Here is a 52,612-nt window from a genome sequence, read left to right on the forward strand (position 1 = left end):
CATCAACGTCAATGAAGCCTATGAGCTGCAGTACTGGACCAAGACCCTTGGCGTCAGTGCCGATGAACTGAAAGCGGCCGTGCAGAAGGTGGGGCCATTGGCCGTCAGCGTACGCCAGCACCTGGGCAAATAAGCGGGAAGGTCTGCCATGAGCCTGAGCGAATACCGCCGCAAGCGCAGCTTCGACAAGACCCGCGAGCCGGAGCCGGGCAAGACCCTGCCGCCGGGGCAGCGTGCGATCTTCGTGGTGCAGTTGCACCACGCCAGCCGCCGCCACTACGATTTTCGCCTGCAGGTGGGCGATGCGCTCAAGAGCTGGGCGGTGCCGAAGGGGCCAAGTTACGACCCCAAGGTCAAGCGCATGGCAGTGGAGGTGGAAGACCACCCGGTCGATTACGCCAGCTTCGAGGGCGAGATTCCCAGGGGCGAATACGGCGGCGGGCACGTGGCGCAGTTCGATCATGGCGTGTGGGCCACCGCAGGCGACCCCGAAGCGCAGTTGGCCAAGGGGCATCTGCGCTTCGAGTTGTTCGGCAACAAGCTCAAGGGCGGCTGGCATCTGGTGCGCTCGGGCAAGCCGGCGCGGCAGCCGCAGTGGCTGCTGTTCAAAGAGGACGATGCCTACGCTGGCACGCTGGAGGCCGACGACCTACTGGCCGACGTCGCTGCCGCACCTGCCGACGATGTACGCCGCGCGGGCGCCGGCAAGACCCAGCGCAAGGGGCTGACGACCGTACCGCCGCCAGCGGCGAAAAAACGTGGCACCTGGGCGAAACAGGCGCTGGCGCTGAGCGGCGCACGTCGCGCCGAGATGGAAGATGCCCCGTTTGCGCCGCAGCTGGCCAAGCTGGGGCAGTCCCCGCCCGAAGGCGCGCAGTGGCTGCATGAAATCAAATGGGACGGTTATCGCATCCTGGCCACGGTGACCAACGGCAAGGTGCGGCTGTGGTCGCGCAATGCATTGGAGTGGACCGACAAGACACCGGAAATTGCCGATGCCATCCAGTCGCTGGGCCTGCGCAATGCGCAGATCGATGGCGAATTGATCGCCGGACGCGGCACCAAGGAAGACTTCAACCTGCTGCAGGCCACCTTGTCCGGCGAACGCCAGGTGCCGCTGGCGCTGGCGGTATTCGACCTGCTGCATGTGGACGGGGTGGACATCAGTGAGGCACCGTTGCGCGAGCGCAAGCAGCTGTTACAGCAGGTGCTGCAGGCTGCACCCCACATGCATCTGGCCTATAGCTCTCACGTCGAGGGCGACGGCACCGAGGCGTTCCGGGTGGCCGGCGAACAGCACTTCGAAGGCATCATTTCCAAACGCGCAGATCGCCCGTATCGCGATGGGCGCAGCGACGATTGGCGCAAGACCAAGCAACTGGCCAGCCAGGAATATGCGGTGGTCGGCTACACCGCGCCCAAGGGCAGCCGCAGTGGTTTTGGCTCGCTGTTGCTGGCCACGCCGGACCCGGTGCACGGCTGGTTATACGTGGGCCGTGTGGGCTCAGGTTTCTCCGATGCCTTGATGCGCGAGGTCGCCCAGCAACTGGAAGGCGGTGGGCGCAAACCCACCGCGCATATTCCCACCGAAGACACCGACCTGCGCGGCGCCACCTGGTTTGCGCCGCGCTTTGTGGTGGAGGTGTTCTATCGCGGCATCGGTGGGCAACAGTTATTGCGCCAGGCATCGTTCAAGGCGCTGCGTCCGGATAAACGCATTGCCGATCTGGCCGACAGCGATGCCGGCAATGGCCGGTCTACTTCGTCGTCTACCCAGCGTTCGGCAAAAACACGTGCTGCCAAAAACGCGGCAACCCAGGTGCCGAAACGTGCAGCGACGCGGGCAACAGCGCCTGCGCGCAAATCTGCGGTTGCCACACCTTCCTCGGCTGCGCTACCGACGCTGTCCAGCCCGACCAAGCTGATCTACCCGGATATCCGCGCGACCAAGGGCGATGTCTGGGACTACTACCAGGCGGTGATGGATCACCTGTTGCCGCAGATCGTGGGACGCCCGCTATCCATCATTCGCTGCCCCAGCGGCGCCGAAAAACCGTGTTTCTTCCAGAAGCACCACACCGCCGGCTTCGAGCGTGTGAGCTCGGTCAAACTGACCGAAGAGACCGGCACCAATGCGTATTACCTGGTGGTCGAAGACGCACCCGGCCTGCTGGAGCTGGTGCAGTTCAATGCGCTGGAATTCCATCCCTGGGGCTCGCATGCCGACCGCCCGGATGTGGCCGACCGGGTGATCTTCGATCTCGACCCGGGCCCGGACGTGCCGTTCGCCGAGGTCAAACGTGCGGCCAACGATATTCGTAAGCTGCTGGCGCAATTGGAGCTGGAGTCGTTCCTGCGTGTGTCTGGCGGCAAGGGGCTGCACGTGGTGGTGCCCCTGAATCCCGGCTGCGACTGGGAGGTGACCAAGCGTTTCGCCAAGGGATTTGCCGATGCCCTGGCGCAGGCCGAGCCGCAGCGGTTCATCGCCACTGCCACCAAGCGGCTGCGCAACAAGCGCATCTTCGTCGACTACCTGCGCAACGGCCGTGGCGCCACGGCGGTTGCGTCCTATTCGTTACGCGGCCGCCCGGGGGCGCCAGTCGCGCTGCCGCTGGCGTGGTCGGACCTGTCCAAGCTGCAGCGCGCCGATGCATTCACCTTGCGCGATGTGCCGGAAAAGCTGCGCCGTCGGCGCAAGGACCCGTGGGCAGACATGGACCGCATTCGGCAGAACCTGGCGCGCTGGGCCGAGCAGGACGAGGACTGATGCGGTGCGATGGAGACAATGCCGGCATCATTGCTGCGCACGCGTGGTCGGTCGTCGGAATTCCCGCGCGAGGCAGGCGCTTCGCATTGTCCTGACCCATTGCACCACTGCCTGCGAGGCGGCATGCGCCGGTTCGGGGCCACTCGCGTGCACCTGACGAAGGGCCGCATCGCTGCGAGCGCTGGCGCCATGACCGCCGCAATCCTACGCTGCTGTGCCTTCCAGCAGCGGCATCAACTGTGCTTCCAGCAGGGCACGGCGCCATTGGCCCAGCGCCGCAGGCCAGCTGCGCTGTTCCATCAAGGTTTCCAGGTGGCGGCGCGAGGCCAGCAGGCCGTCCGGCAGGCCGAGTTCGCGGCTCCGCTGCGCCACGGTGTCCTGCAGGCGCTTGAGTACGGCCTTGTTCCCGTCGGTGGCGGCCTGCGCCAGCGGCGCGTGCTCTTCGTCCGGCAGCGGGGTGTTGAGTGCATCCCACACCGCGTTGGCGAGCTTGCGCGGCGCCTTGGGGAATTTGTCGAACTGGCGCAGCAACGCCTCCAGGTCGGCGGGCGGGAACCGCGCCAGCTGGCTGGCCAGTTCGTTTTCCAGGATCCAGCTGCGCGGGCGATCGCTCTGCCGCGCCTGCAGGTCGCGCCAACGCAGCAAGCGCAGCAGCCGTCGTTGCGCGGCCGGTTCCAGGAACTGTGCGGCGCGCAGGCTCACATGCGGCCAGCGCTCGCCATCGTCGTGCTCCACCGTGGCGAGCAGGCGGTCGGCATCTTCGGCCAGCCACTCCAGACGGCCTTGCTCGGCGAGGCGGCGCGTGAGCTCGTCGTGGATCGCAAACAGATAGCGCACGTCATCGGCGGCATATTCCAGCTGCGCAGGCGACAGCGGGCGACGCATCCAGTCCGAGCGTGTTTCGCCCTTGGTCAGCAAGGTGCCGGTGACTTCCTGCACCAGTTTCTGGTATCCCATGCCGCCGCCGACACCGGCCAGCGCCGCGGCGATCTGGGTGTCGAACAACGGCCGCGGCAATGCGCCGCACGCGCATTTGAACGTGACCAGGTCTTCGCTGGCGCTATGCATCACCTTGACGATGTCGGTGGCGATCAACCACTCCTTGAGCGCCGCGTTCATGCCGGGGATCAGCGGGTCGATCAGCAGGATCTCCTCGCCGATGGCCATCTGCACCAGGGCCAGTTGCGGCCAGTAGGTGCGTTCGCGAATGAATTCGGTATCCAGGCCGATGCGCGATGGTCGCGCTGCCTGCAGGCGGTCAGTCAGCTCGGAGGGGTGGGTGATCCAAAGGGGCACGTGATTTCCGTCGGCGGCAAGGGTTTGCGCAGAGCGCGCAGAATAGCCTAACGTCGCGATCGCCTGTCGTGCGGCAGAGCACTGGAAGGAGCAGGTGGTGGGTGAGTGCGGTGACCGGATGGCAACGTGGGCAATGGTTGCGCTGAGGGCGACTGGCAAAACGCCTGCGCAGCCAGCAGGCGGGCGCGGGCGGGGTGCGGACTCGGCATGTGACACGCATACATTCCGGTTCCCGCGCGCCGGCCACACCCGCCCGAGGGCCGCTCGTTACGTTTTGTTGGCCGTCCTTAGTGTGTGCGCCTGTTCGCGCACACCGACGCCCGCGCCTGCGGTCGCCCCGCAACCGGCGCCTGCCGCCGTGCCGAGCAAGCCGAACGTTTCCATTGGCGGCGAAGAATCCGCCGAAACCGTGGCGCAATGGCAACCGCCGGCGGTGGAGTTGGGCGACGAGCCCCTGGCACAGGTGCGCAAGCGCGCGGACCAGGCATTGCGGGAAGACCGCCTGTATCGCGATGCCGGCGATGCGATCCCCTTGTATCTGGCGATCCAGCAGCGCGCCGGTGGCAAGGATGCAGCCAGCCGTCGCGGCCTGGAGCAAGCGCGTGGCCGGTTGCTTGAACGCGGCGCGGCGCTGATCGAACAAACCGAGCGCCAGGACGACGCGTTGGAGCAGGCGCGTGAAGTGGCCTTCGTGGCGCTCGCCCTTGCCCCACAGGACCCGAAGGTGCGCGCACTGCAGCGCGAGGTGGAAACCGCGCAGCGCGTGCTTGCGTTCAACCGCGCCGGCGAGGAAGACCTTCGCGGCGGGCGGCTGGGCGAGGACGGCAATGGCGCGCTGGTGAATTTTCGCGATGCCGCGCAACTGGATCCCGACAACCCGCGCACCCGGCAGGGCCTGGCCGCCGTGGAAAGCGGCCTGTTGGAGCGCGCCGAACAGGCGGCACAGGCAAGCGACTTCATCGGTGCCCGTTATTGGCTGCAGATGGCCGGGCAGGTACGCGACCGTGCGCCCACCATCGCCGATGCGCGCGCGCGGGTCGAACGCGTGCGCCGGGCGCAGATCGCTGGGTTGCACGACGCCGGTCTGCACGATCTCACCTCGCCGCGCGGGCTCAAGGCGGCCGGCCAAAAGCTTGCCGAAGTGCTGCGCATCGCCGACCCCGGAGATCCGGTGGCTGGCGATCTGCGCCGCCGGCTGGAGCTGGCCACGCATTACGGCAGCTTCCGTCCCGGCCAGGTATTCACCGACGGGCTCAAGGTCGGCGGGCGCGGGCCGCAGATGATCGTGGTGCCGCATGGCGCATTCCAGATGGGAGCTGGCGATGCCGAGCCGGGCGCATCCGACAACGAGCGCCCCGCCCATTACGTGCGCTTCGCACGCGGCTTTGCGTTGTCGATCACCGAGGTCACGGTTGCCGAGTTCCGCCAGTTCGTCGAAGCCACCGGCGCGCGCCCGCGTGCCACCCGGCGCGGGCATTCGGTGGTCTACGACGAGCGCAGCGGCAACTTCATCCGTCGCAGCGGTGTGGATTGGCAGTCCGACTACAACGGCGCCCAGGCCGCGCCCAACAGCCCGGTGATGCACGTGAGCATTCGCGACGCCGAAGCGTATGCGTCCTGGCTGTCGGAACAGACCGGCCGCCATTACCACGTGCCCAGCGAGGCCGAGTTCGAGTATGCGGTGCGTGCCGGCACCACCGGACGTTACCCGTGGGGCAACGCAGGCTCGCCGCCGGCCGACGCCGGCAATTTCACCGGCGGCAACGACGTCTCGCGCAGCGGCCGGCACTGGAACAACGGCTTCGTCGGCTACGGCGACGGCTTTTGGGGCCCGGCGCCGGTCGGCAGTTTTCGCGCCAACGCGTGGGGTCTGCACGACATGGGCGGCAACCTGAGCGAATGGGTGGCCGACTGCTGGCACGCCAGCTACCGCCGTGCACCGGCCGATGGCGCTGCCTGGTACAACCCGGGCTGCCGGCAACGCATGATCCGCGGCGGCAGCTGGGCCAATTCGCCGCAACAGACGCGCGCGGCCTGGCGGCAGTCGCAGGACTCGGACACCACCAGTGCCCGTATTGGCTTTCGCGTCGCACGCGGAATCTAGCGACGACCGGCAGCGGATGGGCGCGTCGATCGCGTCCTGCGCGACTGCCGCCTTCGGCTTGCCGTCGCTGTCGCCGCGAACGCTTTCGGATCGGCCCTGCGACCTGGGGAGGTCTCGGCGGGGGCATGTTCGCTCCGACAAAGTCGGCCGGGCGGGGCGCGGCTGGACGAGCTAGGCATCTCTCTTGCACGACGCGGGAGGATTGCCAGAACTGCGCTGCAGTCGCGCAAGTGCCTTTGGTGATCGAGTGCGCGCGGACTGCGCCTGGATCCCCATGTCCATCCAGCAACGTTCCCAGGACGACCGCTGAGTGCGGAAGTTTCCGAGGCGGCAGTTCCCGGCCGTCAGCCGTGCAGCGGGCGCCCGCAGGGCACGCGCTGCACCGATCATGCGTCGTGTGCAAGGTAGGGTTCAGATGACTTAACAGCAACGAACGCCGTGTCTAATCGCGGTGAAATCGGTCGTGTCTGCTGTGGTCAAATCGCAACCGCTAACCAGGGACTGCCGTCATGGGCATGGGGATCAGAATGTTTCGTTGGGTGATTGCGATCTTGCTGATCGGCGGCAGCGGCTATGCCGTGGCGCGGCATCTGCAGGACAGTAATACGGCTGGGCATTACGGCTCGGTCGAAGTTATCCGCCCGGAGGGCACGCCCAAGGCGATGGTGATCCTGCTGCCCGACGGCGATCACCCTCAAGACAGCCAGAAGCTGGCCGACATGCTGAGCAACGATGGCGCGCTGGTGGCAGTGGTCGACACCGCCAACTATCGCGAACGCGTGCGCTCGCACCAAGCCGCCTGCAGCTCGCTGGCCGACGATGCCGAGCGACTGGGCAAGAAATTGTTGCGCGCCGAACATGTCGATGCGTTCCTGCCGCCGGTGTTGGTGGGGCAGGGCGATGGCGCGGTGCTGGCGCGCCAGGCAGTGGCCTCGGCCGCGCCCGACGTGCTGGGCGGTGCGGTGGTTGCCGACGCCGGCACCAAGGATCCTGGCCTGGCGTGCTCGCGCGATCTGCCCAATGCCAGTCAGGGCTTCCTGGACGATCTGGCCGACGCATCCAGCCCGATGCAGATCGTAGCGGCCACACGCGGGCACTTCCTGGCTGCGCAGTCGCAAGGCCTGGGCGATTTGCCGCTGGTGGAAATGCACGCGCCCGGCAGCGACCGTCTGGTGGTGATGCTGTCCGGCGATGGCGGCTGGCGCGAACTGGATAAAGGCATTGCCGCGCAGCTGCAGCAACAGGGCGTGTCGGTGGTGGGCTGGAATAGCCTGCGCTACTTCTGGGGCAGCCGTACGCCGCAGCAGGTTGGTGCGGATCTGGATCGGGTGATTGCCAGCTATCGCCAGCGTTGGCATATCCAGCACGTCGCCCTGGTGGGGTATTCGTTCGGTGCCGATGTGTTGCCGTTCGCCTATCCGGAACTGTCGCCGCAGCAACGCGCCTCGGTGCAGTTCGTCAGCCTGCTCGGCCTGGGACACGAGGCGGACTTCAAGGTGCGCGTGGGTGGCTGGCTGGGCTGGCATAACGACGCCGAGCGCGATGTGGAGCCGGCCATCCAGGCGCTGGACGCGCACCGCCTGCAATGCATCTACGGCGACGAAGAAAAGGACACGCTGTGTCCGGAGCTGCGCGCACGCGGCGTGCAGGTGCTGGCGCGCCCCGGTGGGCATCACTTCGACCACGATCCGGTGGTGCTGGCCAATCTGCTGATGCAGGGCTGGCAGCATGCAGCGCAGACGCCGATCGCGGAGACGGCGAGCCGCTCCTAATGCCGCTTGCAACCCGCAAAGCGTTGCGTAACGTGTTCTAGAGCGACAAGCAATGATCGCCACTGACCACCTTCCACCATGCGAAGGTGCTCGACGCTGAAGCGCGACTGGCGGCCCTGCTTCAGCGAAATCCCGGATTCGCCCGACCCCGTGGCGTGCTTCGAAGGCACTCTCCGGCGCCCCGTGGAATGGGCACCTTCGAAGAGTTAATGTCAGCGCTGGAGCGCCGGCATTGCTGCAGGAACCACGGTGTCGCGCATGGCTTGCGGTCAGCTTTCGCCAGACTCCACTCGCACCTCGATACTGCCATCGGCCAGCTGCGCGCGCAGGCGTTCGCCCGTGACCACCTCGGCAGCGCTGCGCACCACGCTGCCATCGGCAGGACGGGTCACGATGGCGTAGCCGCGTGCGACTGTGGCCAGCGGGCTGACCGCTTCCAGCGAGCGTGCAATGCTACGGAGTTGCAGCTGATCATGCTGCAGGCGACGTTGCATCGCCGCCTGCGGATGCAGCGCCCGCAGGCGTTGCTGCAAGCCGGCCAGATGACGTTGCGGGTTGTGCGATTGCAGCTGTGCTTGCCCACGCTGTACGCGCGCCTGCAAGCGTTCGAGCACGTGCATCATGCGCGCACGCAGCTGGCGACCGGCGTCTTCCTGGCGGCGATGGAGCAGTTGCAAGCGCGCCTGCGGGCTCTGCGCACGCAGCCGCAGGGCCAGCCGGTCTGCGCGTTGCATGGCATTGCCCAAGGCGTGTTGCTGCAGTTGGGTCATGCGTGCCTGCGCACGCCGCACGCGCGCGACCAGCTCGCGTTGATCGGGCACCAGCAATTCGGCCGCGACCGAGGGCGTGGGTGCGCGGACGTCGGCGACGAAATCGCTGAGGCTGAAGTCGGTCTCGTGGCCGACTGCAGATACCACCGGGGTCTGCGCGGCGGCGATCGCGCGCGCCAGGCGTTCGTCGTTGAAGGCCCACAGATCTTCCAGCGAGCCGCCACCGCGGGTGATCAGGATAACGTCGTAGCGCCCGGAGGCATCGGCGCGTTGCAGCAGTGAGGTGATCTGTGCGGCAGCGCTGTCGCCTTGCACCAGCGAAGGCAGCAGGTCTACTTCGAGCAGCGGAAAACGCCGCGCCAGCACGCTGAGCACATCGCGCACCGCCGCGCCGCTGGGCGAGGTGATCACCGCCAGCCGCTGCACATGCGCAGGCAGTGCCTGCTTGCGCTCGGCATCGAACAGGCCTTCGGCGGCAAGGCGCGCGCGCAGTTCGTCGAAGGCGCGACGCAAGGCGCCTTCGCCGGCTTCTTCCATATGGTCGAGCACCAGCTGATAGTCGCCGCGCGCTTCGTACAGGGTCAGGCGCCCGCGCGCGAGCACGCGCAGGCCTTCGCGCGGCTGGAATTTCAGCCAGGTGCTCTTGGGCTTGAACATCGCGCAGCGGATCTGCGCGCGCGCGTCCTTGAGCGTGAAATACAGATGTCCCGACGCCGGCCGGGTGACGCTGCTCAGTTCGGCTTCCACCCACACCAGCGGGAAACCGCCTTCCAGCAGGTCGCGCGCCAGCGAATTGAGCTGTCTGGGAGTGAGGATCTGTTCGTTGCGATCGGCCATCGCTGCATTATCCCGTAGCGACGACGGTGATGGGTGATGGGCCGGCGAACGCCGATGGCAACAGAGCCGCAGCGTTGGCCAACGCGTGCACGTGCAGGTTGCAGCTGCCGCATGCGCAACGCGCTCACACGTGGCCTGTGCCGGTCAAAGACCGTGTTGCGCCAGCGCCCAGCCAACGTGTTCGCGCACCAGTGCCGAGTCGTCGTAGCGACGTGCTTCCAGTGCGGCCAGCACTTCTGGCGTACCAGGCGCATTGCCCAGGCCCACGGCAATGTTGCGCAGCCAACGCTCGTATCCGCTGCGGCGGATCGGGCTGCCCTCGGTGCGGCGCAGGAACTCGTCCTCATTCCAGGCGAACAGTTGCGGCAGCGTGGCCACGTCCAGGTCGTTGCGGGCGCGGAAATCGGCTTCGTCGGTGCGCTTGGCGAACTTGTTCCAGGGACAGATCAGTTGGCAGTCGTCGCAGCCGAAGATGCGGTTGCCGATCGGCTTGCGCATGTCTTCGGGAATTGCGCCGTCGTGTTCGATGGTGAGGTATGCGATGCAGCGGCGCGCATCCAGCCGGTAGGGCGCGATGATGGCTTGGGTCGGGCAGATATCGATGCAGCGCGTGCAGGTGCCGCAATGCGCGGTGGCGGGCGCGTCGATCGGCAGTGGTAGGTCGAGGTAGATCTCGCCGAGAAAGAACCACGAGCCGCCGTTGCGATCGATCAGGCACGTGTGCTTGCCGATCCAGCCCAGGCCGGCATTGCGCGCCAACGCGCGCTCCAGCACCGGCGCCGAGTCGACGAACACGCGGAAACCGAATGCGCCAATTTCGCCCTGGATGCGCTCGGCCAGCTTCTGCAGCCGGTTGCGCATCAGCTTGTGGTAATCGCGCCCCAGCGCGTAGCGCGCTACATAGGCGCGGCTGCCGTCGCGCAAGGTGCTCCAGGCCTCGGTGTCGTCCTTGCGGCCGTAATCCATGCCGACCGACAACACGCGCAGGGTGCCGGGCACTAATTCTTGCGGGCGCGAGCGTTTGTCGCCGTGCTGGGCCATCCAGTGCATGGTGCCGTACAGGCCTTCTTCCAGCCAGCTGCGCAGATGCACCTCGTCCTCGCCCAGCTCAATGCCGGTAATGCCGCAGCGTTGAAAGCCGGCTTCGCGCGCAAGCACGCGAATGCGCGCAGCGGCATCGGCAGGGTCGGGGCGGGCAAGAACGGCAGACATGGCGACAAGTATAGAATTCCCGGCATGTACGCACCGCTCGCTCTTTACGACACTGCCGCCGCGCGCACGCTCGATGCGCAGGCCACCACGCTGCTCGGCGGCGACGGCTACACCCTGATGCAACGCGCCGGGCAGGCGGCCTGGCAGTGGTTGCTGGAACGCTGGCCGCAGGCGCGCCGCCTCGTGGTGGTATGCGGCACCGGCAACAATGGGGGCGACGGCTATGTGCTGGCGCGCCTGGCACACCGCGCAGGGCGTCAGGTCCGCGTGGTGCACCTGCCCGAACACGGCCCGGGCTCGGACCTGGCGCAGCGCGCCTGTACCGACTACCTCGCCGTCGGTGGTGCAATCGAATTGTTTCCGTATCCGCTGGGACAGGCCGATGTAATCGTCGATGCGCTGTTCGGCATCGGCCTGAATCGCGCACCGGACGATGCGACCGCCGCCTTGATCGACGCCATCAACGCGGCGGGCGTGCCGGTGTTTGCACTGGATGTGCCCAGCGGCATCGATGCCGACCATGGGGTGGCTTTCGGTGCGGCGGTACGCGCAGCGCGGACCTTGCAGTTCATCGTGCCGCATCTGGGACTCTACACCGGCGATGCGCTGGAACATGCCGGCGAGCGTGAAGTGGCTTCGCTGGAGGTGCCGGTTTCAGCATTCGACGGGCTCACGCCAGTCGCACACAGTTGGAACAGCGATGCCCTGGCGGCGCAATTGCGCCCGCGTCGCCGCAACACGCACAAGGGCGAATCAGGGCGGGTGCTGTGCGTGGGCGGCAATCTCGGCAGCGGCGGCGCGATCATGCTGACCGCCGAAGCGGCGTTGCGCAGCGGCGCCGGGTTGGTGCAGGTCGCAACGCGCGCCGAGCATGTCACGCCGCTGCTGGCGCGCTGCCCCGAAGCGATGGCGCGTGCCGTGCAGGCCGATGACGACATCGCCACACTGGCCGAGGCGGCGGATGCGGTTGCGCTCGGGCCCGGGTTAGGGCAGGACGGCTGGGCGCAGGCATTGTGGCGCGCAGCGCTGGGCGCCGCTACGGCGGTGGTGCTCGATGCCGATGGGCTGAATCTGCTGGCAGCCAACGACGTTCCAGTGCATGGTCCGCGCGTCTTGACGCCGCACCCGGGCGAGGCCGGGCGTCTGCTGGGCCTGTCGACCCGACAGATTCAGCGCGATCGTCCGGCCGCTGCTGCTGCACTTGCAACACGCTACGACGCAGTGGTCGTACTCAAGGGCGCCGGCACCGTGGTCGCGTCGCCAAGCAACTTGCCGCGCATCATCGACGCAGGCAATCCCGGCATGGCGGTCGGCGGCATGGGCGATCTGTTGACCGGCGTCATCGCGGCATTGCTGGCGCAGGGCTTCTCGCCATTCGATGCCGCCAGTCTTGGCGCCTTGCTGCACGCATGTGCCGGCGATGCGGCAGCGCACGCAGGCGAGCGCGGCCTGCTGCCCACCGACCTGCTTCCCGAGCTGCGCCGCCTTGCCAACGCTGGAGCCATCGCATGATCGACCTCAACGGACAACTGCACGACGTGCAGGCCACCGAGACCCTGGGCCAAGCGCTGGCCGCAGCGCGACCGGCCAGCGCGGTGGTGCAGCTGCATGGCGACCTGGGCGCGGGCAAGTCCACGCTCGCGCGCGCGCTGCTGCGCGCACTCGGTGTCGCCGGGCCGATTCGCAGTCCCACCTACACGTTGGTCGAACGCTATCCGCTGAGTACTGGCGATGAAGCCTGGCATCTGGACCTCTACCGCATTGGCCATGCAGGAGAGCTGGACTTTCTCGGGCTCGACGAGGGCAGTGCGAGCTTGTGGCTGGTCGAATGGCCGGAGCGCGGTGCTGGCGTGCTGCCGCCGGTCGATCTGGACGTTGAACTGGCCGTGGCCGGCGAAGGCCGCAGCGTTCGGTTGCTGGGCCGAAGTGCGATCGGGCATGCCTGGATGGACAGACTGTCACGGCAACCCCAGTTGCAGGTCCTTTTTGCCGCCTCACGAGAAGAATGAACGCCAGGTTATGGATTATTAAGGGAAATTGCCTTGCAATTCACGCAGTTGGATGCTTGAATCCAGCGCCATGACACCGGGGATCCGCAACTTCTGTCTTTCCGCCCTGACCGCCAGCTTGAGCCTGGCGGTTTTTGCTGCCTGGGGCGGCGAAATCAAGGGGGTCGGCGTCAGTACCGGAGCCACCGGGACCCGTGCGGAAATTCAACTGGTCGGCAGCGGCGGCTTCAAAACGCTGTCGCTGGCGAACCCGACGCGCCTGGTCGTCGATTTTCCCGAATCCTCGGGCGTGCGCGGTCTCAAGCTGCCGGCTGCTGCCGGATTGGTGACCTCGGTGCGCACCGGTCAGCCGGTGCCTGGCACGTTCCGTGTGGTGTTCGAACTGGCAACGCCGGTGACCCCGCTGAAACCGCAGATGCAGACGCTGGGCAGCGTGTCGACATTGGTGATCGAATGGCCCGGCGATCCGACGCCGGCGGCGGCCTCCGCAGTGGCTGCGGCTGCACCGACGGCAGCCCCGGCGCCGCGCCCGCTCAATGCACAGGCCGAAGCGGCACGCGCGACTGCAGCCTTGGCCGCATCTGCGCAACGTGCCTCGTCGTTGCCGCCGCCTCAGCCGTCGACGCCGCCGCCTGCCCCGTCTGCGCCGGCATCGGCGATGCCCACTGTCACTCAGGCCCCGGTACCGACCACCATCGCCACCGGTGTGCCGACACCTCGGCCTGCCACCTCCGCGACCACCGGTGCGCCAGCGCCGACTGGCGTTGCCGGCAACACGCCGAACCGTGCCGCCGGCGCCGCCGCTGCCGTACCGTCTGGCGCAGTGGTGGCGGGCAGTAGCGCAGCTGCAGCTGCGATCTTGAATGGCGGCAGCGCACCGATGGGTGCAACGTCCGGTAATGCCGGAGCAATTGCCCCCAATAGTGCTTCGGGCGTGGTGGCTGCCGCAGGCGACGACGACCTGCCGCCGCGTCCGGTACTGCCCAGCGAAGCCTCGCGGATCAAGATGGCACCGGGCATGCGGCCCTTGGTCGTGGCGATCGACCCAGGCCACGGCGGCCAGGACCCGGGCGCCATGGGGCCCACCGGTAAGCGCGAGAAAGACGTCACCCTGGCGGTGGGTCGTGAACTGGCACGCCAGGTCAACGCCACGCCAGGCATGAAGGCCTATCTGACGCGCGATACCGACGTGTTCATTCCATTGCCGATGCGTGCGCAGAAAGCCCGCGCCGCCAAGGCCGACATCTTCATTTCCATCCATGCCGACGCCGCCGAAAACCGCAGCGCCACGGGCTCCTCCGTGTACGTACTGTCGACCAAGGGAGCCTCGTCGCAACGGGCGCGCTGGCTGGCCGACAAGGAAAACGCCGCCGATCTGGTTGGCGGCGTGCGCCTGCAGCAAACCGAAAGCACCCTGGCCAACGTGTTGTTGGACCTGGCGCAGAGCGGCCACATGAAGGCCTCCGAAGATGCCGCTGGCCATGTATTGGGTGGGCTCAAGCGCATCGGCAACAATCACAAGCCGCAATTGGAACGCGCCAACTTCGCGGTGCTGCGGACCTCCGACATGCCGGCGATGCTGGTCGAAACTGCCTTCATCTCCAATCCGGATGAGGAACGTCGCCTGATCGATCCGGCTTACCAGCGCAGGATTGCCAGCGCCGTGCTGGACGGCATCGATACCTTCTTTACCCGCCAACCGCCGCCAGGCACCTTGTTCGCCGCGCGTGCGCAGGCCGAAGCCGATGCAGTCGGCACCGTGGCCGGCGGCAGCCGCTGACCCGCTCGGCTATCATTCCGCACTGATTCCTTAGATGACGGCGTCTGCGCGCCGCCGGATTGCCGTGCCGATGTCCGTCTTGTCTGTCACACCGCCGATCTACCGCGTTTCGCGCGTGCCGTACTGGAGCGTGCGCTGATGGCGATCCGCCAGTTGCCCGAGATTTTGATCAACCAGATCGCTGCCGGCGAAGTTGTCGAGCGGCCCGCATCGGTGGTCAAGGAACTGGTCGAAAATGCACTCGATGCCGGTGCCACGCGCGTGGATATCGAGCTCGAAGAGGGCGGCGTCCGGCTGATCCGTATCCGCGACAACGGTGGCGGTATCACCCCGGACGAACTGCCGCTGGCAGTCTCGCGGCATGCCACGAGCAAGATCGCTTCGCTGGACGACCTGGAGACTGTCGCCACGCTAGGCTTTCGCGGCGAAGCCTTGCCGTCGATCGCCTCGGTCAGTCGCTTTACCCTGACCTCGCGCCGCCACGACGCCGAACACGGCTCCGCATTGGAAATCGACGGCGGCCGCCTGGGCGAGGTGGTGCCGCGCGCGCATGCGCCAGGCACCACGGTCGAAGTGCGCGAACTGTTCTTCAATGTGCCGGCACGGCGCAAGTTCCTGCGTGCCGAACGCACCGAACTCGGCCACATCGAAGAGTGGTTGCGTTCGCTGGCGCTGGCGCGGCCGGATGTCGAATTGCGCGTCTCGCACAACGGCAAGCCGTCGCGTCGCTACAAGCCGGGCGATCTGTATTCGGATGCGCGGCTGGGCGAAACGCTCGGCGACGATTTTGCGCGCCAGGCCCTACGCGTGGACCACAGCGGCGCCGGTCTGCGCCTGCACGGCTGGGTTGCGCAACCGCATTACTCGCGTGCCAGCACCGATCAGCAATACCTCTACGTCAACGGCCGTTCGGTCAGAGACCGCAGCGTGGCGCATGCGGTGAAGATGGCCTACGGCGATGTGCTGTTCCATGGCCGTCAGCCGGCGTATGTGTTGTTTCTGGAGCTGGACCCGGCACGTGTGGACGTCAATGTGCATCCGGCCAAACACGAGGTGCGCTTCCGCGAAGCGCGGCTGATCCACGATTTCGTCTATCGCACCTTGCAGGATGCCTTGGCGCACACCCGCGCCGGCGCGACGCCGAACAGCATCGGCGGCGACGGCAGCGGCTACACGGCCGCCACGTCTGGCGGAATGGGCGGCATCGCCAGTGGCGGCGTTCCAGGTAATGGCGGCGCATCCGTTGGCAGCGGTAGCGCTTACAGCTACGCCAGCTGGACGCCTTCGCAAACGCCGCTGGGGCTGCGTGTGGACGAGGCGCGCGCCGCCTACAGCGCGCTGTATGCACCACCGCCGAGCAGCGCGCAGCAATCGGCAGGCATGCCGAACATGGCCGGCACCGGATTGCCGGCAACTGCGCAAGACAGCGGTGTGCCGCCGCTCGGTTATGCCATCGCGCAGTTGCACGGCATCTACATCCTGGCCGAGAACGCCGAAGGCTTGATCGTGGTCGACATGCACGCGGCGCACGAGCGCATCGGCTATGAGCGGCTCAAACATGCGCATGACAGCATCGGCCTGCACGCGCAACCGCTGCTGGTGCCGATGACGCTGGCAGTAGGCGAGCGCGAAGCCGACACCGCCGAGCGCGAAGCGGAGACGTTGGCCACGCTGGGCTTCGAGATCACCCGCGCCGGCCCGCAGTCGCTGCACGTGCGCAGCATTCCCGCGCTGCTGGCCAATGCCGAACCGGAGGCGCTGCTGCGCGATGTGCTGGGCGATCTGCGCGAGCATGGTCAAAGCCGCCGCATCGCCAGCGCACGCGACGAGCTGCTCTCCACCATGGCGTGCCACGGCGCGGTGCGCGCCAACCGCCGCCTCACCGTGCCCGAAATGAACGCGTTGCTGCGCGATATGGAAGCCACCGAACGCTCGGGCCAATGCAACCATGGCCGACCGACCTGGGCGCGGTTTACGCTGAGCGATATCGATCGTTGGTTTTTGAGGGGGCGTTGATGGCAGTGCACAGGGGGAAGGGCTGGCTGCTCGGCATGTTAGTGGCGGCAATATTGGTCGGGTGCGGGCGCGATGCACCACCGCCGGCTGCGCCGGTCGCACTCGACAAGACATTTCTTGCCGACACCGCCGCCTGGCGCGAAGCGCGGCTGAAAGAACTGCGCGCGCCCGATGGCTGGACCAGCCTGGTCGGCTTGCACTGGCTGTCGCTGAAGGCGCATTACATCGGCAGCAGCGCCGACAGCGGTATCAAACTCGCGGTAGGCCCGCCGAAGATGGGCATGGTGTCCATCGAGAACAACGCGGTCTGGTTCGTGCCCGAGCGTGGTGCGGCGCTGACCCTCGATGGCAAGCCGCTGACCAGCCGGATCCGCTTCCAGTCCGACCGCGATCCGCAGCCCACCCTGATCCATTTCGACGACGGCAAGGGCGTGTTGAGCCTGATCCATCGCGGCGACCGGTATGCGCTACGGGTCAAGCATGCCGACGCGAGTTCGCGCACGCACTTCGCTGGCCTGGACTATTGGCCCTTGGATGCGTCCTGGCGCATCAACGCGCGCTACGTGCCCAACGCTGTGGGCAAGACCATCCCGATCGTCGACATCGTCGGGATCAGCAGCGAGCAGCCGAACGCGGGCGCGATCGAGTTCGAACGCGACGGCAAGACCTTCCGATTGGAAACCATCGGCGAGCCAGGCAGGGCGATGTTCGTGGTATTCGCCGACCGTACCAGCGGCCACGGCAGCTATCCGGCCGGACGTTTTCTCGATCTGGACGTGCCCGATGCCTCGGGACATGTGATGGTCGATTTCAACCGCGCCTACAACCCGCCATGCGCGTTCACCCCGTTCGCCACCTGTCCCCTGCCGCCACCGGAAAACCGCATCGATCTGGCGGTGTCGGCAGGCGAGAAGGCCTACAAGGTGCCGCACTGACATGCGCGACATTCACACGCGCGGAGAAGCCTCTTGACCGGGCGACGGACGACGTCGAAACGCCAACGGGTTGCCGCCTGGTGCGGCGGCGCGCTGCTCGGCCTGGCCTTGTGGAGCGGGGCGCTCGTGCCGGTGTGGGCGCGCGGTGCCGGCGACGCGCCGGCGGGCCCGCCGGTGCCGCTGCTGTGGAAGGTCGATGGCAAGGGTGGCACGCTGTATCTGCTGGGCTCGTTTCATGTGCTCAAGCCCAGCGACTATCCGCTATCGCCGGATGTGATGCAGGCCTTCGCCAGGGCCGACCGCCTGCTGTTCGAATTGCCGCCTGACGATGCGCAATCGCCCGAGCTGGCCAGTCGCATGTTGCAGGCGGCGCGGCGCACCGACGGGCGTACGCTGCAAGACACGCTGGATGCGAAGACCTGGCAGGCGCTGAGCGCCTACGCGCGCAAGTACGGCATGTCGCTGGCGAGCCTGCAGCCGCTCGAGCCCTGGTTCGTGGCGCTGACGATCAGCCTGGCGGAGATGACCCGGCAAGGCATGGACCCGAACGCGGGGCTGGACCATTACCTGATGGAACAGGCGCAGGCGCGCGGCAAACCGGCCGACGGCCTGGAACGCGCCGTCGAGCAAATCGCCTTGCTCGATGGCATGTCGCCGACCGAGCAGCATCAGTTGCTGGAAGAATCGCTGGACGAGGCCGATGCCTCCGACCAGCTACGCCAGCTGCATGCAGCCTGGCGCAATGGCGATGTGCATACGCTGTCCACGCAGATGGCCGACGACATGCGCCGCCAGTATCCGGCGCTGTATCAGGACATCAACGTCGAGCGCAATGCGCGCTGGGTGCCGCGGTTGGAACAGCGGCTCGGCAAAGGCAGCGGGACCACGCTGGTGGTGGTCGGTGCGCTGCATTTACTAGGCAATGACGGGGTAGTGGAGCGTCTGCGTGTTCGCGGCTACCACGTGGAGCGCATCTGCTCGGCCTGCACAACGCAGGCCGGCCACTGATCGGCTGCGCCTGGGAGCGTGACGCTCCTGGCGCAGCGTTCGATGTTTGGAAGGGTCGACACCACAGAGCGACCAGCCGTCAGCTGGCATTGCCCGCGCAGCGGAACCGGAGTGTACGAGTAGCACATGAGGATTCCGGCACCGGCCGCATCTGCCTTGCGGCTGCGCAATAGTGTGTTGGCGCTGTTAGCCGCGGTTGCGGGCTTTGCCGGTCGTGCCGTGGTTGCCACCGGCCGAGCCATGCGTGCCGGTTCCCATCGGGCCGCTGCCCAGGCCGCCCGCGCCGGGTGGGTTCGGCGGCGCGCCAGGGCCACCGGGACGACCGAAGCCGGCGCCGAAGTTGCGCTGGAACTCCTGCCACAACTCCAGGTTGCGCTCGGTCAATTGGTTCATCATCGCCCACGGGGTCTGCCCGAGCAGGTTACCCATCTGCTGACGGAACTGCTGCTGCTGATCCAGGAACACCTGCATGCTGCGCTCCAGGTAATTACCCATGAAGCCCTGCAGCGAATCGCCGTAAAACCGGATGATCTGGCTTAGCAACTGGGTGGAGAGCATCGGCTCGCCGTCCTGCTCGCGGTCGGCGATGATTTGCAGCAGCACTGCGCGGCTGAGGTCCTCGCCGCTCTTGGCGTCGCGTACTTCGAATTCTTCGCCATCGATGATCAACTGGCGCACATCTTCGATGGTGATGTAGCTGGAGATTTCCGTGTCGTAGAGACGGCGATTGGGATACTTCTTGATGATGCGAAGTCCGGCCATGGAACGTTCACCCACACTGATAGTGCGCGCAGGATGGCGCACCGCAGCAGCGCTTGCAACAGCCAAAACGCCTTATTTGCTTAAGCGGACACATTAAAAATGTTGCGCAGCATGGTTTTTGAGGAAAATCCATGCTGCACCGCAAAGTTGCAGCAAACGTTACCAGCCCATGTGGTGGCCGCCGTTGATGTCCAGATTCGATCCGGTGATCCAGGCAGCCTCTTCCGCGACCAGGAAGGCCACCGCGTAGGCGATCTCTTCCGGGCGGCCCAGGCGTCCGGTGGGGATATCGGCCACGATCTTGGCGCGCACTTCCTCCGGGACCGCCATCACCATGTCGGTGGCCACATAACCGGGCGAGACCGTGTTGACGGTGACCCCGAATGCCGCGTTTTCCCGTGCCAGCGAAATGGTGAAGCCGTGCATGCCAGCCTTGGCGGCGGCGTAGTTGGCCTGGCCATACTGGCCCTTGAGCCCGTTGATCGAGCTGATCTGGATCACCCGACCCCAGCCGCGTTTACGCATGCCCTCGATCACCGGGCGGGTCACGTTGAAGACCGAATTGAGGTTGGTGTTGATCACCTCGTGCCACTGCTCGGCACTCATGCGGTGGAAGGTGGTGTCGCGGGTGATGCCGGCGTTGTTGACCAATACTTCGATCGGCCCCAGCGAGGATTCGACGTCTTCCACCAGCGCGCGCGCATGCTCGGAGGAGGCGACATCGCCGCGAAACAGGGCGAATGCATACCCCTGCGCCTGCATGCGCTGCTGCCAGTGACGTGCCTTTTCTTCGTTGCGGAAGTTGCTGGCGACCCGGTGGCCCTGGTCGGCCAGGCGCTTGCAGATGGCAGTACCGATACCGCCGGTGCCGCCGGTGACCAATGCGACGCGAGATGTCATGACGACTCCAATCAACAAGTGAGGCTGAGGGCGATTGGGGCGCGGGGTGCTGCGCCCGGATGCCGGTGCTGGGCCGCAATTCTAGTCACGCTGGAGGCCGGATGCGCGCTCATCGAGGTCCAGCTCGCGTTGGCGCGGAAGCAGCCGTGGCGAAAAATGCTGCACGGCGTGCTGCAGCACGGTTTCCATGGCTGCATGCCGCGGCAGCGCGTCGGACTGTTGGCCCAGGGCCGCCCAGGCGGCGTGCAGGGCCGGCAGTGGATCGGCCTCGTCCAGCGCGGGTGCATCGTGTGACTTGGATAGCTTGCGGCCGTCGCGATCCAGCATCAGCGGCAGGTGCAAGTAGCGCGGCTGCGGCAGGCCCAGTGCGCGCTGCAGCACCATCTGGCGCGGGGTGGAGTCGAGCAGGTCGGCGCCGCGCACCACGTCGGTGATGCCCTGCGCGGCATCGTCCACCACCACCGCCAGTTGGTACGCCCAATACCCATCGGCGCGGCGCAACACCACATCGCCCACCTCGGCGTAGACATCCTGCAGTACCGGGCCTTGTAAGGCGTCGTCGAAGCCGACCGGTGGTTGCGGCGGCACCCGCAGGCGCACCGCACGGCGCTCGCCCAGCGGCGCAACGCAGGCGTGGTGGATGCCGCCCATGCCGGCCAGATCGGCACGGCTGCAACTGCATTCGAATGCCTGGCCGGTCTGCAGCAGCCGGGTGATTGCCGCGGTGTAGGCCGCATCGCGCTCGGACTGCCGAATTACCGGCAGGTCCGAGTGCAGCCCGAATGCGGCCAGCGTGCGCAGCTGACGTTCGCAGGCGCCGGGCTCGGCACGCGGCGGATCGATGTCTTCGATGCGCACGCACCACTGCCCACCGGCATGCCGGGCCAGCAGCCAGCTGCCGAATGCAGCCAGCAGGGAGCCGAAGTGCAGGGGGCCGGTGGGCGAGGGCGCGAAGCGGCCGAGATAAGGGGGCGAAGGCATGGGCAGCTGAATCGTCGGTCAGGTGCTTGCTTGATTTCAAGCCGCAACACCCGCAGATCCGCAACAGTTCACCCCGCATCCGTGGAGCCATCGCGCCATGTTCAACCGCATTTTCCTGTTCCTGCTGACCAATCTTGCGGTGCTGATGCTCGCCGGCATCGTCATGTCGTTGCTTGGCGTCAATCCCGCGCAGATGAGTGGCCTGTTGGTGATGGCCGCCATCTTCGGTTTCGGCGGCTCGTTCATTTCCTTGCTGCTGTCCAAGTTCATGGCCAAGCGCAGCACCGGTGCGCAGGTCATCACCGAGCCGCGCACGCCGACCGAACGCTGGTTGCTGGAGACCGTGCGCCGTCAGGCCCAGGCTGCCGGCATCGGCATGCCGGAAGTAGCGGTCTACGAGGGCCCGGAAATCAACGCGTTCGCCACCGGCGCCAACCGCAACAACGCCCTTGTGGCGGTGTCCACCGGCCTGCTGCAGAACATGGACCAGGATGAAGCCGAGGCGGTGCTTGGCCACGAGATCGCCCACGTTGCCAATGGCGACATGGTCACCATGGCGCTGCTGCAGGGCGTACTCAATACCTTCGTGATCGTGCTAGCCCGCGTGGTCGGCGGCATCATCGACAGCGCCTTGTCGGGCAACCGCGAAGGCGGTCGTGGCTTTGCGTACTACATCATCGTGTTTGCGTTGGAGATGGTGTTCGGCCTGTTCGCGACCATGATTGCGATGTGGTTCTCGCGACGCCGCGAATTCCGCGCCGATGCCGGTGGCGCGCAGCTGGCCGGCCGCAGCAAGATGATCGCTGCACTGGAGCGGCTGTCGCTCAACCATGGCCAGAACACCTTGCCCTCGCAAGTGCAGGCGTTCGGCATCTCCGGCGGGGTGGGCGAGGGCTTGCGCCGCCTGTTCCTGAGCCATCCGCCGCTCACAGAACGCATCGCTGCGCTGCGCGCGGCCAGCGGTAGCGCCAGGTAAGTTGCCGAGTGTATGGCTGCCTGGCAGGCAACAAAAAACCCGCGCAATGCGGGTTTTTTGTTGCCTAGCGATGGTGCGAACGAGCGGGCGCTGCAGGCTTTCAGCCGAACTCGTAATTCATCAACGGCCCGGTCGGTGCGACGAAATCGCCCTGGACGTAGTCCACCCCGGCACTGAAGACGCTGCTCATCGACTGCGCATCGGCGACGAATTCGGCCATTGTCAGAATGCCGGCCGGTTGCGCGCGCGAGGTGATTTCGCGAATCTTTTCCTGGCTGTCCCGCGCCGAGGCGATGTCGCCGGTGATGCCACGATCCAGTTTGAGGAAGGCCGGGTGGAAATGCGCCAGCAACTGGAAGGAGTCCAGGCCCGAGCCGAATTGCTCCAGCCCGACCTTGCAATCCATCGCCGACACCGCCGCCAGGAACTGCTGCGCGTTGCGCAGGTGCGTAAACACCTTCGACTCCGGCGTCTGCAGCCACAGCCGTTCACCGGGAACGCCGTAGACCGCCAATTGCTCGCGGATGGTGTCGATCATCTGCGGGTCCGAGAACGAGTTCGGTCCGATGCGCACCAGCAGGTGGGTCTTGTGCCCGGCACGCTGGCGTTCGCCCAGTTGCCGGATTGCCCGCGCCACCACCCAGCGATCGATTTCGGTGACCAGGTCGTGCTCTTCGGCAATGGCCATGAACGCGTTCGGCGACATCATTTCGCCATTGCGTTCCAGGCGCAGGAAGGCCTGGTACAGCTCCAGCGGCTCGCCTTGCAGGTTGAGCACCGGCTGGTAATGCAGCAGGAAACCGTCGCCGACCAGCGCTTCGCGCAACTGCTCGACCCAGCGTTCGATGCGTTCTTCCTCGGCCCGATCCGCCGCAGCCGGATCGTAGATGCTGACCGCGTTGCCACCGAGCTCGGCAGTGGTGCGCACCGCCTCGGTGCCGCGATTGAGTACCTGGCCGATGCTGGCGATCTTCTCGCCGATCTGCACGCCGCCGATGCTGACCGTCACCGTGGCCGAGCGCGTCCCCACGCTGAACACGTGCTGCGCGAACGCATTGCGCACGGTTTCCGCCAGCGCATGCGTGCGCGCGTAATTTCCGTTCAACAGCAGGGCGAAACTGTGTTCGCCGAAGCGCGCGGCCAACACGCTGTCGTCCAGTACGCTCGCCACGTGCGCGGCGAGCGCAGCAATCAGCGCATCGGCCGAATCCAGCCCGAACTCCGGCAGGATGCGTGCGTAGTGATCCGGCTCGATCAACAGGAAGCCGGATTGGCCCTCGCTGCGGCCGGCCTGTGCCACGGCCTGTTCCAGCGCCACCATGAAGGTGGGGCGATTGAGCAGGCCGGTGACCTGGTCGCGCTGGCGCAAGTCTTCGACCTCGCGCGCCAGTTCCGGGTCGAACTCCTCCCGGCGCCGGAACACCACCTGGATGCATGGCTCGCCTTCATAGGTGGCGGTGGCGAACTCCATCGTGGCCGGGAAGGTGTCGCCTTCCACGCGGCGTGCATCGAGCTTGTACTGCGCCGGCGGCGGCTCGCCCTTGGACATCGCCTTGAGCAGCTGTTTGAAATCGTCGACGTACTGCGCGGCGATCATGTCCAGCAGCGAGATGCCTTCGACATCGTCGAACGACTCGAAGCCGAACATTTCCAGATAGGCATCGTTGGCGCGGATATGCATGCCTTCATGAACGTAGGCGATCGGGTCGCGCGAGGACGCGATGAGTGCGTCGCAGCGGCGCTCGGTCTCGCGCATCTGTGCTTCGATGCGGCGCAGTCCACGGCGGGCCTGCAGGTCGTCCCATTCCGAGCGCACCAATGCAAGCAAGTGTGCGGGGCGGTGGCGCAATGCGATGGCGCGCACCCCGTGCGAAGCGGCCTCGACCAGGGCGTTCTCTTCGATCCGCTCGGCCAGCAAGAGGATCGGGATGTCCTTGCCGCTGCCTGCAATCTGGGTCTGCAAGGCGCTCATGGGGATCTGCTGCGCCTGACCCAGGATGGCCAGATCGATCTGGCCCGACAGCATGCTGGCCAGTTCTTCCTGGCTTTGCGGTCGCGATGGACGCACCGCAATGCCGCCATTGCGCAGCGCGGTGACGATGGTCTCTGCACTCTCCACGCTGTCGTCGACGATCATCAGGCGGAGGGTGAGATCTTTGCCTTTTTGCATGCGCGGCTCCCTAGAGACGGGCTTTAATACACGAAGGGGTTTGGCACGTCCATGTGTGTGGAGCATGCCGCATCAAGTGTGAGACGTAGAGCAATATTTACGGTGGAAGTGCCTTGCGGGAGCATCGACCGTTTTCACCGCGTGCTGCCCATGCCGCGACCGCGCGTTCAAGGCGCCTGACGTGATCGGTGGGCGACCAGCAACTCCTCGCCATCGGCGTTACGCCACGCTCCCCGCTGCATGGCCGGACGCCCACGCCCACTGGAAGTTGTAACCGCCCAGCCAGCCTGTGACATCCAGCACCTCACCGACGAAGTACAGGCCCGCCACCAGACGCGACTCCATGGTCGTGCTGGAGACTTGGTGGGTATCGACCCCGCCCAGGGTGACTTCAGCCGTGCGATAGCCTTCGGTGCCGCTGGCGATCAGCGGAAAGCTGCCGAGCAGGTCGGCGGCGGCTTTCAGCTGCGGCGGATCCAGCTGCCGCACCGGCTTGTCTGGCAGCCATATCTCGCACAAGCGTTGTGCAAACCGTTTCGGCAGCACGTCGGCCAGCACGTTGCGCAGCTCGGTGGCGCCGCGTTGCTGCTTTTGTTCGCGCAGCCATGTCGCTGCATCGCGACCGGGCAGCAGATCCAGCCGCAAGTCGTCGCCCGGCTGCCAATACGAGGAAATCTGCAGGATCGCCGGGCCGCTGACCCCGCGATGGGTGAGCAGCATGAAATTGCGAAAGCTGACCCCATTGCACTGCGCCTGGACCGGCAACGCCAGCCCGGACAACGCTTGCAGACGCTCCTGATGCGTGCCGCTCAGCGTGAGTGGCACCAGCCCGGCGCGGGTGGGCACTAGCGCATGGCCAAACTGCTTGGCCAAGGTATAGCCGAAGCCGCTGGCCCCCATGCTGGGGATCGACAGCCCCCCGGTTGCCACGATCAACGACTGCGCCTGCACGCCCCCCTGGCTGGTCTGGACCTCGAAGCCCTCGCTGCCGCGCTGGACCGACAGCACATCGCACTGGGTGCGGATCTGCGCGCCGGCCGCATCGCATTCGTCCAGCAGCATGCGCACGATCTGCTTGGAGGAGATGTCGCAGAACAACTGGCCCAGCTCTTTCTCGTGATAGGCGATGGCATGACGTTGGACCATCTCCACAAAATCCGCCGGGCTGTAGCGCGCCAGTGCGGATTTGCAGAAATGCCGATTGGCCGAAATGAAGTTGCCAGGCGTGGTGCCGGTGTTGGTGAAATTGCAACGCCCGCCACCGGACATCAGGATCTTCTTGCCGACCTTGTTGGCATGATCGATCACCAGCACCTTGCGGCCGCGCTGGCCGGCAGTAAGGGCGCTCATCAGTCCGGCAGCGCCGGCGCCGATGACCAGCACGTCGCAACGCATGCTCATTCGGCCGGGGCTTGCCGCACCATCGGGGTCAGGGTGACGCTGCCGTGGTCGGCCAGCATCTGCACTTCGCCGTCCTGAATGATCACGTCGAAACGCATGCCGCGCTGGATCAGTGCGCCAAGCGCTTCGGTGGCCTGCGAGTCGAGCTCGATCACGCGCAGATTGCGGTACCGGCCCATGGCGTTGGCGTGTTTCTTCCACCAGGTTTCGGTGGCCTGGCCGCCGTAGCCGATCACTACCGCCTCGCGCGAGCGATTGCAGGCCTTGCGCACGCGGCTTTCGTCCGGCTGGCCGAGGTCGATCCACAGATCCGGATCGCCGGTGTAGTCGCGGCGCCATAGGTCCGGCTCGTCGTCGTTACTCAGGCCACGGCCGAATTCCAGACGGTCGTCGGCAAACAGCGCGAACGCCAGCAGCCGCACCATCAGGCGCTCGTCGGTCTCGGAAGGGTGCTGGGCCAGGGTCAGCGAATGGTTGGCGTAATAGCCGCGGTCCATGTCGCTGATCTGAAGTTCCGCCCTGCGGACGGTGGCGGTGAGGGCCATCTGGATGCCGGTTGCAAAGGGCGCTCATGATACGCGCCCGGTTCATGCGCCGGGTGTCGCCGCGTCTGGCGGGGGGGGCGTCGTCGGCCGTGTCTGGGCCGGCTGACACCCGGTTGGTAGTAGGACCATGGGCGGGGAGGGCCTGGCTCAGAGGGCGTTGGCCGCAAGGGTCACGGCGGGGCGACAGGCGCTGAGGCGCGGGCCAGGACATCGCGGACTACGGCCGGGCAGGTGTCGGTGACGCCCCCCATGATCTGCGCAGTTGTGGGGGCGCCAGGCGTTGTCATCCTGCCAATTGGGATGGGGGCAGTCCCGACAGACCGTCGGATTGGACCTGACTGCAAAAGATTTGACGCAGGGTGTCGCTTTTTGCAGAAAACACGAGTACTGTGCACGCACTGTGTTTGCAAGGGTCACCGTGAATCGTGGCCTGGTGCAGCCGGATCGTTACAGATCTCGCTTCATCGTTCCGCTTTACCAACGCCTGCAACTCAGTCTCAGCTCCGGCTTTTCGGACGCTGCGATTTATCCATCAATAGTTCAGGAGTTAGTAAATGTCAGAGCGTCAGAGCGGTACCGTGAAGTGGTTCAATGATGCCAAGGGTTTCGGCTTCATCACCCCGGAAAGCGGCCCGGACCTGTTCGTGCACTTCCGTGCCATCCAGGGCACCGGCTTCAAGTCGCTGCAGGAAGGCCAGAAGGTCACCTTCGTCGCCGTGCAGGGCCAGAAGGGCATGCAGGCTGACCAGGTGCAGGCGGTCTAATCCGTCTGCAACCGTAGGGTTGCCAAAAACGCCGGTCGCGCAAGCGACTGGCGTTTTTTATTGCCTGCAAGACAGGCGGTGAGCCTCGCTGGAGCATTTACCTGGCGCTGCTTGCGCACAGCGACGACGCCTGGATCGGTAGGATGTGCGCTTTCCGCGCGCAGCCATCTCATGATCACTGTTCACCATCTCAATAATTCCCGTTCCCAGCGCGTGCTGTGGCTGCTGGAAGAACTGGCGCTGCCTTATCAGATCGTGCGCCATGAGCGCGATCCCAAGACCATGCTGGCGCCGCCGGCGCTGCGCGCGATCCATCCGCTGGGCAAGTCGCCGGTGCTCGTCGATGGCGATCTGGTGGTGGCCGAGTCGGGGGCGATCCTGGAATACCTGACCGAGCGCTACGACACCGAGTGCGCACTGTCGCCGTCGCCGCGGCCGCTGGATTCGCCCGAGCGCCTGCAGTTCCGCTATTGGATGCATTACGCCGAAGGCTCGGCGATGCCACCGTTGCTGATGACGCTGATCTTCGGTCGCATCCGCAGCGCGCCGATGCCGTTCTTCGCCAAGCCCATCGCGCGTGCGATCGTGGACAAGGCGATGTCGGGCTTCGTCGGGCCGCAGCTCACCTTGCATCTGAACTGGATGGAGCAGTCGTTGCAGGCCGGCAACTGGTTCGCTGGCGAACGCTTTACCGCCGCCGACATCCAGATGAGCTTCCCGGTACAGGCCGCTGCTGCACGCGGCGGCGGTCTGGAGAAATACCCGCGTCTGCATGCGTTTCTGGAACGGATCCAAGCGCGTCCGGCGTATCAGGCTGCGCTGAAGAAGGGCGGCCCGTTCGAACTGATGGGAAGCAAGCCGGCCAAGTGATGGCTTTGGGGAGCCGGTAGCCAGTCGTTCGCAGCAGGCACTCAATCACGTCAGGGCGGATTGCGGCTCAAGGCGCCCGGCACTGCCGCACAAACTGCAGCGTATCGCTCAGCACCTGCGAGCGCTCGGGAGATTTGCGCAGCGCCAGCAGGATGCCGAGATGGCCCATGCCCGGGTAGACCTTCAGTTCGGCGCTGCCGCCTTCGCGCTTGAGCACCTGCTGCAGCGAGATGCTGTTTTGTAGTTCGACCACGCGGTCGGCATCGCCATGCAGCAGCAACATGGGCGGTTCGTCGCCACCGACGTAGCGCACCGGTTGCGATTGGCGTTGCGCGGCCGGCGCATCGCCGAAGATTTCGACCAATTCGGGATCGGTCATCGGCATGAAGTCGTATGGCCCGGCCAGGCCCACCACGCCGCACAGCTGGTGGGGTTTGAGGCCCTGCGCCTGCAGCCAGCGGGCATCGGTGCCAAGCAACGCGGCCATATGCGCGCCTGCCGAATGGCCCATTACCGCGAGCCGGTTCGGGTTGCCGCCGTACTCGTGCGCATGGCGGTAGCTCCAAGCGGTGGCGCCCGCCGCGTCGGACATGAACCCATACAACCCGACCTGCGGATACTTGCGGTAATCGGCCACCATCGCCACCACGCCCTGGCGCGCAAGTGCGCGGCCCACCCAGCGATAGTTGGCGCGTGAACCGCGCTTCCAGGTGCCGCCGTAGAAGAACACCACCATTGGCGCGTCGACTGCACCGCGCGGCTGGTAGACATCCAGCGCCAGGCCGTGTGCGGGATCGAACACCTGGTCGCGATGCTCGACGATGCCCGATCGGCTGGATGCAGCATTGATGCCCCCAAAAAAGACGCTGCTGCAGGCCGTCATGGTCAATGAACCGAGCAACAGGATGGCAGGACGGAACCAGCGGGAAGCGCGCGAGGGCATGGGCAATATCGTTAGGTGGGCGGGAGGGGGTATCAGGTACGGACGCAACAGGCTGGCAAGTGCAGACGAGACTGTGGCGAGCCGGCAACGTTCGCCGCTATCTGGTTCGCATCCGATCTGCAGCCGGCGGCTATTAGCGGCTATCGCACGTCGCAAGCATGTGCAGGACGAGCCCGCTCGGCACACGCCAATCGAGTGAAGATACGGTGCGCGGGCAGCGCCGGATGCGGTATCGCCCATGCCAGGTTCACCCCCGGTGGCCTAGGCTTACCGGCATGACACACCTGCGCTTCGATAATCGTCTGCGTCAACAGCTGCCTGGCGACCCGGAAGAGGGTTCGCGCCGGCGCGAGGTGAGCGCTGCTTGGTCGGCAATCCTGCCGACGCCGGTCGCTGCTCCGTCCCTGATCGCGCATTCGGCGGAGATGGCGCAGGTGCTGGGCCTGGATGCGGCCGAGATCGCCAGTGCGCAGTTCGCCCAGGTGTTCGGCGGCAATGCGCTGTACCCGGGAATGCAGCCTTGGGCGGTCAACTACGGTGGGCACCAATTCGGGCATTGGGCCGGGCAGCTTGGCGACGGGCGGGCGATCTCGCTAGGTGAGGCGATCGGAACCGACGGCGGTCGCTACGAATTGCAACTCAAGGGTGCCGGCCCGACGCCGTATTCGCGCGGCGCCGATGGGCGCGCCGTGTTGCGCTCGTCGATCCGCGAATTCCTGTGCAGCGAAGCCATGCATCATCTGGGCGTGCCGACCACGCGTGCCCTGAGCCTGGTCGGCACCGGCGATGCGGTGGTGCGCGACATGTTCTACGACGGCCACCCGCAACGCGAGCCGGGCGCGATCGTATGCCGGGTGGCGCCCTCGTTCATCCGCTTCGGCAACTTCGAATTGCCCAGCGCACGCGGCGATATCGCATTGCTGCGGCAGTGGGTGGATTTCACCATCGCCCGCGATTTCCCGGCGTTGGCCGGTGCCGGCGAGGCGCTCTACGCCGGCTGGTTCGCGCAGGTCTGCGAGCGCACCGCAGTGATGGTGGCGCACTGGATGCGGGTCGGGTTCGTGCATGGGGTGATGAATACCGACAACATGTCCATCCTCGGTTTGACCATCGACTATGGCCCGTATGGCTGGGTCGACGACTACGACCCGGACTGGACGCCCAATACCACCGACGCGCAGGGGCGGCGCTATCGCTTCGGCACCCAGCCGCAAGTGGCCTACTGGAACCTGGGCCGGCTTGCCCAGGCGCTGGCGCCGCTGTTTCCCGACCAGGCCCCGCTGCAACACGGGCTGGGCCGTTTTCGCGATACCTACCTGGCGTGCGACCGGCACGATACCGCTGCCAAGCTGGGGTTGGCAGAGTGTCGCGACGAGGATCTGCAGCTGATCGATGCGCTGCGCGCACTGATGCGCGAATCCGGGATGGACATGACGCTGACCTTCCGTGGCCTGATCGACCTGTCGCCCGACCATTCGGACCCCGCGCAGCTGCGCGAGGCCTTTTACGACGAAGACAAACGCGTTGCGGATGCGCCGCAGCTGCAGCAATGGCTGCAGCGCTACGCCGCGCGCCTGCAGCAGGATCCACTGCCGCCGGACGCGCGACGCGCGCGCATGCGCCTGGCCAACCCGCGCTACGTGTTGCGCAATTATCTGGCGCAGCAGGCGATCGACCGTGCCGAACAGGGGGACCCGTCCGGGGTGCAGGAGTTGCTGGAGGTCATGCGCCACCCATACGACGATCAGCCCGGGCGCGATGAATTTGCGGCGCGGCGGCCGGAATGGGCACGCGATCGCGCTGGGTGTTCGATGCTGTCGTGCAGTTCCTGACGCGCTCAGATGCAGGTATGCCGTAAACCCGGCGTGGATGGCGTACGCAGCCTAGAATAGGCGCAACCCCACCGGCCACCATGCCACCGCCCTCATGACTGACTGCAGCCGCTGCGCCGGCACCAATACTTCCGGACCCAACCATTGGCCGGAGCGCATTCGCGACATCGTCGATTTCCCCAAGCCGGGCATCGTCTTCAAGGACATTACTCCGTTGCTGTCCGATGGTCCGGATTTCGCCTCTGCGCTGGACGAAATGGCGCAGCCGTGGCGGACCACGCCGCTGGATGCGGTGCTGGGGATCGAGGCGCGCGGTTTCATTCTGGGGGCGGCGCTGGCGCGCGAACTGCGGACCGGCTTCGTACCGGTGCGCAAGCCGGGCAAGCTGCCGGGGCGCACGCTGATCCAGGAATATGCGCTGGAATACGGCACCGATCGCATTGAAATGCATGAGGATGCGCTGCCGCGGGGGGCGCGCGTGCTGATTGTCGACGACGTGCTGGCCACCGGCGGCACGCTGCGTGCGGCCTTGGGACTTGCTGCCCAACTCGAACTTGAAGTCGTTGGCGCAGCCGTGCTGGTGGAGTTGCAGGGACTGCAGGGTCGCCAGAAATGGGCGAACGATGTACCGCTGTTGGCGACGCTTTCTTACTGAGTCCAAGCTCTGGAAGCGACCCTGGGTGCGTGGCAGCGCCTGCCTCCAGGATTGCTCCTGTTGAACATCGGCGGCCGGCACGACGCCGGCCGCGCTGCGTTCAGAGCTTGCTGACCCGAAACCGGCGTCCCTTGATCTTGCCTGCGTGCAAGTGTGCCAACGCCTTGGCGACCTGCGCGCGGGCAATGGCCACGTAGGAGCGGGTAGGGTAGATGGCGATCTTGCCGATTGCCGCGCCCGAGAGCCCGGCTTCGCCGGTCAGGGCGCCCAGGATGTCGCCGGCGCGCAGCTTGTCGGTCTTGCCGCCGTCGATGCGCAAGGTGGTCATTGCCGCCTGCGGCAGTTGCGCCGGACGCGCAGTGGCCAGCGGTGCACGCGACCATTTCAACGGCTGGCCTTGTTCGGTTTCCAATGCCTGCGCGCGGGCGGTTTCGTGCGGGGCAACCAGGCTCAGCGCCAGCCCGTGCTTGCCGGCGCGTGCGGTACGGCCAATGCGGTGGCGATAGGTTTCGGTATCGGTGGGCAGCTCGTAGTTGACCACGGCGGAAAGGTCTTCCACGTCCAGCCCGCGTGCGGCCAGGTCGCTGGCCACCAGGACGTTGCAGCTGCGGTTGACGAAGCGCACCAGCACTTCGTCACGGTCGCGCTGTTCCATGTCGCCATGCAAGGCAAGTGCAGAGAAGCCGAATTCCTGCAGCGAACCCGCCACCTCGTCCACTTCCTTGCGGGTATTGCAGAACACCACGCTGGATTCGGGATTGAAGCGCAGCAGCAGGCCGGCGACGGCCTTTTGCCGATAGGTCGGGTCGACCTCGAAGAACTGCTGATCGATCTCCGGTGCGCTATCGGCGCCTTCCACGGTGATCTCGACGGGCTCTTTCAACAGCTCGCGTGCGAGCGTGCGGATGCTGTCCGGAAACGTGGCCGAAAACAGCAGGCTCTGACGATGTTTGTCGCAACGGCTGGCGATCTCGCGGATGGGTTCTTCGAAGCCCATGTCGAGCATGCGGTCGGCCTCGTCCAGCACCAGCGTGCGCACGCCGCCCAGGTGCAGGGCGCGTTTGCGGGCCAGCTCCTGGATGCGCCCGGGCGTACCCACCACCACTTGCGGGTCGTGCGCTTCCAGCGAGGCCAGCTGCGGCCCGAGCGGCATGCCGCCGGTGAGCACCACCAGCTTCATGTTGGGGATACCGGTGGCGAGCTTGCGCAGCTGCTTGCCGACCTGGTCGGCCAATTCGCGGGTGGGGCAGAGCACCAGCGCCTGTGCGCGGGTGAGCGCGGGGTCTAGCTTTTGCAGCAGGCCCAGTCCGAACGCGGCGGTTTTGCCGCTGCCGGTCGGCGCCTGCGCGATGACATCGAGCCCCTGCAGGATCGGCGGCAGGCTCTGCGCCTGGATGGGAGTCAAAACGGTGTAGCCAAGGGCGTCGATGCCGGGGGCCAGGGCCGGCGACAGCGGCAGCGCGGAGAATTCGTTCATGGCGCATTTTAGCGGGAATCGGGAGTGGGGAATCGGGAATCGCAGCGGCAAGGGCGTTTCCATTCCCGATTCACCATTCCCGATTCACCATTCCCGATTCCCGTACAATTGGCCCATGCCTTTAATCACTCTGCAAAGCGTCGACTACAGCGTCGGCGGCCCCTTGTTGCTGGAAAAAACCGACCTCGCAATCGAGCCGGGCGAGCGTATCGCCTTGATCGGCCGCAATGGCGCCGGCAAATCGACCTTGATGAAGTTGATCGCCGGCGAGCTCAAGCCCGACGATGGCGAAGTGCGCGTGCAACAGGGTGTGCGTATCGCGCGGCTGGAGCAGGAGGTGCCGCAGGGGACCGGCGGCAGCGTGTTCGACGTGGTGGCCGATGGTCTGGGCGAGTTGGGCCATTGGCTGGCCGAATTCCATCAGCTCAGCCATGCCGATGTGTTCGACGCCGATGCGTTCGGCAAGGTGCAGGCCAAGATCGATGCGGCCGACGGGTGGGCGCTGGATCAACGCGTCACCGAGACGCTGACCAAGCTGGAACTGGATGGCGATGCGGAGTTCGCGCGGCTATCCGGTGGCATGAAGCGCCGCGTATTGTTGGCGCGTTCGCTGGTGTCCTCGCCGGATGTGCTGCTGCTGGACGAACCGACCAACCATCTGGATATCGAAGCCATCGACTGGCTGGAAACCTTCCTGAAGGGCTGGAGCGGCAGCGTGCTGTTCGTTACCCACGACCGGCGCTTCCTGCGCGCGTTGGCCACCCGCATCGTTGAAATCGATCGCGGCCAGGTCACCAGCTGGCCAGGCGACTGGGCCAACTACGAGCGACGCCGCGAGGAACGGCTCAATGCGCAGGCGCAGGAGAATGCGCGCTTCGACAAGTTGCTGGCACAGGAAGAGATCTGGATCCGTCAGGGCATCAAGGCCCGGCGCACCCGCGACGAGGGCCGCGTGCGGCGTCTGGAATCGATGCGCAACGAGCGTGTGCAGCGCCGCGAGCTCACCGGCAATGTGCGCATGGAGGTCTCGCAAGGCGAGGCGTCCGGCAAGAAGGTGATCGAGGCCAAGGAGGTTGGCTTCGCGTTCGGTGCGCGCACGATGGTCAAGGATTTTTCCACCATCATCCAGCGTGGCGACCGCATCGGCCTGATTGGCCCCAATGGCAGCGGCAAGACCACCTTGCTCAAGCTGTTGCTGGGCGATCTGCAGCCGCAGCAGGGCGAAATCCGCATCGGCACCAATCTGCAGATTGCGTATTTCGACCAATACCGTTCCACCCTGCGCGAAGACTGGAGCGCGATCGAAAACGTGGCCGAGGGCCGCGATTTCCTGGAAATCAATGGAAAGCGCAAGCACGTGCATGCCTATCTGCAGGACTTCCTGTTCACGCCCGAGCGCGCCCGCGCGCCGATCACGCGCCTGTCCGGCGGCGAGCGCAATCGCCTGTTGCTGGCACGTCTGTTCGCGCAGCCGTCCAACCTGCTGGTGATGGACGAACCGACCAACGACCTGGACGTGGAAACGTTGGAGCTGCTGGAGGAATTGCTGGGCGAATACACCGGCACCTTGCTGCTGGTCAGCCATGACCGCGACTTCCTCGACAACGTGGTGACCTCCACGCTGGTGATGGAGGGCGACGGCCTGATTGGCGATTACATCGGCGGTTACAGCGATTCGCTGCGCCAGCGCCGTACGCCGGTGGGCAATGCGATGGCGGTGGCCAAGGCGTCGGCTACCGCGGTGGCGACCGCGCCCGTGGCTGCAGTGCCGGCGGACGCTGCTGCCAAGCGCAAGCTCAGCTACAAGGATGCACGCGAGCTGGAGCAGCTCCCAGCCCTGATCGAGACGCTGGAGCAGCAAGTCGCCACGCTCACTGAGGCAATGAACGAGCCGGCCTTCTATCAGCGCGACAGTGCAGCGATGGCGGCCCACACCACAGCATTGGGCGATGCGCAAAAGCAACTGGATGCGGCGTACGCGCGCTGGAGCGAGCTGGATAGTTGATCTTTGGCCGGCACGCTAACGCGTGGCGCTCTGGCGCTGGGCAGGGCGATGGTGGTGTGCGATCGCGCCCAGGCGCAGATGGATGCGGGTATGCAGCGATCGGTGTTCGCCAGAAATACCATCGCTGACCGCCAGCGCCGCACGGTACCTACGAAACATCGCAAGCGCGCATCAGGTCTGCGGCGGCATGCATGAAGCCAGGGCTTCTGCAATGGGCGTGGCGCCGGTGCCAGGCGTGTTCGCTCGGGCCGGCTGCGCAGGCGTTCTGCTGGCTGCTCTCAGTCGCAGGCGCTTGCGGGCGCAACGAACGCCGCAAAGGTCAATCCGCGTGATGCCCAGGCGTTGGCGACTTCATCGAGGATGTCCAGCAAGGTGTCGCGGTCGTTGGGTGCCGTGCTGGCCAGCGCCTGGGCGCCGTCGATGAGCAGTGCATAGCCATCTGGCGAAGGCAGCCACGCCAGGTCGCGCAGGGCATCGCTGAGCGCGTCCCAGTTGCGGCCGAAGCTGGCCGGGAAATCCAGTTGCGTGGCCAGGCGCATCAGTAGCATGCGTTTGTCGCTGCAGGTGGTCAGATCCACGCGCAAGATGCGTAAGCCGGCATCGCGCGCGAGCGCGGCCATGGTGTCCAGATCGTCGGTCTCGGCCTGATACACACCCGATTGCTGCGGATCGGACAGATCCAGCGCGAAGTCGCCAGCGCTCATGGTGCCTGGTCCGGGGTCGGGCCATCGAAGGCTTTGAAGTTCTGGTAATGATCGTCGCTGTAGTACCACGCCTCGGGCGGGGTGCCGCCGGTGACGATGCGCCGCGCGCCGCGATCCGGGCTGCCGGGGGTATCGACAGTGTATTCGCGATAATAGCCGCGCGGGCGCTCGGGCAGGCGATGCTCGCGGTTGCCGAACACGCCGCCATCCTGCGGATGCGGAAACGGGCCGCCGCGCTGGATCAGCACGATGGTGGCCATTGCCTCGGTCGGCAGAAAGGCGGGCAGACGCGGCACCTCGCGCGTCGGTGCGGACACAGCGATCGGTGCATTGAGTTGCGGCGCGAACTGCGGCTTGGGCGTCTGCATCGCGCGCATGCCCCACAGGCCGGCAACGAGCAGCGCGATGGCGACAATGAGCAAAGCGGGCTTGCGCATGAAGACGGTCCGAAGGTGGGTACGGCAGAGCAAGTATGCCGATGCGCGACTGTGTCGACTTTGAACGTGGCCGGTACCGGGACGGTTCACGCCCAAGTAACCGGGACATGGTGCAAGGTGTGCGGCGAACGTCGTGCGGCATGCGATGGGATGAAGTTTCCCTGCCACCACCCTTGGTAAGCGCTGCCGCCGTCCTTACCATCTACCCCGCAACGCCCGGTCTTCGCCGGGCGGCAAGTCCAGGAGATACGCATGGCTTACACCCTTCCGCAGTTGCCCTACGCCTACGACGCGCTGGAACCGAACATCGATGCGCAGACGATGGAAATCCATCACACCAAGCATCACCAGACCTATATCAACAACGTCAATGCGGCGCTGGAAGGGACCGAGTACGCCGATCTGCCGATCGAAGAACTGGTCTCCAAGCTGAAGAGCCTGCCGGAAAACCTGCAGGGCCCGGTGCGCAACAACGGCGGCGGCCACGCCAACCACTCCCTGTTTTGGACCGTGCTGTCGCCCAACGGTGGCGGCGAGCCCAAGGGCGAGGTCGCCAAGGCGATCGACAAGGATCTCGGCGGCTTCGAGAAGTTCAAGGAAGCCTTCACCAAGGCCGCCGTCAGCCGCTTCGGCTCCGGTTGGGCGTGGCTGAGCGTGACCCCCGACAAAAAGCTGGTGGTGGAAAGTACCGCCAACCAGGACAGCCCGCTGTTCGAAGGCAACACTCCGATCCTGGGCCTGGACGTGTGGGAACATGCGTACTACCTGAAGTACCAGAACCGTCGCCCGGAATACATTGGCGCGTTCTACAACGCCGTCAATTGGGAAGAAGTCGAGCGCCGCTACCACGCCGCGATCGCCTGAGGTGCTGCATCGGCGCTAGGCACTGCTTAGTGCTGTCACAGCGGCACCCAACGCACAAGGCCGGGAGCGATCCCGGCCTTGTGCGTTTATTGCGCCGTTTGGGAGCGATCCCGGTCGCGAGGGGTCTTGCAGGGAACGCTCCTCGCGCTCTGGCGCGCTCCTACATTTGAGGCGCGGATTGGCCTGGTATCGAATTGAAAGCACAAGGCCGGGAGCGATCCCGGCCTTGTGCGTTTATTGCGCCGTGTGGGAGCGATCCCGGTCGCGAGAGGCTTTGCAAGGAACGCTCCTCGCGCTCGGGCGCGCTCCTACGTTGTGCAGGCGTCGATTAGAACCCGGGGTGGGGGCGATCAGAACTTGGCGTCGAACTCGCGGGCGTAGCCGGTGTTGACGATGACCTTTTGCAATGCATCGCTGATCTTGATGTTGCCGGCCACGATCTGCTGCGTCTCAGGGCCCATGTTGTCCATGCGCGGCGGGGTGGCGCCCTTGTAGTCGCAGACGCGGCCACCGGCCTCGCGCACCAGCAACACACCAGCGGCGATGTCCCAGGCTTTGACCCCCGCTTCGAAATAGGCATCGGCGCGGCCGCAGGCGACATACGCCAGGTCCAGCGCCGCCGAGCCGGTGCGTCGCACGTCTTCGGCCTGCACCAGCAGCGCATCCACGCACTTGAGCTGTGCACTGGCGCGCGCGCGTTCGCGCGGCGGAAAGCCGGTGTGGACCATGGCCCCTTCCAGATCCTTGCGCTCTGCAATGCGGATGCGGCGATCGTTGAGCACCGCGCCGGCGCCGCGGCTGGCGGTGAACAACTCGTTGCGCAACGGGTCGAAGATCACCGCATCGGTCGGTTCGCCGTTTTCCACCAGTGCGATGGACACGCAGTAATGCGGGAAACCGCGCAAATAATTGCTGGTGCCGTCCAGCGGATCGATGACCCAGGTGTAGCGGCCACTCTTGCCGCCCTGCACGCCGCCTTCTTCGCCGAACACGGCGTATTCGGGATAGCCGCGCTTGAGTTCCTTGATGATGACCTTCTCGGCATCGGCATCGACTTCGCTGGCGTAGTCCATGCGGCCTTTCTGCACCACATTGAGCGCATCGAGCTTGTTGATACCGCGCAACAGCACATTGCCGGCGAGGCGGGCGGCTTTGACCATGACGGTGACGGCGGGTTTCTGCATGGTTAAAGCTCCCGTGAAGGCAGAATCGGACAATGGCGAAGGTAAAAGAGCGGTCCGGCGCGAAAGCCGGCCGCGCAGTTTACCATCTACGGCCGAACAGCTTCCCGATCTCCGTTCATGTCCGTCAGCCAGCGCATCCGATTTGTTCTTGTGGGGACCCAGCATCCAGGCAACATCGGTGCTGCGGCGCGTGCGATGAAGACCATGGGGGTCTCGCGCCTGGTGCTGGTGGCACCCGAGCGCGCACTCGATGAAGATGCCTACCGGCGCTCGGCCGGCGCCGAAGACGTGCTGAGCCAGGCGCCGATCTTCGCGACGCTGGGCGAAGCGGTGGCCGACTGCACGCTGGTGATTGGCTGCACTGCGCGCGCGCGCCGGGTCGCGTTGGAAGAACTATTGCCGGACGAGGGCGCGCAGCGTGCGCTCGCCAAGGCGGGCGAGCCGGCCGAGGTGGCCTTCGTGTTCGGCCGCGAGCGCACCGGTCTGACCAACGATGAGCTGCAGCTGTGCCACGCCGCGGTCCATATCCCCTCCGATCCGCAGTTCAGTTCGCTGAATCTGGCTGCGGCCGTGCAGGTGCTGGCGTATGAAGTACGACTGGCGCAACTGGCGGTAGGCGAGGCCGAACCCGCTCCGGCAGCGGCTTCCGGCTTGCGCGACGGACCGGCCAGCCACGCACAGCTGGAAGGGATGTTTGGCCAGCTGGGCGACACGCTGGACGAGATCGACTTCCACAAGGGCCGTGCGCCGGAGTCGGCGATGCGCAAGTTGCGCCGGTTGTTGCTGCGCGCGGAGATGACCGAGCAGGAGGTGCGACTGATTCGCGGCATCCTGTCCGATGCGCAGCGCATGGCCATGCTTGCCAGGCAGGCCGGAAACTGACGTCTGTCACATCTTCGAAGATTCGGCTAGGCTGTCCGCGGCTCTAGGGGAGTGTCCGTTTTGCGCGGTCTACGATGGTGTCTGATTGCCTGCTGGGTGATTGCCGGGGCGGGCTTGGCCGTGACGGCTGCGGCAGCGCCTTCCTCGGTCCTGGTGCTTGGACGGATCAGCGATGATCCCGCCAGCCATTACGAGCAGCTCAAGCCCCTGCTGGATTACGTGGTGCCGCGCATGCGCGAGGTCGGGATCCGCCGCGGCGAAATCCTGATGGCGCCCGATGCGCGCCAGATGTCCAGCTATCTGCGGCGTGGGCGGGTCGATTGGGTCAGCGAGACGACCGGTGCGGCGATGCTGCTGGAACAGCGCGGCAGCGCGCACCCCTTGCTCATGACCGAGCGTGGCGGGCTGCGCGACTTCCACACGCTGTTCTTCGTGCGCCGCGACAGCCCGATCCATTCGCTGTCGCAGTTGCGCGGCCACACCCTGGCATTGCAGAACGCCTCGTCCACCAGCGGCTACCTGCTACCGATGCTCGAACTGCTGCGCAACGGCATCGCGTGCGATGTGCTGCTGTCGGCCGACGACACCCCGGCGCGCGGATCGGCCGGCTATCTGATGGTGGGGTCGAAATTGAACGTGGCCGCGTTCGTGCACAAACACCTGATCGACGTCGGCGCGCTCAGCAACGTCGATTGGGACGACGAGCGCCACATGCCACCGGTGTTCAAGCGCGACTTCCGCATCGTGCACCGCACTGCGCCAGTGCCGCGCGCGGTGGAAATGGTGCGCACAGGAATGGACCCGGCCGTGGAGCAGCGTCTGCGGGTGGTGTTGCTGCAGGCTGCCTCCGACCCCAAGGCGGGCCCGGCGCTGAAGCGCTTTTTCGATACCACCGGGTTCCGTCCGCTGGATCCCACTAGCCGCCGACGTCTGCAGGAGTTGAGCGCGGGCGTGCAACGCGTCAGGGATCACGTGGAATGACTCAGGTGCGCTTCGGCTTGCAGGCACGCTTTCTCTTGGTGATGGCGCTGACGCTGCTGCTGGTCGGTGCGATTCTGGCTTCGCTGCTGCAGCGACAAAGCGCGATGCAGCGCGAAGTGCGCGGCTTGAGTGCGCAAATCCTGCACGAGCTGTTCGATCGTAGCCTGCGCACGCGCGGCGAAACGCTGGCGACCGAACTGGCTTCCGGATTGGCCAACTCCTTGTATTACTCGGATCTGGGCGCGGTGGGGGCGCTGGTGCGCAATGCCTCGCGCCAGCAGGTGGTGAGCTACGTACTGGTGTTCGACCGCCATGGCCGGCTGGTGCATGACGGCACGCCGTCCCTGCAGCGTTACGGGCAGGCCATGACCGATCCGCTCGCCGCCAAGGCGCTGGCGGCGCAGGCGATGGTGTTGCAGTCCTCGCCGGAGGTGCTGGATGTGACGGTGCCGATCAAGATCGGCGACCAGCGCATCGGTGGGGTGCGCGTGGGCATGTCGCGCGAGCGGGTGCGCAAGATCGAATCCGGCGCCAATCTCACCCTGGTGCAGAACCTCAACGCCATCGGCAAGCGCGATCTGGGCTGGTTGCTGGTCCTGCTGGCCGCGCTGGTCGGGCTGGGCGTGTTGCTGGCCATCTACGTGCAGCGCACGCTGGTGGCGCCGATTCGGTTGCTGGCGGCGGCGGCAAAGCAGATCGAACGGGGCGACTACGCGGTGCAGCTGCCGCCGCATCCGCGCAACGACGAGATCGGCGAGCTGATTTCCGCGTTCGGGCGCATGAGCGAAAGCATCGCCCGGCACGACCGCGAAGTGCGGCATATGGCCTACACCGACGCGTTGACAGGGCTGACCAACCGGCTAGGCTTTCGCGAGGGTCTGGATCATCTGCTCCACACCGCGCGCAGCACCGACAGCAAGCTGGCCTTGCTGTTCGCCGATATCGACGACTTCAAACGCGTCAACGACACGCTTGGCCATGAGGCCGGCGACGAAGCCTTGCTGCAGTTCGCCAGCCGCATCAGCCGCGCAGTTGCCGCGCTGGGCGGCGACGATGCGATTCTGGCGCGCTTCGGCGGGGATGAGTTCGTGATCCTGCTGCAAAGCGGCGATGTCAGCCTGCTGGCGGCGCAACTGGCCGACCGGCTGGTGCACGAACTGAGCCGGCCGTTGAACGTGCAGGGCCGCGAAGTGTTCCTGGGGACCTCGATTGGCATCACGCTGTTCCCCGATGACGCGCGCGATGCCACCGCGCTGCTGAAGAATGGCGACATCGCCATGTACCAGGCCAAGGTGGCCGGCAAGAACTGCCATCGCTTCTATAGCCGCGCCGCCGATCACGCGGTGGAGCGCCGCGTGCACATGGAGCACGAATTGCGCGGGGCCTGGGAACGCGACGAGTTGCGTCTGGTCTACCAGCCGATCTACCGCACCAGCGACCGGGTGCTGGTGGGGGTGGAGGTGCTGCTGCGCTGGCAGCATCCGGCGCTGGGAACGATTGCGCCGTCCACCTTTATCGATATTGCCGAGCAGAGCGGCCTGATCGAAGTGATCGGCCCCAAGGTACTGCGCGCGGCCTGCCTGGAGGCGGCGCAGTGGCCAGTGGTGGGCGAGGGCCTGTTCGTGTCGGTCAACGTTTCGCCGCGGCAACTGCGCAGCGGTGCGCTGATCGACACCGTGGCCGGGTGCCTGGCCGAGTCGGGGCTGCCTGCCGCTCGCCTGCATCTGGAGCTGACCGAGACCGCCGTGATCGGCGACGAGATGATGGCTGCCAGCCTGCTCGATCAACTCCATCGCACCGGCGTGAAGGTGTGGCTGGACGACTTCGGTACCGGCTTCTCCGGCTTGAGCCATTTGCGTCAGGTGCCGGTGGACGGGGTCAAGATCGACAAGAGTTTCATTGCCGACCTGCAGCGCGACCCGGACGATCTGGCGCTGACCACCGCGATCATCAACATGGCGCACTCGCTGGGAATCACCGTGGTTGCCGAAGGCATCGAGCAGGAAGCGCAGTTCAATCTGTTGCGCGAGCGCGGTTGCGACCTGGGGCAGGGCTATTGGTTCAGCAGGCCGTTGAGCCCGGCCGACATGGTCAAGCTGATCGCTGCAGGGTGAGTGCCGTGGGAGCGCGCCTGAGCGCAACGGGCTTTCCTGGTAAAGCTTCATCGCGCCCGGGTGCGCTCCTACGAAGCGCGTGTCTGGGTCGTTGCAGCGGTCATCCCGGGGACTTCGCGCAGTGCCCGATAACAGCGTAGGAGCGCACCTGGGCGCGATTGGGCGTTACCGGTAAAGCTTCATCGCGCGCGGGTGCGCTCCTACTTCGGATTGGGCTGAGGTAAGGGCGGTTACAACGGCCGCTTGCCGGTATCGCCCGGAATTTCGCGCACCAATCGCGGCACCAAATACCCCGAAAGGCGCGCTGCCAGCTCGGCATGCAGCGCGCGCGCGCGGGCATCGTCCACTTCGAAATGCGCCACGCCGGCGACCCGGTCGAGCTGATGCAGGTAGTAGGGCAGTACGCCGGCGGCGAAGCTGCGCTCGCTCAACGCCGCCAGCGCATCCACGCTGTCGTTGACGCCACGCAACAGCACGGCCTGGTTGAGCAGTTGTGCGCCGGTCTCGCGCAGCCCCTGCGCGGCGGCGTCTACCGCGGAGTCGAATTCGTTGGCATGGTTGGCATGCAGGACGAACGCCACCGGCCACGGCAGGCTGCGCAGCCAGGCCTGCAGTGGCGCATCCACGCGCTCCGGCAGCACGATCGGCAAGCGGCTGTGGATGCGCAGGCGTTTGAGGTGCGGAACAGCGGCCAGGGCGTCGGTGAGTTCGGCCAGCTTGGGTGTGGCCAGCGACAGCGGGTCGCCGCCGGACAGCAGCACTTCCTCGATGCTTGGGTCGGCGGCGATCGCGGCAACGGCGTCGCGCCAGCCATCGCGCGCAGCGGTCTCCTCGGCATACGGAAAGTGGCGGCGGAAGCAGTAGCGGCAGTGCACCGCGCAGCTGCCGGTGGCGATCAGCAGGGCGCGGCCGCGGTATTTCTGGATCACCCCGGCAGCGGTCCTGGCGGCGGCATCGCCGACCGCATCCAGGCCGAAGCCGGGAGCCGGCTGCATTTCCGCATCCAGCGGCAGCACCTGGCGCAGCAACGGGTCATGCAGGTCGCCATGGCGCATCCGCGCCACGAACGCGCGCGGCACCCGCAGCGGAAACTGCGCGGCGGCGGCATCGCTGATCGCCGCCGCCTGCGCATCCAGGCCCAGCAGCTGCAGCAGCACGCGCGGATCGCGCACGGCGTCGCGCCATTGCTGTTGCCAGCGCGAAGGCGGCAGGGCGGGGAGCGGGGATGGCTGTAAGGCGAGGGGGGCTGCGGTTATCATGTGCGGTCACAAAACCAAATGCCCGCCGGTTGCGGCGGGCGCCCCATTCTAATCCGACCTGCCACCGCGTGGCGGGTCGTGGTCTTATCGAGGAGCTGCACCATGGCCACTGTTGGCATGAACGACGTCAAGAACGGCATGAAGATCCTGGTCAACAACGAGCCGGCGGTCATCACCGAGACCGAATACGTCAAGCCGGGCAAGGGCCAGGCCTTCACCCGCATGAAGTACCGCTTCATCAAGTCCGGGCGCGTGGTCGAAATGACCATGAAGGCGACCGACGATGTCGAAGTGGCCGACGTGGTCGATACCGACATGCGCTACCTCTACAGCGATGGCGAGTACTGGCACTTCATGGACCCGGACACCTTCGAGCAGGTGCAGACCGACAAGGCCGGCATGGGGGGCGCCGACAAGTGGCTCAAGGGCGAGGAAGACTGCATCGTGACCTTGTGGAACGGCACCCCGATCTGGGTGCAGCCGCCGAACTTCGTCGAACTCAAGATCACCGAGACCGACCCGGGCGTGCGCGGCGATACCTCCGGCGGCGGCGGCAAGCCGGCCACGCTGGAAACCGGCGCGGTGGTGCGCGTGCCGCTGTTCGTCAACCAGGACGAAATCATCAAGGTCGACACCCGTTCGGGCGAATACTCGGCGCGCGTCAAGTAATCCAGATGCGCCTGGGACGCCGGTCCGCTCGAGCGGTACGCAGTGCCAGTGTCCTGATGGCGTTAGGAGCAGCTGACAAACCGACTGCCCAGTCGCCAGGCTCGGGCGGCCGGTGTTCGGAATCGGCGCCTAGCATGCGTACGCCGCAGGTCCGGTGCGCCGTCCGCACCCACCTGACGGGCGTTCGCTTTGCGTTGCTGGCCGGGCTGAGCGGCATGCTGACCGCCTGCCCGGTGCTTGCGCAAACCGCCACCGCCTGCGACGCGCAGAGCGTGGCGGCGGTTGCAGCTGGTGCGGCGTCCGGCGCGGCAGGGGCGGTGCCGGTCGAACATGCGGTGGCACAGACCTGCAAGCCGTGGCCGTACGACCCGTCGATACGGCTGGCGGCCATTGCGTTCGCCGGCGATGCCACCACCGAGGCAGGCGAACGCAACCTTGAGTTGCGGGTTGCCATGCTCGATGCCCGCACTGCCCAGGTCGTCGCGTTGTACTCGCAGGACATGGGCGAGGATGCCGGCTTCGAACTTGCTGCCGACAGTCTGCGCCTGGACACCGCACGCTATGACCTGGCGCCGGGCGTGCGCGCGGTTGGCGTGGTAGTGCACAGCGTTGCGCGCGGGCCCAGTTGCCCGGATTTCGACAGCAACGACGCATTGACCTTGCTGGTGCGCGAACAGCGCCGGTTGCGCCCGGTGCTGCAGCGGGATCTGACCGTGTGGCGGCGGGTGCAAGGCGAACCATGCAACTGGGGCGCGACGGGTGTGGTGACCGAGCGCGGCACGCTCACCCTGTCGATGGACGCGCCGGTCCATGCGGGCCATGCCGGCATCGCACTCACTGCCAACCTGGTGACTTCGACCACGGTCGAGGATGCAGAGGATATCGAGCGCACGCACCGCCAGCGCCAGCTGCTGCGCTACGACGGCACGCGGTATGTGCCTGTGTCACGCTCCGACGACTCCTGGCCGTTCGGCAACTAACTTCAATGGATCCACTCATGACCAATGCCCCGCCCGAACCCTGCGACCTGCTGATCGAGGCCGGCTATGTCGTGCCGATCGAACCGCATGCGGTGGTGCTGGAAGACCACGCGGTGGCCGTCAGTCACGGCGTCATCGTTGCCGTGCTGCCGATTGCCGACGCACGCGCGCGTTTTGCGCCCAAGCAGACCGTGTCGCGGCCCGATGCTGCGTTGATGCCCGGCCTGGTCAATGCGCATACGCATAATCCGATGACGCTGCTGCGCGGCGTCGCCGACGACCTGCCGCTGATGGTGTGGTTGCAGCAGCACATCTGGCCGGTGGAAGCGGCGGTGATCGGGCCGGAATTCGTAGCTGATGGCACCACGCTGGCAATTGCCGAAATGCTGCGCGGCGGTACGACCTGCGTCAACGAAAACTACTTCTTCGCCGATGTGCAGGCGGCCGTCTACAAGCAGCACGGTTTCCGCGCGCTGGTGGGCGCGGTGATCATCGATTTCCCGACTGCATGGGCATCGTCGGACGATGAATACTTCGCGCGTGCCGGCGAGTTGCACGACCAATGGCGCGACGATCCGTTGATCAGTACCGCGTTCGCCCCGCATGCGCCGTACACCGTCAACGATGCCAACTTCGAACGCGTGCGCATGCTGGCCGACCAGCTCGACATCCCCGTGCATCTGCATACGCACGAAACCGCGCAGGAAGTGGCCGATTCGATTAAGCAGTACGGCCAGCGCCCGCTGGCGCGGCTGGATCGCCTGGGCCTGGTCAACGACCGCCTGATCGCGGTGCACATGACCCAGCTCACCGATGCGGAAATCCATCTGTGCGCCGAGCGCGGCGTCAGCGTGGTGCATTGCCCCGAATCCAATCTCAAGCTCGCCTCGGGTTTTTGCCCGGCATGCGCGCTGCAGCGCGCGGGCGTGAATCTGGCCATCGGCACCGACGGCTGCGCCAGCAACAACGACCTGGACATGTTCAGCGAGAACCGGACCGCCGCGATCCTGGCCAAGGCCGTGGCCAACGATGCGACCGCGCTGGATGCGGCCACCACCTTGCGCGCGGCCACCCTGGGCGGCGCGCGCGCCTTGGGCTTGGGCGACACCATCGGTTCGATCGAGGTCGGCAAGCAGGCCGACCTGGTCTGCGTGGACCTGTCTGCACTGGAAACCCAGCCGCTGCACCATGTGTTGTCGCAGTTGATCTACGCGGCCGGCCGCCATCAGGTCACCGATGTGTGGATCGCCGGCAAGCCCAAACTGGTGCAGCGCGAGCTCATCGACATGGATACCGCCGCCCTGGTCGCCAACGCGCGGCAATGGCGCGAACGCATCCGCACCGTCCGCGCCTGAGCGCGCGTTACCGCATCACGGAGCCCCCCGCATGAATTCGAATACGCACGCCAAATCCAGCAATTTCCATCAGAGCGAGCTGGATAAATTCGCCGCACTGGCCAACCGCTGGTGGGATGCCGATGGCCCGCAGAAGCCGCTGCATGCGCTCAATCCTGTGCGTCTGGAGTATGTGTCCGCGCGGCTGGAACCTGCCGGTGCGCGCGTGCTCGACGTCGGCTGCGGTGGCGGCTTGCTCAGCGAGTCGATGGCGCGCCTGGGCGCGCAGGTGACTGCGATCGATCTGGCGCCGGAACTGGTCAAGGTGGCGCGTCTGCACAGCCTGGAATCGGGCGTGCAGGTCGACTATCGCGTGCAATCGGTGGAAGACCTGGCCGCCGAACAGGCCGGCAGTTTCGATGCGGTGACCTGCATGGAAATGCTCGAACACGTGCCGGATCCGACCGCGATCATCCGTGCCTGCGCCAGCCTGCTCAAGCCGGGCGGCAAGCTGTTCCTGTCCACGCTCAATCGCACCCCGGCCGCGTTCGCGCTGGCGGTGGTGGGCGCCGAATACATCGCGCGTCTGCTGCCCAAGGGCACGCATCATTACAAGGATTTCATCAAGCCGGCCGAGCTTGCGGCATGGTTGCGCAACGCCGGGCTGCAGCTCGAAGACGTCAGCGGCATGCTGTACGAGCCGTGGCGTAATCGCGCCCGCCTGTCTTCGCGTACCGAGGTGAATTACCTGGCGTATGCGGTGAAACCGTGAGCAGCCGGGATTCGAAATTCGGGATTTGGGATTCGCAACGGCCGTTGGTTGGGGTCTTGATGGTCTCGGTGGCGTGCCGGGCGATACGCAATTGACGACAGGTGATGCTGTGGGTTTCCCGCGTGCGGTGTTGTTCGATCTGGATGGCACCTTGCTGGACAGCGCGCCGGACATGCTCGCGACCGTTAACGCCATGCTGGATGCGCGTGGGCGTGCGCCAGTTGCGTCGGCTTCGTTGCGTCCGGTGGTCTCCAAAGGTGCGCGTGCGATGCTCGGCGTGGCCTTTGCCGAGCTCGATGCCGTGGCGTGCGTTGCGCTGGTGCCGGAATTCCTGCAGCGCTACGAGGGCTTGATTGGTACGCAGTCGCAGCTGTTTGATGGTGTCGAGCAGATGCTGATGCGGCTGGAGGATGCCGGCTGCGTCTGGGGCATCGTCACCAACAAGCCCGAATATCTGGCGCGCCTGATCCTGCCGCAGTTGAGCTGGGAGCAGCGCTGCGCGGTGCTGATTGGTGGCGACACGCTGGCCGAGCGCAAGCCGCATCCATTGCCGCTGGTGGTCGCCGCAGAACGCATCGGCGTTGCACCTGCGCAATGCGTGTATGTCGGCGACGATGAGCGCGACATCGTGGCTGCGCGCGCGGCGGCGATGCCATCGGTCGCGGCATTGTGGGGCTATCGTCTGGACGACGACGACCCGTCGCGCTGGCAGGCCGATGTACTGGTCGAGCGGCCGCAGGCGCTTTGGAATCCGGCAACGTGGCCGCAGATCTGATCCTTCTTCGTATTTTTCTGGACCCGCCATGAGCCAATCCAGCGCCCTCGACAGCTTTCTTGACAAGTGGGCAACCCGCTGGCCGGAATGGTCGGTTGCCGAACCGTTCGTGCCCGAGCCGCAACGCCGCCTGGCCGTTGCCTGGTTCGCGTTGCTGCAGGAATGGGAAGACATCATGAATATCGCCGGCGACCCGTTGCCGGCCGATGCCAAGCTGGCGTGGTGGCAGCAGGAGCTGCGTGACTGGTCGAGCCAGCGCTCGCGGCATCCGTTGGGGCGCGTGCTTGAGCCGGTCCGTGCGCCGTGGTCACAGCTGGCCGACGCCTTGCCGGCCATGCAGGCCGCACGCGTCCAGCCGCAATCGCTGCAGCACGCGCTAGGGGCATTGCGCACGTTCGCCGAGGCGGTGGTTGCGGTGGAAGCGGTGCTGTTCGCACGGGCGCGGCCTGGCGATGCCACTGCGGTGGCGGTGCAATGGCTGGATGCACGCCAACGCGTGGCTGGCGACGGCGCAGCGCCGGGCGATATCGCCACGCCCGCCTGGCGCTCGCAGCTGTTGCAGGCCTGGCCGCGCAAAGTCGCCTTGGCACGGCCGCACCGGGTGTGGTCGCGTCTGGCACGGCTGCGCTTGCAGCGCGAGCTGGCGGGCAAGCCCGCGTACCCACCGCCGATGCAACAGCTCTGGCATTGCTGGCGTGCTGCCAGCGGCGCGGACTGAGCGCAAGCGATACGGCCGCATGGCCGCAACGTGCAAGCGCACTAGTGTGTCCTGCGTGCTGCCGGACAGACCCGTTGCATTGTTGGGTTTGGACCGATGGCTTGCTGCGACCGGCAGATTGCAGCAAGCGTTGCATCGCATGTGATTTCCTTAGCGCTCAGCACGTTGGATTCAAATCGGCGAATCCGGCAGTACCGAGTGATAGGCAATGAAGGCGTCATTGCATTGCAGTGGCGTGCCCGGGCCGGGTTTGCCCTGTAGCTGCACATCGTTGGGCACCGATTCGGTCAGCTGATCGTAAAAGCTCACCGGGCCACCCTTGAAGGTGAAGTGCGTCGCGCCCGGGTTGCTCGCGGGCCCGCCGAAATGCGGCTGCGCGAAGCTCACCTTGCCGCCTTCCAGCACGACATTGTCCAGCGAGATGGTGATTGGCCGGGTGGTGCCGGCATCGCGATACCCATAGAAACTCAGTTCGCCGCCACCCAGGGTGGTCGAACCCAGCGAATGCACGTGACTGAGCGAAATGCCGTTGAACTGCGGCGGCGCGGCGCGGGTGGCGGGATTGGCGTAGTTGGCATCGAACACCAGTGGCCGCGCAACCCCGCGCATGCAGATGTTCTCGAAGCTGATGTCGTAGACCTGGCCGCCGCGGGAGGCGTCGGACTTGATGCGGAGGCCATTGGCCGAGTAGGGATCGCGCTGCACATCGTTGGCGTTGAAGCCGTCAATGCTCAAGCCGCGCACGGCGATATGGCGCATGCCCGAATCGGTTTCGCTGCCCAGCGAAAAGCCATGGGTGTAGTAGAACTGGTTGTAGGCGAACAGCATGTTTTCCGAGGCGATACTGCGCTTGCTGTTGGCGTGCGCCTTGATCGCCACACCGTCATCGCCGGTGCCGATGTACGAGTAAGCCAGCAGCACATTCTTCGACTGGCCCGGGTCGAAGCCGTCGGTGTTCTTGGCAGTCTCCGGCGTGAAGCAGGTCGCGTGCGGATTGACGTCCGGGGTGCTGCCTGCCGGGCATCGGTAGCCGGGACGCGAATAGACCAGGCTGGGCGCCAGAATCTTGATGCCCCACGCGGTCAGGCCCACCACGTTGTCGCTGATGACATGGAAATTGGGCGAGTTCTCCAGGGTGATGTCGTACAAGGTGACGTCGGTGCTGTCGTCGATCTGCAACAGGCGCGGCACGTGCTGGCTCAAGCCCTTGGTGACGTTGAGATAGGCAAGATCCCACCAGCTGGCCTTGCCGGCATTGGGCCCGGCAGTGAGCGTGCTGCCGCCACGGCCGTCGATCTTGCCGGCGCCGACGATGGCGCTGTTGGCCGTGTCGGAGAGATGGATCAGCGGACGACACGACTTGGCTTTGTCGCTGGTGGCGGTGCCGCAGGTGCCCAGGCCGTTGTCGTAGTCCTGCGGATTGCGCGAGCCGAACAAGGTGACGCCGCGGTCGATCCATAGCGTGACCCCGCTCTTGATGGTCAGCGGCCCACTGAGCACGCCGGATTCGCCGGCATCGCCGGGGGCAAGACGCACCGCGCTGCCGGCAGGGCAATCGTCGATGGCCGCCTGCAGGCGCGCGGTATCGCGCTTGGAGTGGGCAGGGTTCTGGTCGAGCATATCCACTGAACCACCCACCGGGGTCAGCGCAGCCTTGAGCGTGGCGCATACCTTGGTCGGCAATGCTGGCTGCTGGATCTCCCCCCAGCTGGTGGAAATGCTGTGCGCGGTATCGGGTGCATCCTGCCCGTGCGGTCGCGCCGCGCTGGCGTGAAACGTGGACAGGCCGAGCAGGGCAAGGGGCAGTGGCGCGACGGCGGGAACAAGGCGATGGTACGGCATAGGTCTTTCTCCGGTTATGCGACAGGCGCGCCAGATAAACGAGCGCAGCGAGATGCACCTGTATGAGGCGCTGCGAACATCGGTGCCCTGCCACATGCGTGGTCTCTGCGTTGCTGTGTCGACCAGCGATAACGGGATGCAAGCTTGGCGAGCCCTGCAGAAGTTCGATGGTGCCAGCACGAATTCAGCACCGCAGCGCCGAAGGTAGTACAAGTGTTTTGCAGGACTCCCGCGTGCTGCAGATGCCCGCCGCGACGAACTGTGCAGTCGATCGATCGCGTGCATAGAAAAGAGAGCTGGACGAGCTATTTTTGAAACATTCGTGATGTAGGCCGACCTACATGTTTTTCGGTCACGTTGTATCACAGCTAGCGAACCTGTGGATGGTGCGCCGGCAATTGCTGCCGGCCCGCTGGTAACTCTGCCTGGCCGCAGCGAAAACCGACAGAGCGTTGCAGAAATTGCACCCTACTCACATTTTTGCCAGTCATTGACATACAAGAAGCAGGATTGAAAGGTCGGTGAGTTGTTAAGACCTTCCCTGGCCTTGAATATATGGGGCCCCTCAAACATTCTTTAGGCGCCTCTTTCTGGTGCGCGGTGAATGCTGGAGGAATCGTGTTTAGTGCGGCCCCGCAGAGGACCGAACGATTCCGGGGACTCTTGCCGAATCATCAGGCTCGGAGCTGTATTTGACTGGTGCATTATTGAAGGTTGAGCCGATCGCCGAATTGCCCGTTACTGCGTCATAAACGTTTTCTTTTTCGTAAAAATTGTACATGTCACCGTCTGATTCTAGTCGAATCTGGTTGCTATTGTTGGTTTTGTAGAAATAGTTTGATTCGGAAAAAACAATACTGCCGCTACCTACCTGCAAAGCGTTGTACTGCTGCTTTTCATAGCCGCGACCATCGGCAGCGGTTCGCTCACCATTAGGTGATGTGCTATTGTCAAAGTAATTATTATAGGCATGCACCCAGCCACGCAGTAAGGGGCGCCCGGCAAGATTGGGGCCAAACCAGTTGTGGTGCAGCGTTACGTGCAGCTTATTGCCGCCATATACATATGAATCTTTCTTGTTGTGACCAATAAGGATTGCTAAGCGCTCATTTGCGAGGTCATGGTAATTTTTTTCGACCCAGTTCCATACCGGATCCGGATTCATGTTGACCCAGCTGTTACTGAAGTAAAAGTGATTGTACGACAGCGTGACGTAATTAGATGACATGCCGACTGATAAAAGGTCATCGCTAATATCATAGAAATCGCAGTGGTCGATCCAAGCATTGGATATACGCCGCAATGATACGCCTACGTAGTTGATGCCAGTGTTGTTGGACGTTCCTTTGACTTGGTCAGGCAGGGCTTGCAAGTCGCCGATATTGCCAGAGAATGAGATGTTTCTGATAACCACATTCTGAATGTTTATCCCGGCGGGCAAGTTCTCGCCGCTAAATTTCAATTGGATATTCTGCAAGGCCGCTCCACCGCCTGCAGCACCCTCGATTGTTATGTTGTTCCAAATAGTGCTGGAGAAATTCAGGGTAGTCAATTTGGGGCCGCCGTAGATCTTTCCACGGATGATGATATGGTGATTTTTGGCATTGAGTGCCGTTTGCAGCTCTGCAAGTGTTGTCACTGTAATGGCAGTTTCGCCAGATACAGATGCAGAAGAAAATCCTCCGGTATCAGCATTGGCGATACCAGCCTGTGTGATAAAAATGGCAAAAAACAGCGAGATAGTAGGTAAATGTAAATGCAAAATTCGGATCTTTATTGCAAAGAGAAAAATTTATGTAGAATCTCTAGGGAAGGTCTGAACAACGAGGCCTGAGAGTGCGGGATGTCGCGTCGTTCCGAAGAGTGGCGTTTGAATCCTCGGAATTTCGCCATTTCTGGCGCTTTGCGTGGGAGTTCCACGGATCACAGGCGCACGCTCCCCATAGCAGGCAGTAACTGCTTTCGCTTCATCCACAGTGTCGACTCCGTAAGCTCCCCCGATCCGCAGACACCGCATAAGTAGATCTTTCTGGCATCGTTCCCAAGTCAGGAGGTTCCATGCGCACATCGAAGTTCACCGAGACACAGATCATCGCCACGCTGAAGCAGGCCGACGCAGGCGTTCCAGTCAAAGACATCTGTCGCCAAGTCGGCATCAGCACGGCGACCTATTACCAGTGGAAGAGCAAGTACGGCGGCTTGGAGGCGTCCGAGCTGCGGCGGGTCAAGGAGCTAGAGTCCGAGAACGCCAAGCTCAAACGGATGTACGCCGAGTTGGCGCTCGACAACGCGGCAATGAAGGACCTGATC

44 protein-coding genes, 2 other RNA genes and 1 pseudogene (1 of these 47 only partly in view) are annotated in these 52,612 nt (G+C 65.4%); 29 read left to right on the forward strand and 18 right to left on the reverse strand.

Features of this window, described 5'->3' with window-relative positions:
• Window positions 1-133: the 3' portion of a DUF3606 domain-containing protein gene (locus tag EO156_RS08240; protein ID WP_003485985.1), read on the forward strand. 44 nt of this gene lie to the left of the window's left edge; the window shows 133 of its 177 coding nt (coding positions 45-177); its start codon lies off the left edge, out of view; its stop codon occupies window positions 131-133.
• Window positions 134-148: 15 nt separating this feature from the next.
• Window positions 149-2,767, forward strand: a complete 2,619-nt coding sequence (gene ligD / locus EO156_RS08245; RefSeq protein WP_016849927.1) for a DNA ligase D — start codon at window positions 149-151, stop codon at window positions 2,765-2,767.
• A gap of 204 nt (window positions 2,768-2,971) precedes the next feature.
• Here ligD and rnd read toward each other — a convergent pair whose 3' ends face one another.
• Window positions 2,972-4,063, reverse strand: coding sequence for a ribonuclease D (gene rnd / locus EO156_RS08250; protein WP_011051565.1), 1,092 nt, complete (start codon window positions 4,061-4,063; stop codon window positions 2,972-2,974).
• A gap of 207 nt (window positions 4,064-4,270) precedes the next feature.
• Here rnd and EO156_RS08260 point away from each other — a divergent pair.
• The 3 genes from EO156_RS08260 (at window position 4,271) to EO156_RS08270 (ending at window position 7,939) form a co-directional block, all read left to right on the forward strand.
• A non-coding RNA gene (locus EO156_RS08260) (sX9 sRNA) lies at window positions 4,271-4,346 on the forward strand.
• A gap of 75 nt (window positions 4,347-4,421) precedes the next feature.
• Window positions 4,422-6,167, forward strand: a complete 1,746-nt coding sequence (locus tag EO156_RS08265; RefSeq protein ID WP_016849928.1) for a formylglycine-generating enzyme family protein — start codon at window positions 4,422-4,424, stop codon at window positions 6,165-6,167.
• 509 nt (window positions 6,168-6,676) lie between these two features.
• The gene (locus EO156_RS08270; RefSeq protein WP_016849929.1) at window positions 6,677-7,939 is read left to right on the forward strand and encodes a virulence factor; all 1,263 of its coding nucleotides are present in this window, start codon (window positions 6,677-6,679) and stop codon (window positions 7,937-7,939) included.
• Window positions 7,940-8,208: 269 nt separating this feature from the next.
• On the opposite strand, the gene xseA is transcribed toward EO156_RS08270, so the two are convergent.
• Window positions 8,209-9,546 carry an exodeoxyribonuclease VII large subunit gene (gene xseA, locus EO156_RS08275; RefSeq protein WP_016849930.1) on the reverse strand — a complete coding sequence of 446 codons (1,338 nt, stop codon included), beginning with the start codon at window positions 9,544-9,546 and terminating at the stop codon, window positions 8,209-8,211.
• A 144-nt stretch (window positions 9,547-9,690) separates the two neighbouring features.
• Window positions 9,691-10,758 carry a tRNA epoxyqueuosine(34) reductase QueG gene (gene queG / locus EO156_RS08280; RefSeq protein ID WP_016849931.1) on the reverse strand — a complete coding sequence of 356 codons (1,068 nt, stop codon included), beginning with the start codon at window positions 10,756-10,758 and terminating at the stop codon, window positions 9,691-9,693.
• Window positions 10,759-10,782: 24 nt separating this feature from the next.
• On the opposite strand from queG, the gene EO156_RS08285 reads away from it, so the two are divergent.
• The 6 genes from EO156_RS08285 to EO156_RS08310 all read left to right on the forward strand — a co-directional run bounded on the left by EO156_RS08285 (window position 10,783) and on the right by EO156_RS08310 (window position 18,506).
• A complete protein-coding gene (locus EO156_RS08285) occupies window positions 10,783-12,270 on the forward strand; it encodes a bifunctional ADP-dependent NAD(P)H-hydrate dehydratase/NAD(P)H-hydrate epimerase (RefSeq protein ID WP_016849932.1) in 1,488 nt (495 codons plus the stop codon).
• Window positions 12,267-12,767, forward strand: coding sequence for a tRNA (adenosine(37)-N6)-threonylcarbamoyltransferase complex ATPase subunit type 1 TsaE (gene tsaE, locus EO156_RS08290; protein WP_003486004.1), 501 nt, complete (start codon window positions 12,267-12,269; stop codon window positions 12,765-12,767). The genes EO156_RS08285 and tsaE overlap by 4 nt, the downstream gene beginning before the upstream one ends.
• Before the next feature lie 70 nt (window positions 12,768-12,837).
• Window positions 12,838-14,547, forward strand: coding sequence for an N-acetylmuramoyl-L-alanine amidase (locus tag EO156_RS08295; RefSeq protein WP_029829087.1), 1,710 nt, complete (start codon window positions 12,838-12,840; stop codon window positions 14,545-14,547).
• Window positions 14,548-14,685: 138 nt separating this feature from the next.
• Window positions 14,686-16,563 (forward strand): DNA mismatch repair endonuclease MutL, encoded by a 1,878-nt coding sequence (mutL, locus tag EO156_RS08300; protein ID WP_016850404.1) that lies wholly within the window; start codon window positions 14,686-14,688, stop codon window positions 16,561-16,563.
• Window positions 16,563-17,498, forward strand: coding sequence for a DUF1684 domain-containing protein (locus EO156_RS08305; RefSeq protein ID WP_016850403.1), 936 nt, complete (start codon window positions 16,563-16,565; stop codon window positions 17,496-17,498). Before mutL ends, EO156_RS08305 begins: the two co-directional genes overlap by 1 nt.
• A gap of 33 nt (window positions 17,499-17,531) precedes the next feature.
• Window positions 17,532-18,506, forward strand: a complete 975-nt coding sequence (locus EO156_RS08310) for a TraB/GumN family protein (protein WP_029829086.1) — start codon at window positions 17,532-17,534, stop codon at window positions 18,504-18,506.
• Window positions 18,507-18,559: 53 nt separating this feature from the next.
• On the opposite strand, the gene EO156_RS08315 is transcribed toward EO156_RS08310, so the two are convergent.
• The 4 genes from EO156_RS08315 to gluQRS form a co-directional block, all read right to left on the reverse strand.
• Window positions 18,560-18,634: non-coding RNA, sX9 sRNA (locus EO156_RS08315), on the reverse strand.
• A gap of 58 nt (window positions 18,635-18,692) precedes the next feature.
• Window positions 18,693-19,268, reverse strand: a complete 576-nt coding sequence (gene phaR, locus EO156_RS08320; protein WP_003486016.1) for a polyhydroxyalkanoate synthesis repressor PhaR — start codon at window positions 19,266-19,268, stop codon at window positions 18,693-18,695.
• A gap of 159 nt (window positions 19,269-19,427) precedes the next feature.
• Entirely contained in the window at window positions 19,428-20,168 is a 741-nt protein-coding gene (locus EO156_RS08325; protein ID WP_003486018.1) for a beta-ketoacyl-ACP reductase, read from the reverse strand.
• An 81-nt stretch (window positions 20,169-20,249) separates the two neighbouring features.
• Window positions 20,250-21,149: a tRNA glutamyl-Q(34) synthetase GluQRS gene (gene gluQRS, locus EO156_RS08330; RefSeq protein ID WP_016850188.1), complete on the reverse strand. Its 900-nt coding sequence runs from the start codon at window positions 21,147-21,149 to the stop codon at window positions 20,250-20,252.
• 97 nt (window positions 21,150-21,246) lie between these two features.
• Here gluQRS and htpX point away from each other — a divergent pair, with 97 nt between their 5' ends.
• The gene (gene htpX / locus EO156_RS08335) at window positions 21,247-22,125 is read left to right on the forward strand and encodes a protease HtpX (protein ID WP_003486023.1); all 879 of its coding nucleotides are present in this window, start codon (window positions 21,247-21,249) and stop codon (window positions 22,123-22,125) included.
• 100 nt (window positions 22,126-22,225) lie between these two features.
• On the opposite strand, the gene EO156_RS08340 is transcribed toward htpX, so the two are convergent.
• The 3 genes from EO156_RS08340 to EO156_RS08350 form a co-directional block, all read right to left on the reverse strand.
• Entirely contained in the window at window positions 22,226-24,295 is a 2,070-nt protein-coding gene (locus EO156_RS08340; protein ID WP_016850187.1) for an EAL domain-containing protein, read from the reverse strand.
• Between the two features lie 219 nt (window positions 24,296-24,514).
• Window positions 24,515-25,696 carry an NAD(P)/FAD-dependent oxidoreductase gene (locus EO156_RS08345; protein ID WP_005913051.1) on the reverse strand — a complete coding sequence of 394 codons (1,182 nt, stop codon included), beginning with the start codon at window positions 25,694-25,696 and terminating at the stop codon, window positions 24,515-24,517.
• Window positions 25,693-26,241, reverse strand: a complete 549-nt coding sequence (locus EO156_RS08350) for a YaeQ family protein (protein ID WP_005923173.1) — start codon at window positions 26,239-26,241, stop codon at window positions 25,693-25,695. The genes EO156_RS08345 and EO156_RS08350 overlap by 4 nt, the downstream gene beginning before the upstream one ends.
• Before the next feature lie 554 nt (window positions 26,242-26,795).
• Between EO156_RS08350 and EO156_RS08355 the strand changes: the two genes are divergently transcribed.
• Complete coding sequence (locus tag EO156_RS08355) at window positions 26,796-27,005, forward strand: cold-shock protein (protein WP_008576153.1); 210 nt, start codon at window positions 26,796-26,798, stop codon at window positions 27,003-27,005.
• Between the two features lie 171 nt (window positions 27,006-27,176).
• Complete coding sequence (locus tag EO156_RS08360) at window positions 27,177-27,875, forward strand: glutathione S-transferase (protein WP_005931521.1); 699 nt, start codon at window positions 27,177-27,179, stop codon at window positions 27,873-27,875.
• Between the two features lie 67 nt (window positions 27,876-27,942).
• Here EO156_RS08360 and EO156_RS08365 read toward each other — a convergent pair whose 3' ends face one another.
• The gene (locus tag EO156_RS08365; protein ID WP_016850185.1) at window positions 27,943-28,818 is read right to left on the reverse strand and encodes an alpha/beta hydrolase; all 876 of its coding nucleotides are present in this window, start codon (window positions 28,816-28,818) and stop codon (window positions 27,943-27,945) included.
• Between the two features lie 275 nt (window positions 28,819-29,093).
• Between EO156_RS08365 and EO156_RS08370 the strand changes: the two genes are divergently transcribed.
• Both EO156_RS08370 and EO156_RS08375 read left to right on the forward strand, forming a co-directional pair.
• Complete coding sequence (locus tag EO156_RS08370) at window positions 29,094-30,650, forward strand: YdiU family protein (protein ID WP_033482794.1); 1,557 nt, start codon at window positions 29,094-29,096, stop codon at window positions 30,648-30,650.
• Window positions 30,651-30,744: 94 nt separating this feature from the next.
• Window positions 30,745-31,305, forward strand: a complete 561-nt coding sequence (locus tag EO156_RS08375) for an adenine phosphoribosyltransferase (RefSeq protein WP_003486043.1) — start codon at window positions 30,745-30,747, stop codon at window positions 31,303-31,305.
• A gap of 100 nt (window positions 31,306-31,405) precedes the next feature.
• On the opposite strand, the gene dbpA is transcribed toward EO156_RS08375, so the two are convergent.
• The gene (gene dbpA, locus EO156_RS08380; protein WP_016850183.1) at window positions 31,406-32,782 is read right to left on the reverse strand and encodes an ATP-dependent RNA helicase DbpA; all 1,377 of its coding nucleotides are present in this window, start codon (window positions 32,780-32,782) and stop codon (window positions 31,406-31,408) included.
• 115 nt (window positions 32,783-32,897) lie between these two features.
• Between dbpA and EO156_RS08385 the strand changes: the two genes are divergently transcribed.
• Window positions 32,898-34,787, forward strand: a complete 1,890-nt coding sequence (locus EO156_RS08385; RefSeq protein WP_016850182.1) for an ATP-binding cassette domain-containing protein — start codon at window positions 32,898-32,900, stop codon at window positions 34,785-34,787.
• Between the two features lie 278 nt (window positions 34,788-35,065).
• On the opposite strand, the gene EO156_RS08395 is transcribed toward EO156_RS08385, so the two are convergent.
• Together EO156_RS08395 and EO156_RS08400 are read right to left on the reverse strand one after the other, a co-directional pair.
• Complete coding sequence (locus tag EO156_RS08395) at window positions 35,066-35,491, reverse strand: barstar family protein (RefSeq protein WP_003486050.1); 426 nt, start codon at window positions 35,489-35,491, stop codon at window positions 35,066-35,068.
• On the reverse strand, window positions 35,488-35,928 hold the full coding sequence (locus EO156_RS08400; protein WP_016850180.1) for a ribonuclease: 441 nt from the start codon (window positions 35,926-35,928) through the stop codon (window positions 35,488-35,490). The genes EO156_RS08395 and EO156_RS08400 overlap by 4 nt, the downstream gene beginning before the upstream one ends.
• Window positions 35,929-36,180: 252 nt before the next feature.
• Between EO156_RS08400 and EO156_RS08405 the strand changes: the two genes are divergently transcribed.
• Entirely contained in the window at window positions 36,181-36,792 is a 612-nt protein-coding gene (locus EO156_RS08405) for a superoxide dismutase (RefSeq protein WP_003486056.1), read from the forward strand.
• A 350-nt stretch (window positions 36,793-37,142) separates the two neighbouring features.
• On the opposite strand, the gene EO156_RS08410 is transcribed toward EO156_RS08405, so the two are convergent.
• Window positions 37,143-37,976, reverse strand: a complete 834-nt coding sequence (locus tag EO156_RS08410) for an inositol monophosphatase family protein (RefSeq protein WP_005913068.1) — start codon at window positions 37,974-37,976, stop codon at window positions 37,143-37,145.
• Between the two features lie 117 nt (window positions 37,977-38,093).
• On the opposite strand from EO156_RS08410, the gene EO156_RS08415 reads away from it, so the two are divergent.
• Genes EO156_RS08415 through EO156_RS08425 form a run of 3 tightly spaced genes read left to right on the forward strand, consistent with a single transcriptional unit; the run spans window position 38,094 to window position 41,953 of the window.
• Complete coding sequence (locus EO156_RS08415) at window positions 38,094-38,858, forward strand: RNA methyltransferase (protein ID WP_003486059.1); 765 nt, start codon at window positions 38,094-38,096, stop codon at window positions 38,856-38,858.
• Between the two features lie 51 nt (window positions 38,859-38,909).
• Window positions 38,910-39,839 (forward strand): phosphate/phosphite/phosphonate ABC transporter substrate-binding protein, encoded by a 930-nt coding sequence (locus EO156_RS08420; RefSeq protein WP_016850179.1) that lies wholly within the window; start codon window positions 38,910-38,912, stop codon window positions 39,837-39,839.
• Window positions 39,836-41,953 carry an EAL domain-containing protein gene (locus tag EO156_RS08425; protein ID WP_016850178.1) on the forward strand — a complete coding sequence of 706 codons (2,118 nt, stop codon included), beginning with the start codon at window positions 39,836-39,838 and terminating at the stop codon, window positions 41,951-41,953. The genes EO156_RS08420 and EO156_RS08425 overlap by 4 nt, the downstream gene beginning before the upstream one ends.
• 230 nt (window positions 41,954-42,183) lie before the next feature.
• Here the strand turns inward: EO156_RS08425 and epmB are convergent, their stop codons facing one another.
• Window positions 42,184-43,212 carry an EF-P beta-lysylation protein EpmB gene (epmB, locus tag EO156_RS08430; RefSeq protein ID WP_029829080.1) on the reverse strand — a complete coding sequence of 343 codons (1,029 nt, stop codon included), beginning with the start codon at window positions 43,210-43,212 and terminating at the stop codon, window positions 42,184-42,186.
• Window positions 43,213-43,314: 102 nt separating this feature from the next.
• Between epmB and efp the strand changes: the two genes are divergently transcribed.
• The 6 genes from efp (at window position 43,315) to EO156_RS08460 (ending at window position 48,460) form a co-directional block, all read left to right on the forward strand.
• Window positions 43,315-43,881: an elongation factor P gene (efp, locus tag EO156_RS08435; protein WP_003486066.1), complete on the forward strand. Its 567-nt coding sequence runs from the start codon at window positions 43,315-43,317 to the stop codon at window positions 43,879-43,881.
• Between the two features lie 194 nt (window positions 43,882-44,075).
• Entirely contained in the window at window positions 44,076-44,861 is a 786-nt protein-coding gene (locus EO156_RS08440) for a hypothetical protein (RefSeq protein ID WP_029829079.1), read from the forward strand.
• 17 nt (window positions 44,862-44,878) lie between these two features.
• Window positions 44,879-46,216, forward strand: a complete 1,338-nt coding sequence (locus EO156_RS08445; protein WP_016850388.1) for a TRZ/ATZ family hydrolase — start codon at window positions 44,879-44,881, stop codon at window positions 46,214-46,216.
• A 31-nt stretch (window positions 46,217-46,247) separates the two neighbouring features.
• Window positions 46,248-46,967, forward strand: coding sequence for a bifunctional 2-polyprenyl-6-hydroxyphenol methylase/3-demethylubiquinol 3-O-methyltransferase UbiG (ubiG, locus tag EO156_RS08450; protein ID WP_003486071.1), 720 nt, complete (start codon window positions 46,248-46,250; stop codon window positions 46,965-46,967).
• A gap of 73 nt (window positions 46,968-47,040) precedes the next feature.
• Complete coding sequence (locus tag EO156_RS08455) at window positions 47,041-47,742, forward strand: phosphoglycolate phosphatase (protein WP_161632299.1); 702 nt, start codon at window positions 47,041-47,043, stop codon at window positions 47,740-47,742.
• A gap of 28 nt (window positions 47,743-47,770) precedes the next feature.
• Window positions 47,771-48,460: a phytoene synthase gene (locus EO156_RS08460; protein ID WP_003486073.1), complete on the forward strand. Its 690-nt coding sequence runs from the start codon at window positions 47,771-47,773 to the stop codon at window positions 48,458-48,460.
• A 171-nt stretch (window positions 48,461-48,631) separates the two neighbouring features.
• Here the strand turns inward: EO156_RS08460 and EO156_RS08465 are convergent, their stop codons facing one another.
• Complete coding sequence (locus tag EO156_RS08465) at window positions 48,632-50,302, reverse strand: glycoside hydrolase family 28 protein (protein ID WP_005913085.1); 1,671 nt, start codon at window positions 50,300-50,302, stop codon at window positions 48,632-48,634.
• Window positions 50,303-50,670: 368 nt separating this feature from the next.
• Here EO156_RS08465 and EO156_RS24145 point away from each other — a divergent pair.
• Window positions 50,671-50,796, forward strand: a pseudogene (locus tag EO156_RS24145) (IS5/IS1182 family transposase); the annotation flags it as partial.
• Window positions 50,797-50,924: 128 nt separating this feature from the next.
• Here EO156_RS24145 and EO156_RS08475 read toward each other — a convergent pair.
• Entirely contained in the window at window positions 50,925-52,064 is a 1,140-nt protein-coding gene (locus tag EO156_RS08475) for a pectate lyase (protein ID WP_080683258.1), read from the reverse strand.
• Window positions 52,065-52,360: 296 nt separating this feature from the next.
• Here EO156_RS08475 and EO156_RS08480 point away from each other — a divergent pair.
• Window positions 52,361-52,612, forward strand: a 252-nt coding sequence (locus EO156_RS08480; protein ID WP_164735855.1) for a transposase, incomplete at its 3' end; no start/stop codon positions are given.

It is taken from the genome of Xanthomonas sp. DAR33341 (genome assembly GCF_003992815.1).
Classification (GTDB): Bacteria; Pseudomonadota; Gammaproteobacteria; order Xanthomonadales; family Xanthomonadaceae; genus Xanthomonas; species Xanthomonas cissicola.

Bases quoted from the DNA above. Each gene is read 5' to 3' on its own strand.
- ligD (WP_016849927.1), top strand. From the start codon at position 149: ATGAGCCTGAGCGAATACCGCCGCAAGCGCAGCTTCGACAAGACCCGC.
- EO156_RS08270 (WP_016849929.1), top strand. From the start codon at position 6,677: ATGGGCATGGGGATCAGAATGTTTCGTTGGGTGATTGCGATCTTGCTG.
- xseA (WP_016849930.1), bottom strand. From the start codon at position 9,546: ATGGCCGATCGCAACGAACAGATCCTCACTCCCAGACAGCTCAATTCG.
- queG (WP_016849931.1), bottom strand. From the start codon at position 10,758: ATGTCTGCCGTTCTTGCCCGCCCCGACCCTGCCGATGCCGCTGCGCGC.
- EO156_RS08285 (WP_016849932.1), top strand. From the start codon at position 10,783: ATGTACGCACCGCTCGCTCTTTACGACACTGCCGCCGCGCGCACGCTC.
- tsaE (WP_003486004.1), top strand. From the start codon at position 12,267: ATGATCGACCTCAACGGACAACTGCACGACGTGCAGGCCACCGAGACC.
- EO156_RS08295 (WP_029829087.1), top strand. From the start codon at position 12,838: ATGACACCGGGGATCCGCAACTTCTGTCTTTCCGCCCTGACCGCCAGC.
- mutL (WP_016850404.1), top strand. From the start codon at position 14,686: ATGGCGATCCGCCAGTTGCCCGAGATTTTGATCAACCAGATCGCTGCC.
- EO156_RS08305 (WP_016850403.1), top strand. From the start codon at position 16,563: ATGGCAGTGCACAGGGGGAAGGGCTGGCTGCTCGGCATGTTAGTGGCG.
- phaR (WP_003486016.1), bottom strand. From the start codon at position 19,268: ATGGCCGGACTTCGCATCATCAAGAAGTATCCCAATCGCCGTCTCTAC.
- EO156_RS08325 (WP_003486018.1), bottom strand. From the start codon at position 20,168: ATGACATCTCGCGTCGCATTGGTCACCGGCGGCACCGGCGGTATCGGT.
- gluQRS (WP_016850188.1), bottom strand. From the start codon at position 21,149: ATGCCTTCGCCCCCTTATCTCGGCCGCTTCGCGCCCTCGCCCACCGGC.
- htpX (WP_003486023.1), top strand. From the start codon at position 21,247: ATGTTCAACCGCATTTTCCTGTTCCTGCTGACCAATCTTGCGGTGCTG.
- EO156_RS08340 (WP_016850187.1), bottom strand. From the start codon at position 24,295: ATGCAAAAAGGCAAAGATCTCACCCTCCGCCTGATGATCGTCGACGAC.
- EO156_RS08345 (WP_005913051.1), bottom strand. From the start codon at position 25,696: ATGAGCATGCGTTGCGACGTGCTGGTCATCGGCGCCGGCGCTGCCGGA.
- EO156_RS08350 (WP_005923173.1), bottom strand. From the start codon at position 26,241: ATGGCCCTCACCGCCACCGTCCGCAGGGCGGAACTTCAGATCAGCGAC.
- EO156_RS08355 (WP_008576153.1), top strand. From the start codon at position 26,796: ATGTCAGAGCGTCAGAGCGGTACCGTGAAGTGGTTCAATGATGCCAAG.
- EO156_RS08360 (WP_005931521.1), top strand. From the start codon at position 27,177: ATGATCACTGTTCACCATCTCAATAATTCCCGTTCCCAGCGCGTGCTG.
- EO156_RS08365 (WP_016850185.1), bottom strand. From the start codon at position 28,818: ATGCCCTCGCGCGCTTCCCGCTGGTTCCGTCCTGCCATCCTGTTGCTC.
- EO156_RS08370 (WP_033482794.1), top strand. From the start codon at position 29,094: ATGACACACCTGCGCTTCGATAATCGTCTGCGTCAACAGCTGCCTGGC.
- EO156_RS08375 (WP_003486043.1), top strand. From the start codon at position 30,745: ATGACTGACTGCAGCCGCTGCGCCGGCACCAATACTTCCGGACCCAAC.
- dbpA (WP_016850183.1), bottom strand. From the start codon at position 32,782: ATGAACGAATTCTCCGCGCTGCCGCTGTCGCCGGCCCTGGCCCCCGGC.
- EO156_RS08385 (WP_016850182.1), top strand. From the start codon at position 32,898: ATGCCTTTAATCACTCTGCAAAGCGTCGACTACAGCGTCGGCGGCCCC.
- EO156_RS08395 (WP_003486050.1), bottom strand. From the start codon at position 35,491: ATGAGCGCTGGCGACTTCGCGCTGGATCTGTCCGATCCGCAGCAATCG.
- EO156_RS08400 (WP_016850180.1), bottom strand. From the start codon at position 35,928: ATGCGCAAGCCCGCTTTGCTCATTGTCGCCATCGCGCTGCTCGTTGCC.
- EO156_RS08405 (WP_003486056.1), top strand. From the start codon at position 36,181: ATGGCTTACACCCTTCCGCAGTTGCCCTACGCCTACGACGCGCTGGAA.
- EO156_RS08410 (WP_005913068.1), bottom strand. From the start codon at position 37,976: ATGCAGAAACCCGCCGTCACCGTCATGGTCAAAGCCGCCCGCCTCGCC.
- EO156_RS08415 (WP_003486059.1), top strand. From the start codon at position 38,094: ATGTCCGTCAGCCAGCGCATCCGATTTGTTCTTGTGGGGACCCAGCAT.
- EO156_RS08425 (WP_016850178.1), top strand. From the start codon at position 39,836: ATGACTCAGGTGCGCTTCGGCTTGCAGGCACGCTTTCTCTTGGTGATG.
- epmB (WP_029829080.1), bottom strand. From the start codon at position 43,212: ATGATAACCGCAGCCCCCCTCGCCTTACAGCCATCCCCGCTCCCCGCC.
- efp (WP_003486066.1), top strand. From the start codon at position 43,315: ATGGCCACTGTTGGCATGAACGACGTCAAGAACGGCATGAAGATCCTG.
- EO156_RS08445 (WP_016850388.1), top strand. From the start codon at position 44,879: ATGACCAATGCCCCGCCCGAACCCTGCGACCTGCTGATCGAGGCCGGC.
- ubiG (WP_003486071.1), top strand. From the start codon at position 46,248: ATGAATTCGAATACGCACGCCAAATCCAGCAATTTCCATCAGAGCGAG.
- EO156_RS08460 (WP_003486073.1), top strand. From the start codon at position 47,771: ATGAGCCAATCCAGCGCCCTCGACAGCTTTCTTGACAAGTGGGCAACC.
- EO156_RS08465 (WP_005913085.1), bottom strand. From the start codon at position 50,302: ATGCCGTACCATCGCCTTGTTCCCGCCGTCGCGCCACTGCCCCTTGCC.